Below are 57,671 nucleotides of genomic sequence, written 5' to 3' on the forward strand. Positions count from 1 at the left end.
CCTATCCCCTTCAACAAATTCATGCATATATTCCCAGGTTAAAAGATCTTTTGACCGGAAAAGATAGTCAGCCCTTAACGGTTTACCTCCTGGTCCGGAGTAGCTCCTTCCATTTGAAAGAGAATAATAAACACTATCTTTTTCCCAGATAAATGCGTCATGTACATTGTATGGAAGAGGAAAACCGGTAGTACTTTCAATTGGAATAAGTGCCTTGCCATTTGCCAACTTCTCCCAGTTCAATAATAAAGGATCACTAGAGCTAGCAACCATATTTCCATACTTTTTCCCATGATACATAGCAATTACCCGATTATCCTCAACAAGTGCTGAACCAGAAAAACAGGCCCACTCAGGTCCCGGATATATCGCATAGGGCAAATCTTTCCAGTGTATTAGGTCATTACTCACTGCATGCCCCCAATGTTGACGGGGATCTTCAGGCGGGTAACCCTGATAAAATAAATGCCACTGACCCCGCCAATAACATAACCCATTCGGGTCGTTCAGTTTACTCTCAGGACTGGTAAAGTGGTAAACAGGACGAAACTTATCGCTTTCAAAATCCTTCCTTGATTTTTTAAATCGACGCACTAAAATATTTGTGTCCAGTTCCTGATATTGTTTTTGTAAATCGTTCGAAAATATACATTTTGGAACAATAGACTTTTCATAAGTGGCTTGAGCTCCAACAGGCTTTATGTTAAAGCCTATTGAACACAATAATAGAGTAATTATTATTGAATAGTTTAGCTTCATAGTAATGTTATATTGTTGATGAGATTTCATATTAGCTGTTTTATTAAATGCATAAATCAGCTAATATGAAATAAACAGATCTATTTTCTACCAACCATTATTTTGCTGATAGAGTCCCTCTGTTAAAACAATTTGATTATTAGGTATTGGTAAGTATTCATCTCTTCCTTTTGTGAAAAATGCTTCATCTAAATATATCCAGCGAGTTTTCTCGATTTGGAAGTAATTGTTCAGCGTTTCAGCTGCAATTCCCCACCTAACCAGATCGAAGAATCGAGGACTTTCAGTAGCAAACTCTAACCTTCTCTCAAATCTTAGAGCTTTCCTAGCATAGTCCTGGGTCCAGTTGCAATTAACACCATCCTCATAGAGTTCAATCTTATAATTTGAAGCTGGTGACCCATCACTATAAACTAATCGATTTGTACTATTTTGAGCCCTATTCCTAATTTGATTTATTATAGGCATGGCTTGTTTGTGTTGTCCTAGTTCGATTAATGCTTCTGCTTTCCAAAGTAAAACATCCGAGTATTTTATGATGTCAATATTTCTTGCACTACCAAAAAATGCTCCTACTTTTTTAAGCCCAGGACTATCAGCAGGCTCAATTTCTTTCATTATTGAAAAATAACCATAAACTAAAGGTGCCCTATTCCAGCTTTTTTCATGAATCATCTCTGGTTGATACTTGAACGGGTGACCAGGAATGCCAACAGTATGATCCAAACGAGGATCGACAGTATTTTCCCAGAAATCTACAGAATCTTTAAGCTCAACTTCATTAAAGGAATCCAGCAATGGCAATCCATTAGCATCCGTTCTAAATGCATTTACTAAATTTTGACTAGGCTTGTGAAAATCACAACACCCATACGCTGATGACATGTTGTAATTTAAACTATGGCCAAAATCAAGTCTGCCATTTGTAGTTCCATCATCAACTGAATATTGAATAGCAAACACAGATTCAGGTCCATTCTCATATTCAAACAAGAAATTCTCAGCAAAATCATCAGCAAGTCGATGCTGACCGGAACTAATAACTAAATCACATAGTCTGACAACTTCCTGCAATTTTTCGTTATTAATATTAGTTACCTCATTCTGCCTATTCTGTTCATAAGCTTGATAGAGTCTTACTTTAGCAAGATACGCCCATGCTGCAGTCTTATTGGCTCTTCCGACCTCAGGCTGATCAACAGGAAGGTTCTCCACAGCAAATTCAAAATCATTAGCGATATTTCCCCACAACTCATCATTAGAATAATCAATATTGGAAATATCTTTTATCTCATCTTCAGGAGTATTTTCATCATACCAGACAATATTTTTAAACAACTTTTTAAGTTGAAAATAAAAATGTGCTCTTAAGAATTTGCATTCTGCCTCTCTCTCTAACTTTTCAGGATAATCTGATGGAGATAAATCTTTCATTCTTCTCAAGGCTTCATTTGCCCGACTTACCCCATTATAGCAATCAATCCAAGCATAATTAATATAACTTTGCTCAGTAGTAACCAGGTTAAACTGTTCCAATTGATTATACTGACTTTGGTCGGTAACCCTTCCGCCACCTTTATAACCATCATCCGAACGTACACTTCCCCATACCCATTCACTCGTAAATGTATGTTGCCAAAAGTCATTTCCTAATGAAGCATATGTAGCAGTTACCAAATTATCTACATACTCAGGATCAACCAACTGATCTCCATTCAACTTACCCTTCGGAGTATAATCCAAGAAACTTGAATTACAAGCAACGAGGAATGTTGAAATCAAAACATATATATATATCTTTTTCATGATAAATTCTTTTATAATTTACAGTGTTAATTTGAAACCAAGAGTCACTCCTAAAGGTTTTGGATATAAATACCCTGGAGTTTCAGGATCTGGACCTGAATATGATTCATTACCTTTAGGCCTAATTAGGATCACATTATCACCCATCAAATAAAGGTTTAAGTCTTTTATTCCGATTCTGCTAATGATTTTTTTAGGTATCGTATATGCAATTTTGATGTTGGATACCTTAAAGTACGATGCACTAACTAAAAAGTAGTTTGAACTAACTAATTCATTATTTTTATTAACTAATGAGAGCATTGGAATATCCGATTCCGTATTTTGAGGAGTCCAAGCACTCAAAGTACGTGTTCCAAAGTTCATCCCCTGATCATAAGTAAAATCTAAAAAGCTTCTATTTCCATCCCTTATTGTTTTTCCTGACACGCCTTGCATAAAAATCGATAATGAAAATCCTTTATAGTAAAACTCAGAATTTATTCCATAAGTAAAATCTGGCAGAGTTGTTCCGAGCCAATCCTGATCCAATGGATCGATCTTACCATCATCATTCAGATCTACATATCTTAATCGACCAATCCCCTTTCCTGTTTGGTCAACATGGTTATCGACTTCCTGTTGATTCTGGAAAATACCGTCTGTTACATAGCCGAAAACAGATGATGTAGAATGCCCAATAATTGTCTTTTCTACATTACCCGGATATGAGTTAACAACTGATTCTGGCAGATATGTAATCTTATCTTTAAATGAAGTTATCGATCCAGTGATATTATATGTAAAATCTCTAATTTGATTTCTATGGCCTAGTACAAATTCAAAACCTTTGTTTTCCATAGTTGCCCCATTTACATATTGATCACCACCTTCCCCAATAACCCCTGGATATGGGGGATGTGTCAGGATGTCTTTAGTCTCTCTAGTAAAATAATCAACCGTTCCGTAGACCTTTTCCTTTAGAAATCCGAAATCAAGCCCAATATTAATTTCATCGGTTGTTTCCCATTTTAAGCTGGGATTCTCCAGTTGAGTCCTTACATAACCCGATGGTAAAATACCTGTATTATTGCCATTGAGGTCATAGGCAGTTCCCACATTTTGTCTACTACTGATAGTTCCATAGTTGGGAGCATATAGGCCAAACCGTGCTTCATCACCTATTTCCTGATTACCTACCCTTCCTGCCCCCGCACGTAATTTCAAGTTTGAGACAGCTTCTATTCCTGACATAAATGACTCATTACTAATCCTCCATCCAAGGGTAAAAGCGGGAAAAAGTCCAAACTGATTTTCCTTTCCAAATCGCGATGAACCATCATATCTTAAAGTTGCCGTTGCCAAATATTTATCCGACATCTGGTAGTTCACTTTTCCAAAGTATGACAATAATTGATGCCCCCGTGTATTACCACTTACAGTAGCAACACCAGTTCCTGCATTAAACTGAAAAAAATCCAATGTCTGATCTGCAAAGTCTTCAATACTTGCCCTCATATTCTCGTAACTAGCCTTAATAGCTTCGGAACCACCTATAAGCTCAAAGGAATGCTCTTTATATTTCAATTTGTAATTGATTGTGTTTGTCCATATCCAATTAAAATCATAAATCTGATCCTTTCTAAGAGAATTTGTTGTATTCTTCAAAAATCCAGATTCATATTTCTTTGTTATTGTTCTATTGAAAGAACTTGTGTAATCAATTCCAAATGAAGATTGAAAAGTAAGATTCTTTGTCAATTCCAATTTTGCATTTATATCACCCAAAAAAGATAAATTATTGATCCTATTATCTTTTTGGAGATATAATAGTTGAAGAGGATTATTTCGATCAGAAAAGCCAGATCCTACTGGCCCGGAAAATTCTCCATCCGTTGTATATACTGGTAAGATGGGCTGTAAGAATAATGAATTACGAATAAATCCATCTCCACCATAGGGAGTCTCAGATGTTCTTGCTATTTGAAGATTTTCCCCGATCACTAATCGATCCTTAAACATTGAGATCGAGCTATTTATTCTACCCATATATTTTTTGTAATCGTTATACTCCAAAACCGCATTGTTATGCAGATATCCCATACTAACCAGTAAAGAATTATGTTCTGAAGCACTTGATAACGTAAGATTATTCGAGGTTACTATACCCGTACGATATACCTCATCCTGCCAATCAGTATTCGCCGATCTTAATCCATAACTTTCGTCCCCTCCAATCCATTCAATCGGTATAACTTCATCAAGGAAAGCAACACCATCATCATCAGTATGCCAATTATAGCTGTAATTAGGAATATTATCAGGAGAAGTTCCGTCATTAATAGATGCTTGCCATAGTGCTCTTCCAAACTCTTCAGTAGAACAAACATCATATTTCCTAATATTATGATTTGTGGTAATTGACGACTGAAAATCTACCCTGAATTTTTCTTTACCATGCTTAGTAGTAATTATTATTACCCCATTTGAAGCTCTTGACCCATAAATTGAAGCGGCAGATGCATCTTTCAAAACCTGAAATGATTCAATGGTATTTGGATCAATATTATTCATGGCATCAGACCGTGTAGTTGGCACTCCATCGATGATATACAATGGTGAATTATTCCCTAAGGTATTTACTCCACGGATCAATACCTTTTGATTGTCACCCGAGGGATCTCCAGTTGTTTCAATATACAGCCCAGGAACACGCCCCTGCAAAGTCTGCAGGAAATTACTTTGCGGAACATCTTTTAATTTTTCTACTTCAACAGAAGAAACAGCTCCTGTCAAATCACGTTTTTTCATAGTACCATATCCTACAGCAACAACCTCTTCTAACCCAATTGCATCCTCTAGCATCGTAATATCAATAGATGTTTTCCCCATTACAGAAATTTCCTGAGTTGCCATCCCAACAAAGGAGAATACCAATATTGCGTTTGAAGGCGTCTCTGACATAGAATAATTCCCGTCCATATCAGTAATGGTTCCCTCGGTAGAGCCTTTTAGAACTATTGTTACACCGGGCAGTGGTAAGCCAGAAGAATCGGTTACTTTCCCCGTAACCTCCATCTTCTGTCCTATTAGAATATTTTTAGCCTTTAGATCTTGTGAAATTATGATCTGACGATCGATGATTTTATACTTCAGGTTACTTCCTTCAAGCAGATAATTTAATGCTTCATCAATATTTGTGTTTGAAAGTTTCACATCAACTTTCTTAACTGAACTTATCTGTTCATAGTTGAATAAAAAATTAAAATCAGTCTGATTCTCAATTTCCTCAAGAACTTCGATAATACTAACGTTCACCATATCAAGGTTGAACAACGATTTTTGAGAATAAGACTTTGATGCAAATCCCTGCATCACCAAAATAAGTAGTAATCCAAGAGTGATTCTCATAACTCTGCATGTTTTAAATAGGGTATGGTAATACCAAACCTCATTTTTTCGATTTTTTTTCATAAATTTGAAATGTTTGAGGGTTAATTATAAAATGTTAACTCTTTAGTAATCAGGAGAGCGCTGCAATCGCTTTCCTGATTTTGTTTTTATTTACATCATAACTTTTAAAATTTTGTAATTACTATTTTTGTTTCTCCACCATAATCTTGTTCGAACCTATATTTGAATGTCGCTGTGGATTTTAATAACCTCAGTGCCAAATCAATACTTTCTTTTGTAAATGTTGCTTTAAAGTGAAGACTCTCCAACTCCTGGTCTTGCAACTCTATATTTACTCCATATCGATGTTCAAGGCGCTCTACAACCTCTTTAAATGGGGCATTTTCGAATACTAACTTACCATTTATCCAATCGGCATAATTATTAGCATTAATTTTCTTTAAAGTATATGATTTCCCTTCCTGATAGTGAAGATGAAAACCAGATTCCATTTTTTTGATCTCATTTCTTTTTGAATTTAAAATAGACACTTTTCCTTCTTTAAGAATAACATCAAGACCAGCCTTATCATCATAAGCATTAACGTTAAATTCAGTACCTGTTGCTTTAACAAACATGTTCTTTGCTGAAACTAAAAATGGATTCCCTCTGCCACTTTTGACCTTAAAAAAAGCTTCACCCGTAACTTCCACAATCCTATTCCCTTTAAATACTGCTGGATATTTTATGGATGAATTTCCATTTAGCCAAACCAATGAACCATCTGGCAAATTCAACTGGGTTTGGGCACCACTGGGTGAACTAAGCTCAACAACAGTATCCATTTGACCTGAAAACTCATTAAATTGAAAATATAAAACTCCCAAAGCTATAACTATGGGGACTAAAAGTATTGCAGCAATTCGAGAATAACCGACATAAATTTTTCTTGACAAAGTTCCTTTATTTTCTCTATCGATATGCGCATTAACAAATGACTTGACTTTTGAAAGTTCTTTTGTTTCAAGTAAACTTGTATTGATGTAATTTCTCCAATGGTTGCCCAAATTTTCCTCCAAGTCAATAGGTTTATTTAAAACAGTATCCTTGAAATTTAAATAGTCATTTCTAGAGTATTTATTACTAAAGTATCGCCTAATAAATGAGTTATTATTCCTTTTCATTTTGTACTGCATTTATAAGTAATATCTAATTGATAGAAATTACCCTTAGCTATGCTGTACTTTTTTTCTAAAAGTCAAAATAAATAATAGTAAATCGTCAAACTGTTCAGATTGTAGCTTATTCTTAAGATACTTAAGACCAGCAGTTAAATGTGCCTCAACCGTTTTTAAGGAAAGTGATAATTTTTCTGCAATTTCTTTACTGGTAAAACCATCAAGTTTTCGCAGCTCTATGACCTGTCGTTGGCGTGGTGGAAGTTCTTCTATTAAGTTGTTTATGTGTTGAAGTAAGAAATTGTAATTAATCAGGTTAGCGGTATGATCATCAAAATCGACTAATTCTCCAGCAAAATTGTGTATCAATTCTTCATCTTTAACAATTTTGATTAATTTTTTTTGAATGAAATTAAAGGCGATTTTAAATAGGTAAGCATGCAAAGAAAGCTCAGGATTAATACTTGATCGTCGTTCCCAAATTTTTAAAAAAGTGTCTTGAACTACTTCTTCAGAATCTTTTCCCGATTTCAAATAGCCAAGTGAAAAAAAATACAGCTTCTGATTATATTTATCAAAAATCTGGTTAAACGCCTTTTTGTCCCCATTAATTAATCGGATAATAACCTGTTTCTCTATCTTTTCTTTACCATTCAATTTGTCCAGGATTTAGAATACAACAAATATAGTAGAAATTCATTTTAAGGAATTATACTTCTTTACTCTAGTAAAAAAAACCCACAACACACATTAAAACACTATACTATAGCCCATTATAAAAACCTAAGTCATTTGGATCTGATTTGCTTGATTCCAAAATCCAACTATAAACAATGTTATTTTGAATAATTTACTATTAACCTAGACCCAAATCAACCAATAAAATTCTAGCGTTAATTTAGACTTCATATCTTCCTGGAAAAATGCATTTCATAGCGTATGATATTTTTTATACTTAAAGTATTCCAGAATCTCATCACGCTTCCTTTTCATTTCCCTTAACATGTTATAAAAAACCAAATTCTTCTCTTCATAATTAAAGTTGATCTCATTATTCATTTCAACTTTATTGAATCTTGACTTCTTACCAAAATAGGTAAAGTGCAAAATCCGTTGAAAGTGGTCACCCGATACCGGAATAAAGAGTGCAGTACCACCAGCTAAAAGTGGACAAACTGTCCAGGCAAACCGGGTCAACGTAGTCAGATAAAAACATAGAACTTTTTCATGCTGCTGAAGCCCTTCTTTTTAAAGTTGGGATAAGAAATCTAATTTTTGGGTGATAGCTCATTTTGATGTTTCTATGCAAGTTCTACTACTGTAATTTCCGGCGGCATTCCAATTCTGCCCGGAAATCCACTCTTCCAAAATCGCTTTTCATGTACCATATAAAACATGTGAATCCGGATTAATACATCTAAATTATCTACATGGTTGAAATTAAAAAAGCTGCATTGCAGCATACCTATCCTGAGCGAAAATAGCATAGTTTAAATACGTTTGAGACAGTTAATATTAAAAGCAATTTTAGAATTTTCATTGTTAACTTACCTTTTAAATGATTTAAGAATAAAACTCCTGATTCGAAAAATGCTACAAATGATTCAATGCTCCATCTAATTTGTAAGTTCCTCCCCTTTCTGTTTCAAATTCAATAACCTTCCCATTATAAGCAACCTTGCAGGGATTCCCGACTTTCGAAAGAATTTCGATTTTTTGAAGTTTTCCTTCTTGCCAACTAAAAGAAAGTTCGAAACCGCCTCTGGCACAAATCCCGTTTATATTACCTTTAGGCAGGGCACTAGGCAAGGCTGGTAAAATATCAATTTGTCCCATGTGCGATTGCAACAACATTTCCAGGATACCAGCCGGTGCGCCAAAGTTACCATCGATTTGAAATGGAGGATGTGCATCAAATAGGTTCGAATATGAACCTCCTCCAGTACTAGACGTTTGGTCAGTTACTACCGGGCGAAAGATCATCTTAATCATATTGTAAGCATGATCGCCATCCAGGAAACGTGCCCAAAAGTTAATTTTCCAGGCTAAACTCCAACCGGTTCCATCATCTCCACGGTACTTCAATGACTGGATAGCAGCCATCATCAACTCCGGATTATCCCTCCAGTTAATTTCTTTACCAGGATAGACACCCCACAAATGAGACACATGTCTGTGTTTACTGTTTATATCATCTTTATCCTCTACCCACTCCTGCAATTGTTTGTACTTTCCTATTTGATCTGGAGCAATATGTGGTAACTTTTTAGTCAAAACAGATGTGAAGTCATCATCAAAACTTAAAATTTTAGAAGCTTCAATACAAGCTTTAAACAGCGACCTTATAATCTGATGATCCATTGCTGGCCCGTACACTAAACCTCCCGTTTCGGGGGAATTAGACGGACTACTAACCAGCCAGCCTGTTTTGGGATCTTTAATCAACATATCATTATAAAACAGAGCTGATTGTTTCATTAAAGGATATGCTTTATGTTTTAAGAACTCTTTATCCTGAGTAAACAGATAATGCTCCCAAAAATGATGAGCCAACCATCCACCTCCACCAAGAAAGATACCATGTGTAGAACTAAAGATAGGAGCAGTTCCACGCCAAATGTCTGTATTATGATGAACAATCCAACCATTGGCATTGTAATGTTCTTTCGCTGTAATCTTTCCGGATTCAGCAACATCCTCAATCAACTTAAACAACGGCTCATGGCATTCGGGCAAATTGGTAACCTCCGGCAACCAATAATTCATTTCGCAATTAATATTTGTAGTATACTTACTATCCCATGGAGGTATAAGCTGGTCATTCCAAATTCCTTGCAAATTAGCAGGACGAGTCCCCTCCCTGCTAGATGCCAACATTAAATATCGTCCGTATTGAACATACAATGCTATTAATCCTGGATCGCCGGCGGAGTCATTAAACAATTCCAACCTTTTATTTGTCGGAAGTTCTTTTTTGTTGTTTTGTCCAAGATTTATCTCAAACCGATTAAACAACTTTTGATAATCAGCAATATGTGCCTCTTTAAGCTCTTCAAAAGTTTTATTTTCGCAGTTATGGAAGATATCATCTACAATTGCATGTGGATTATTGGAAATGTCTTTATAATTTTTATAATTGGTTGCAGCACTAAGGTAAAGAGTTGCTTCACTTGCACCCTCTACCTTTAGTTTTCCATTTTCTTTAATAAGATTTCCATCTGTTTTAATGCTTACTTTTGCATTTCCAAACAATACACTTTTATAAGGGTGATTAAACCAATTACTTAAACCATCCGCAACAGCTACATCAAGCGAAATAGCAGAATTGCCAACACTTACTGATTTTTCCTTATGCTCAGCATCTATCCAAAAAGAAAATGCAAGAGCTTTGCTTTTATCACAACTCAACTTAATAGCCATTAAATCATCAAGCTTACTTATCAGCATTTCTCTTTCGTAATTTGTATCTCCAACTTTGTAAGTAGTTTTTTGCACTGCTTGATTCAGGCTTAATACCCTTTTATAGTTGTTAAAATTTTCATGTCCCTCAAAATCAATAAACAGATCACCAAAAGGCTGGTAGCTCCTTTGTTGTGGTGGCATACTCATAAAATGTTCCTGAGCCAGTTGTTGAGCTTCATCCTGTTTCCCTTCAAATAATAATTGTTGTATTTGTTCAAGATATTTTGAAGCTCCTTCATTGGCATAACTTTGTGGTTCACCAGTCCAAAGTGTTTCCTCATTAAATTGAATATGCTCATGCGATACTCCTCCAAAAACCATAGCACCCAAGCGGCCATTTCCTAATGGCAGAGCATCAGTCCAAAGTTCTGCTGGCTGTTCGTACCATAATTTTAAAAGTGACACATTATCTTTTTGGGGTACCGAACACGCCCCCAGAGATATTATCATAAATAACAGATAAACATTTTTCATTATAACCTTATTTTATACTTTCTACTATTTCTTCGTTTATACTAGTGTTCCTTAAATTCAAGCAACATCCACTTATCCTTCAAAATTTCCTCCATCACATTCTGGATACTAAGTGATTATACATCTACATAATTAGTTACGGACGTTATTAAACAGCGTCATTGATTATTTCAATATTATTTTTCTTCTTCATCAAAAACAACTGCTACTTTTCCGCACTTGCCCTGATCCATTAAAGTATATGCATCGGAAACTTGATCCAATGTAAATCGGTTGCTTACAAGGTCTTCGGGGTGAATCCCCCAGCGAACAATACGTTCCACCAATTCTTCCATTCTCCAGATATTGGTAACCCAGGATCCGTGTATGGAAATTTGATCGTGGATAATATCTGGGCTGGGGTTAAACTCTACTGTTCCACCTTCACCTATCATCACCATTTTTCCCCATTGACGAGTAGCTCTGATACAAAGCTGACGACCTAAAGTATGACCTGAACAATCAACGGTTCGTTCAAAACCTTTCCCGGCATATGATACTGCTTTAACTTTCTCAAGACTGTCTGAACCAGAAACAAAGACTTCATCTGCAAGACCTAGTTCTCTGGCAAGATCACAGCGTTCTTTCACGGTATCTATTCCAACAAGTTTAGTGGCACCCATTGCTTTTGCAAGCATTAAGGCGGCAAGTCCAACCGGACCTAATCCTACAACTAAAACCTGGTCGTTTCCGCAGATTCCTATTTTTTCCAATCCTTCGTACACGGTTCCAAATCCACAGGCAACCTGGGCTCCGTCAGTATAACTAAGTTCATCGGGTAGCAAAACACAATCTTTTTCGTCGGCAAGTATGTATTCTGCCATACCGCCATCGCGTTGCCAACCATATGCAGCACGTGTAGGGCTCGAACAGGAGATCATATATCCCCGGCGGCAGTCATTGCAGACCCCGCAACCGGAAATATGATACAGTATCACACGATCACCGGTTTTAAATCGTTTCATATTGTCGCCACATTCTACTATCTGGCCACAAGGTTCATGACCTGCTATTTTATTCTGATAGGCTTCAGGGCCTTTCCCCAGGTGTTCTCTGTAGATTGCTCGAATATCGCTTCCGCAAATTGTGGATGATTTTGTTCTTACCAGTACCTGACCCGGGCCAGGTTTTGGAATTTCAACCTCTTTTAGTACTACGGTGCTGTTACCTGGTAGGTAGGCTGCTTTCATTGTTGCCATATGATTTTTATGCTTTAGTTTTAACTATGCCTTTCTGATAGCAAGGCAACTCCTTTAATTTTAATTGTATTGAAAATTATAGTTTAATTACTGAGTAATTGTTCCATCAATATCCCAAAGATCTTCCCAGCCTTTTGCTCCTTCCCAGAGGAACACCTGTCCTTTAATTAGGCGGCAATTTTTATCTATTCCCTCAATTGCCAGCATTTCTTCTTTAGTTAAGGGTTTTGAAATGACAGCTTGCAGATTGGACAAAATGTTTTTAGGGTTTGAAGAAAATGGAATAGGTATCTGACCTCTTTGAACTGCCCATTTTATGCAAACAACTGCTGGATGCACATTTAACCTTTGGGCAATTTTAACGATTACCGGATCTTCAATATCCACTGTGTCGTCACAGGTTTTGTCTCTTTCCGGACGCGCAGGCGATCCTACCGGACTATAACCAATAGGTTGAATATTATTCTTTTTACAATAATTGAATAGCTCTGGTTGTTGAAAATGAGGATGAATTTCCATCTCATTTATAGTTGGCTTTATCTTGGCATCTCTTAAAATTAGTTCAAGTTTTGGTATGGTTACGTTTGAAGTCCCGATGTTCTTTACAAGTCCCATCTCAACCAACTTTTCCATCTGGCGCCAGGCAATCATAAATTCTTCGTGGATATAGGGTCTTGAATCAGGGTTTCGTGAGTTAACATCGCAACCGGGTGCATGATAATTCGGAAAGGGCCAATGAACAAGATATAAATCAAGGTAATCTAATTGTAGATCCTTGAGAGATTGTTTGCATGATTCTATTACCTCTCCTTCTCCGTGTTTGTCATTCCAGACTTTTGAGGTTATCCATAATTCTTCTCGAGTAATCACTTTATCAGTTATTAACTCTTTTAGAATAGGTCCAATACGATCTTCGTTGCAATAAACCGCAGCGCAATCGATGTGTCTGAAACCAACATGAACAGCATATTTTACTGCTTCCGAAACCTGTTCAGGACTTATATGATCTGAACCAAAAGTACCTAAACCGATAACGGGAATCTCTGATCCGTTTGCTAATTTCTTTTTGGGTATTAAATTAGCGTCAATTGCATTTTCTACTTCCATAATTATATGAATATGTTTTAAGATTAATTTTACGCAGGACTCATGTCTTTTAGAGATCTATAGCCATAGATCCCTATTACAACAAAGCAAATTAGAGGCAGAATAAAAGAAGCATTTACTCCCGGGAGACCGGCAACCTTTTCCATATCAATTAAAATTGCCTGTAGAGGAGGCATTACAGCACCCCCAACAATGGCGAGTATTAATCCAGCTGATGCCAGGGTTGCATCTTCACCTAATCCATTAAGAGCAATGCCGTAAATAGTGGGAAACATTAGGGACATAAATGCCGAAGTAGCTACTAAACAGTACATTCCAGCCATGCCTTGGATGAATATTACTCCACTGAGCGAAATAATTCCACCGATCGCAAAAATTGTTAGCAGCTTTCTTGAATTAATAAATTTCATTAAAAAAGTACTAAGAAATCGGCTGGCTATAAATATTGCCATGGCTACAATGTTGTAATTTTGTGCTGTGGCTTTGGATAATCCAAGGTTTTCGCCATAATGAATGATAAATGTCCAACACATTATTTGAGCGCCAACATAAAATGCTTGTGCAAAAACTCCTTCAACATAACGCTTGTTTTTTAGCAAGCGCTTATAGGTTGTCATTGCTGATGATTCATAGACCCTTTTATTTCCATTGGGCATTTTTGCTATTGCAATAATCAAAAGCATGATTAGCACAACAAATCCGATGGTGATATAGGGCATTTTAATAATTCCTAAATCGTGGGTGCGGTATGTCGCTTTTGTCGCAAGGTCTAAGGTTTCAAAATTTTTTACTTTTTCCGAATCAAGAGCAGAGAGGATTACATTGGTTGCGACAAACATACCGGTAATAGACCCCAGAGGATTAAACGCCTGAGCCAGATTTAGTCTTCTGGTTGCTGTTTCGGAGCTTCCCATCGATAAAATATAGGGATTTGCAGTAGTTTCCAAAAAAGCCAGACCAAATGTAAGAATGTACAGTGATAGCAGAAAGAAGATATAAATTTCGAACTGGGCTGCCGGATAGAATAATAAGGCTCCCACAGCATACAAAGCAAGTCCGAGCAAAATGCCTTTTTTATATCCAAATTTTCTGATAAATAGGGCAGCAGGGATGGCCATTGTTGCATATCCACCATAAAATGCAAATTGGATTAACGAGGCTCTTTTGGCAGATATTTCCATAACTGTCTGAAAGGCTGCTACCATTGGATTTGTCAGATCGTTGGCAAAACCCCATAGGGCAAAAAGGCTGGTTACCAGTATAAATGGCAGTACATATTTTTTTTCGACAATAGTTTTATTCTGATTCATAATTACATATCTAGCAAGGTGTTACACCTTTTTTCAACGCAATATTTCCATATTTAGCTGTTTCTCCTGTCATTACAACGGCAAAGGCTTTTTTTGTTCTGTCGTAAAAATCAAAGCGATTGATACGCTGAATAGGAGCAACTTCCGGATTTGTTTTTTTGATAGCTTTCATATAAGCTTCTTCAACTGCAGGATCTAACTTGTCTCCTTCAACAGCAGCCATCATAATCAAAGGCGCTGAAACATAGGAATCCATCTCAAATAGGGGGAGTATGGCTTCCAGTAAATCAGGAATTCTTAGACCATCGGCTCTTATCACTCGTTGGTTGAATGATTCTCCCGGAAAATGAGCATCAGCTAGTACTATTTCATCACCATGTCCCATTCTGGCTAGTACATTTAATAGTTCCGGACTAATTAATGGTGAAATTATTTTCAACATAACAATATTGATTTTACATGCACACGTGTGCATATGTTTTTAAAAAATATATTATAAATTCTTTCTTTCAATTTTTGCAGACAGAACAATTGTCTCTGCTGTGTTGCTATCGCTATTCTCAATCTTTTCAACGAGTAATTCGTAAACCTTTTGGGCAATTTCAACTTCAGGTTGAACAATACACGCCACCAGTGGGTCCACAACTTCAAGCAGATGACTACCTCCAAAAGTTATGATGGCTAAGTTGTTTCGCTTATTTTTTCGTAGTTCTCTTAACAAGCCAAGCCCTATATCTGATGAATCGCTAATAATGGCGTCAAAGTCTTCGCTCGAATTAATGATTTCCTCTGCTATTGTTTTTCCGTCATTAATCGTAAATGCATGATTTACAATCAATATCTTCTCGAAGTCAAGATCAAACTTTTTAATAGCCATTTTGTACCCGCGCTGTCTTTCCCTAAATACATTTAGCTCTGGCAAGCCACTAATGTGTGCTATTCGTCGGTACCCTCTGTCAACCAATAACTCTACAGCTTCATGCATTATACCTAAATTGTTTACAATAACCTTTGGAACATTTACTTGTTCGAAAACGCGGTCAAACATAACAAGAGGAACTTTGTGAAGTAAGAGTTTCTCAAAATGTTCAGATGTTTTACTGCTCATCGATACGGATGCAATAACACCAGCAAAATTATGCTGTATTATGGTGTCTACGATATTTTTTTCCAGTTCGTAATTTTCATTTGTTTGAAAGACAGAAACCACATAGTCGTGTTGTGTAGCAATATCCGTGAAATAGCTAATTACATTGGAAAATAATCGATGGTTTATATTGGGAACAATAATGGCAATCGTATTTCTTCTTTCGCCCCTTAACTCAAGCGCTGTAATATTTATTTGATAACCATGCACACGGGCATATTCTTTTACTCGATCCTGAGTATCCTTGTTTACACGTTTATCGCCTCGCAATGCCCTGGAAACGGTTGAGTGATGGATGTTCAACTCCTTTGCAATATCTTTTATCGTAATTTTCTTTGCCATTTGCCAAAATACACACGTGTGCAAAGATAGGCGGACTTTACTAAAAAAGAAAGAATTTTTCCCATTTTTTTGATCTCGTGCGAAACGATTAAAAAATGAGAACGAATTTTACTTTTGTAACTCTTTTGGCAATTATGCCAGTTCTACTACCGTAATTTCCGGAGGCATTCCAATTCTTCCCGGGAATCCATGATAGCCAAACCCCCGGTTTACATACAAATATTGATTGTGCTCATTATACAGTCCCCCCCAGCGTGGATACTTGTATTGTATAGGACTCCACTTGATGCCCGCCCTCTCTATTCCGAATTGCATTCCATGCGTATGTCCTGAAAAGGTAATGTCGATATCGGAATTGGTTAGCACCTCTTCATCCCAATGAGATGGGTCGTGACTCAATAGTATTTTAAACAGTTTTGAATCAAGATTTTCACTCGCTTTCTTTAAATCACCATACTGGGGAAAAGGAGGATTGCCCCAATTTTCGACTCCGATCAAGGCAATTTCTTCGTTATTGATGGTGAGGGTTTCTGATTCGTTAAGCAGTAGCCGAAAACCAATCTTTTTGTGAAAATTTTTAATGTCCAACAGGTTTTTATCTTTTTCTTCGGCTGAATTCCATTCAGAATAATCGCCATAATCATGATTGCCCAAAACAGAATATTTGCCGTATTTAGCTTTCATTTTGGCTAATACAGGCACCCAACCATCGGTTTCTTTCGCAAAGTTGTTGACCAAATCACCGGTAAAAAAGATCAAATCTGGTTTCTGCTCATTAATCATATCTACTGCTTTGGCAATTTGCTCGTGTTTTCTACTGAAACTGCCCAGGTGCATATCCGATATCTGAACCATCTTCAATCCTTTAAACGATTGTGGAAGATTTGCAAAATGAATCCTTTCGTGTATAATTCGGTAATTAAATTTTCCTTTTGTCACGCCATAAAGAACGGACGCAACAGGAACAACAGCTACAAAAAAACTCATTTGATAAAAAACCGAACTCAGCATTCTCCTCTTCTCATTTAATTATTTGGCGATATGCGCTTCCATGCTCTCCCACCATTCGAACTGCTTATACTGAATTCTAAACCGGGAAAAAACGAACAACACAAAACATGCCATTAAAACGCCTGCGAAAATAGCTGATTCAGTTGAGTTAAAATGTTAATTACCATTAAAATATCAAAAACTTAATATTCAAATTTGACTATTGCTTTATACAGCCAGTCAGCGACTGAATTAGGATACCATTTACAAAAAGGCAGATTTTAAAAATACAGAAATTGGGTCGAGCCTGTTAACCTTAATGGACCAGAATTCAAAACGTTCTGGTTAAGTACGAAAAGCTTGAAGTGGAGTTTAGAATCAGATAAGCAACAAATTTAGCTTGAGTGTCATTTCTCTTATAATGAATAAGTGACTCAACATGAAGCCCTAATAATCCATGACTACTTCCTTTTTCAGTTTTCACACCACCCACGTTATTAATTGATGAATAAAAATAGTATTCCCCGTTTCCAACAAGTGCCAGAACAGGGAATACTATTTTTATTCAATCATTCTCTCTAATTAACCTCTAATTCTTCCCAGCCAGGTAATTTGGGAAACTTGGCATGAGGCTCGGCCTGATACCAGTATGCAACTGAAATAATATCTGATTTTTGAGGTAAATACCGGTGTCCATGACGCCAACCTAAATCCTGTATCGTAACTTTCAGTTCCTTTTTAAACCGGATAGGATCAAGAATATGCCAACGGTACATTCCAAAACGCTGTTGTGATTTATAAGCTCCGTCAGGACGGATAACCTGATGAAACCCTGCATACGGCGTACAAAATACGTTATATTGTCCTTCCCGATCGAAATTGTATGAACCACAGAAATAATCTTCAGCGCCTGTACCACAGATCGTCGGAAATTCTTTATCTCCGTCCATGAAGAATTTAATTTCGCCTTCGCCCCACCAACGATTGTTACGAACACCCCAACCGATATACGTTCCAACATAATGTCCCTCTCCTTTGATACCATCAATAATGGTATGGATTGAAGACATGTTTGGATTTGAACGCCGATACTGAGCATGAAAATAAGCCGCATCATCCGGTACCACCGTCAAGGTATAATCAATTTGATAGTACAACCTCATCGGATCCTGATCATTGATGTTCTCCATTGTGATTTTACATTTTTTGCGAAAAGGCATTTGCCAGTAACAGTTAAAAGCACTGCCGGGATTTACACAAATAGCCTGAGAGCTAAGCGGAGCATAGACATTCCATCCCATCGCAAAAAAATCGCCGACCGGACATTCTACTGAAGGTTCTTTCTCATCATCCCAGTAAATACGGATGATCGAAAATTTCCAGTTCCCTGTCGGGGTCATCCACATATGTTGAATCGCTCCTGAGCCGTCAATCTCAGCCAAAGTAAACGTTTCACCCGGTTTGATAATGATAAAGGGATTGACTTTCCACCCTTGCCCAAGGTCACGGGCAACATGAGCAGCATTAGCCTTATTAGGTATATCCTTGTCTTCCAGCCTCGCCATTCCTCCTTTTCCCTTCTCCCCGGTAAAATTTTCAGGACTGATGGATCGAGTTTCCGCATTGGATAAACGATACAGATTACCCATATTCACATCCAAGCCATTAAAACCAGACTGGGAATACACAGAACTTGCAATAAATAAGGATACTAAACAAATAATAATTCTATTCATAATTCTAATTTTCATTTTAAACATAATATATCGAAATCATTTTGTTGATTAAGTCCGAAATTATTCGATCAGAGTAAACTGTACCGGCCTACTTGCTTTGGAATCGCCACCAACGTACACTGTAAATTCACCGGGTTCGGCAATATTCTAGCGCCTACTTTTTTCAGAATTTAAGATTTCCTGTAATAACGATTGTAATTCCTTCACCACTTTCGGGTGTTCGTTGTAAACATTGTATTTTTCGTATGGATCTGTTTCCAGGTCGTACAGTTGTGCAGGCGGAGCATCGGATTTAATTCTTCCATTTTCTATGTCGCTGTTAACTTCTCCTGTAAACGGGAAAGCTCCCGGTCCGCCAAATGCATGTGCACCAACTTCTCTGGCTGTAAATCCGCCACCTCCCTGGGCTGAGATAAACATCCATTTCCCTTTTCTAACAGCAATATTCCTTTTATTTGATGGGGATATAACCATACAATCCCTTATTGGCTTTTGGGGATTCCCTACCAACGCAGGAAGCATATTATAACTATCGATTGCCTCATTGTCTTTTAGCTTATAATCAACAAGTGCCGCCATGGTTGCAAGTAAATCGGAATTGCACAATAAATCATCCGATTTGCTCCCAGGAGCAATGTTACCTGGCCAGCGTGCAATAAAAGGAATCCGATGACCGCCTTCCCACGCATCAAATTTAAACCCAAGCAAATCACCGTTCAACTTGTGCCCGTGAGACCATGCATTCTGGCCTCCCTGATTTAGCATCCCGCCATTGTCGCTGGTTAGGATCAAAAGAGTATTGTCTGCCAATCCTTCTTCATCAAGTGTTTTGACTACCTCTGAAACAATCCAGTCCAGTTCATGAATAAAATCACCATAGCGCCCAGCCTTACTTGTACCAATAAATCTTGGCGCGGGAGTAAACGGATGGTGGATATTAGTGGTTGCCAGGTATAGAAAGAACGGATCATCTTTATGCCCTTTAATCCAATCAACTGCTTTTTCTTTTAAGGTCGTTCCGACTGCCCTGTCATCATAAAGAGCATGTGCTGCCCTTCCTCCACCAATAGCATCCAGGTCGAACTTTTCGGGGAACCAACGTGTCTCAGCATGTTTCCCGTAAACCAATGGATCGTCTGGTGTTAACCCTACAACATGATGGTTTTCAACATAAACAAACGGGGGATGGCTGTTTAAAATCGGAACTCCAAAGTAATAATCGAAACCAAGTTCAAGTGGCCCTGGCTTGAGCTCTTTGTTCCAATCCATAACCGAATCGTTTGTAAAACCAAGGTGCCATTTCCCTATTGCAGCAGTTGAATAACCGGCAGACTTCATAACCTTGGCAATGGTTACTTCTGCGGTGTCGATAACTAATGTTGATCGTAAGAATATTGGGTTATATAGATTGATTCGAGTTGGGTACTCTCCGGTAATTAATGCATACCGGGAAGGAGAACATACGGCCGAGGCAGAATGCGCATCGGTAAACATTCGCCCCTCTGTTGCAAGCTTATCAATTGCAGGTGTTTTAACATGAGTAGCACCGTAAACGCCGGTATCACCATACCCTAAGTCATCTACATTGATGATAATTACATTAGGCTTTTCGTCTTTTGAAGAAACCGCGTCATCTGCCTGTACATTAACCGCTGAAAACAATAGAGTCAAGTAAGTAATTCCTAGAATGGTTTTCAAATGATTCATAGTTATAATAATTATTTATTCCCAGATTGTATTAGTTCGAATTTGAGAAACCAATAATGGTTCTATTCCCTAGATATTATTAGAATCTACTTTTCAGAATTTGAACAAAACCTGGAGCCTTACCCTTAAAAGCTATCTTGTTATTTGATAAAAAGATACAGGTACTTATCCCGTATATAGGACAAGTACCTGTTATAGTCTGATTTAATTATATTCGGGATTTTGTTTTAGATTGGGATTTTCAGTCACATGATTGAGTTGTAACGGAAGATAATAATGTTTTTCTTCAAATGATCTGGCCACATTTCCCTGGCAATTTTGTATCAGATAACCAAAAGTATTACGTTCTTTAATGTAATAACTTGTCAATTTATGAAAGACACCCGTTAGCTCAGTATGTGCTGTTCTCCACCTGCGTAAATCCCAAAAACGAATACCTTCAAATGCTAACTCAATTTTTCGTTCATGACGAATTTTATCCATGTCAATTAATTCATATTCAGGCATACCCGCTCTGTTCCTAATTTCGTTGACAGCATCTTTGGCTTCGTTTGGTTTACCTAACTCAAATGCAGCTTCTGCCAGGTTCAAATATATTTCTCCTAAACGAAAAATGATAAAGTCTGTATCTGAGAGCCCCCATCGTATTTCACGTTCTTCTTTAAGGTACTTTTTGATACAGAACCCTGTTTGAGTGGCGCCAGCTGCTACATTGTTTACATCTTTTCCTCTACCAGATAAATTTCTAACTCGATTATCCGTAGCGATATCACTTTCTATTGTGAAGTAATGAGTTTCTACTGGTGTATCAATCCAAAAGGCTTGATTATACAGAATTGTAGCATGAAAGCGGGGATCTTTATTCTTATACAATTCTTTTGTATCAATTTCTTGATCATAATTGATTGAACTCCCCGGGCTGCCATCATTAAATTCATAGCTATCTACCATCTCAAGTGTGGGATTTGTAACACTTGCGATGAATGGCTTGTATGAAATGGGCTGATTGTTATAATCATAGCCATGACCCAGGTCCTTTTGTGTGTATTTTTCAGCCCATATAACTTCTACATTATCTTTTTCCAGAAACAAGTACTGATAATTCTTGCTTTTATCGCCATACTTTCTAAAAAGACTGAAGTTACTTTCAGTAAGTATTCTATTGGATGCATTATAAGATTCTTCAAAATAGAAATTAGCATCAGAGGTTGGCACCCCTAATATTCCATCCAAATCAACACTGCTGTATTTTGCAATACTTCCGGCATATAACATCGCTCGGCTTTTTAAGGCTAATGCAGCAAAACGATTGACTCTTCCTTTATTTGCAGTATTATATGATGGAGGCAATATTTCAATAATTTCATCAAGCTCGGTGCGAACAAATTCATACACCTCTTTTTCTGTGTTTCTGGAAGGATATAAATCTTCGTCTCCAAATTGTTGAGGGGTAGTAATGATTGGCACTCCACCTAGTCTCATGGCAAGATTGAAATAGTGTAATGCACGCAAAAAACGACATTCAGCCATTCTTCGCTGCTTGTAACCTTCATCGAAATCACTGGTTTCCATATTTAACAGGAATTCATTGTATTGCCGAATTATATGATAATCCCAGAAACCAATATAAGCATCGTTTGAGACATTATTAGGATTGATAACTCCCAAGGTAAATACATTTAAAAGAGCACTCCATCCAAAACATGTGCGCGCTTCATCTGTGATTACATTCAAGGAAGACTGATCATTAAACACAGTGTTCTTATTTGTTAGTCTATATAAATTTGTCAAGTTTGCATCAGCCAGATCTTCATCGGTCCATACTGCTGCATCAGAAATAATATCTATCGGCTCTTTGTCTAATACGTCACAAGCATTAAACACCAAAATAAAAATGAAATATTTCAAATATTTTAGTTTCATAATCTTTCCTTTTAAAAATTTAAATTAATTCCAGCTGTAAATGTCTTTACTTGTGGATAATAAAAGCCACTTGAGCTGTCGGACTCCGGATCTTTATGTTCTACATTTGTAATTGTTAAAACATTGTTTCCGGTCACGAAAAGTTTCAAATTATCAATTCCAACTTTTTTAGTCCAACTATTATGAAAGCTATAACTTAACTGGATATTTTTTAAACGCATATAATAAGCATTTTTCAGCACCCAAAAACTCGAAGTATAGCCATTAGGATGTCCTGTAGCATACCTTACGCGTGGCAATTTCGCATCTGGATTCTCATCGGTCCATCTGTCTTCCCAGAAAGCGTAAGGGACCAGGTTTATTCCGAAAGGATAGACAAATTGATCACTATTAAATTCTGAATAGTTGGTTGCTCCTTGAAAGAGCACATTTAAAGACCAACTTTTATAATTGAAGTCCCCGCTCAAACCGAAAAATATTTCAGGATCGGTATCTTTACCTATCTGTACCTCATCTTCCCAATTTATTATTCCATCATCATTCTGATCCACATAGCGTACATCACCTGGTCTGATAACATTGTTATTGGCGCCATTTGTGATGTCCGCCCAACCATCAATTTCTTCTTGTGAAGAGAATAATCCATCAGCTTCATACCCCCAGGCAATATTGGTCCACTTTCCGGTAAGGTCATATCTATATTGTTGCTGTGGATCTGTACGTTCATTTTCTTCGAAATGTATCCATTTACTGCGCGCCCATGATACATTTGCCTTTATGTCATAAATAAAATCTCCAATCTTATTAGCGTGCCCTAACATTAACTCAAATCCACGAGTATCTTGTTTATTTATGTTCTCTTGAGGCAATGCTGCGCCAAACGTACTCGGCAAACTATGAATCCGTGTCGCAAGCATTTTCGACTTTAAGCGATAAAAAACATCAACTTCCGTATAAAATTTACGGTTATAAATTGAGTAGTCAGTACCAATGTTATAGGTAGTTGTCTCTGCCCAACGCGCATCTCTATTGGCTAGCCCCTTCGTCTTCAATCCTTTAAGAACAGTTTCGGAAGTATCAAAAATATAGTTGTTCCCAAAAACATAGCCTGTTAGATAATTAAAATTAACGTTCGCTTCGTCACCAGCTTGACCTACAGAAACACGTAACTTTAAGTTATCCACGTTTTTGAATCTATTTTTAAAGAAAGTTTCTTCGCTGATACGCCATGCTGCGGAGACACCGGGAAAGAATCCCCATCTGTTACTCTTGTTAAATTTGGCAGAACCGTCAACACGACTAACAAAATCAATCAAGTACCTACTACCGTAATTATATCCTAATTTAAAAACATATGACATACGACCACCTTCGGACGCACCACCTCCATTGTTCTTATTCTCATCGGCACCTGCAAACATCTCATCAATTCTTGTTGATATAAAACCCTCTCTGTATGCAAAAAAGTCATCATGCCTATTTGATTGAGCTTCGACCAAGGCCAACCCGGTAACATGGTGCTTTCCTGCAAAAATACGGTCATAGTTCAATTTAAATAATGAATACCAGAGCCAGTCTTTTGCATATGATTCCCGCAATGAATTATGTCCTCCATTAAATCTACCGGTAACCACATATTCTTCAGTATCATAATTATAATCGTAATAATTAAAGGTTGTTTTAAATTCTTTTGTAAGATTATTATTTAATCGATAATCAAACTTTCCGTCAGCAGACAAACCTTTAATCCATTTATCAAAATTCAGATTGGCTGAGAATGTTCCCCTCACAGAACTAAAATCATGATCTTCATAACCAGAATAATCTCGTTCAGATATCGGTAATGGGTTTGCGTCATTTTCATTATATCCAGGATAAGTCGGTTTAGAATAATCAGGATAGTGAGCTGGAACCGTTGGTTTTGCAGCTTGAATAGCTGTCATTATAACAGGCATACCTCTACCTGGGTTCTCCCGATATTCCAATCTACCGCTAAAGTCAGCAGAAAGACTAAGCACCGAATTTATTTGTGCGTCAACATTGGAGCGGAAACTTACCCTGTCAAAATTTATATCATCTGACCGTAATAAACTTTTCTGGTTTAAATAACCAAGTGATAAGAAGTATGAGACCCTTTCTCCTCCACCTCTCAGATTCATATTTATATCATACTTTGGAGAGAAACTTTTTAAGGTTTCCTTACGCCAGTCAGTATTTGGATAAAGAGGATCTGTTCCATCATAATATTTTGCTATTTCTTCATCTGTAAAAGTCGGTTGATTACCATCAACAAGATTAGCTTCATTGGTCAGTTCCGCATATAATCCAGAATTTGCCATTTCAATCGTACGTGTAGGTGCCGAAAAACCGGTATTGAAATGCATATTGAACTTGGGGGCACCTTTTTTACCTCTTTTTGTTGTAACCAATATAACTCCATTAGCAGCCCGTGCACCGTATACTGCTGCAGAAGCATCTTTCAAAATCGATATATTTTCAATCTCCGCAGGATCCATGTAAGCAAAAGATTGTTCAATGCCATCAACCAGTATTAATGGAGCTCCAAACCCCCTTATACTTAAAGCAGCACCATCATTACCGGGTTTACCTCCTCGATTCATCACTTTTAATCCAGGAACCAGACCTGCCAAAGCTGACGTAACATTTCCTACAGCTTTGTTTGCTAAATTCTCGCCATCAACGGAGCCTACCGCTCCTGTTAAATTAACTCTCTTCTGTGTACCATAACCAATAGCCACCACTTCATCTATTCCAATAGTATTCTCCACCATTGTGACGTTAATTATAGATTTCCCAGATACTGCAACCTCCTGCATTTTCATACCAACAAAAGAAAACAGCAAAATAGCATCTTCCGAAACATCTGGCAGTGTGAAACTTCCATCACCATCGGTAATTGCTCCCTTTTTTGTTCCTTTAACCACAACGGTAACCCCCGGCATTGGCGCACCTGAAGAATCCGTTACTTTACCCTCAATATTTATCTGTTGATTTAATATTGACTTGTTAGAATTATTAACTCCAATTAATATACTTCGGTCATCAATGGTATAGGAGATGTTCTTCCCATAAAAAAGCTTATCAAGGATCTCATCAATATTTTTGTTTTCCACATCAACGGTCACAATTTGCTGGTCATCCAGAAGATCACGATTGTAGAAAAAATAAAAATTGGTCTGTTCTTCAATAGAGTTAAAAACATCAACCAACCTGGAATTATGCATATTTAGGGTAAGCTTTGTGTTTTGTGAATAAACACTTGCAGATACCGACCCCAACGCGATAAAAAATATCAAAACACATAACCTTGTCATAAGCCATAATTTTCTTAGCCAGGAGCTATAAAACTCCTTAAGTTTTAAGCATTTTTTCATAAATTTGAATGTTTGAATTTAAAAAATTGATTAAGCAAATTTTTGCAATTGATTTTTGAGAGGGGGAATGGGTCGAAGCATTCCCTCTTTTTTAAACCAAAAGCTTTATATAGGTTTTCATCTATTCATAATACTTGTGTTTAGTTATTTTTTGTCAACCATACTTCATTATTTCTAATGTAATAATCAATCTGGGCAGTCACCTTGAATTTCTCCAACACTTTAATTAAGTTATTATCATAACTGAAAGTACCCCTAAAACGATAGTTCCCCAGCTCCGGATCATTGAGCTTAAATTCAACTTCATAAATTCTTTCCAATTCCTTAATTAAGTCATTAAGTGTTGCGTCTTTAAAAATTAATTGACCATTTCGCCATGCCGAGTAAATTCGAGCGTCGACATTTTGGATGAGAAGCTTTTTCTGATCAGCCTCAAAAATCGCCCTCTCACCTGGTTTAATTTTTATCTTTTGATTCTCGTCCCTACCTCCAAGTTCCAACTCAATACTTCCCTCTTTTAAAACGGTTTCAAATAACTTGGAATCGGAATATGCTTTTACATTGAACGAAGTTCCTGTAACTCTTACATCGGCAAGGTTCGTTCTCACATAAAATGGCTTACCTTCATTTTTAGTGACGTCAAAATAGGCTTCACCTTCCAACTTTACTTCTCTTGTTCCTTCAGCAAAGCCTTCAGCATTATAGGTGATTGTAGATTCCGAATTAATCCAAACCACTGTTCCATCAGGAAGTATACATTTAGAAATATGTCCATTTGGCGAAGAAACCTGTGATACTGCCAAATGAACATCCAGCGATGGCCCTGAAATAAAGAAGTTACTTAAAGCTATTGCTATCGGAAAAGCCAAAATTGCAGCAACCAGATATACAATAGAACGCTTCCTATTTCTTACTGACTCATGTAATAACCGCCTATTGATTTCGGAAACAATCTTTAACTTGTCCTGTTGAATGTTGCCAGGAGCTATCCAAGTTTCAGAATTCTTCCAGGCATTCTTACTATCCCTATAAATCTTCCTATTTTCTTCCGACTCAGACAACCAACGATTTAATCGTAACACCTCATCTTCAGTCGCGTTTCCAGAAATTACTTTGGAGATTAATTCATTTTCTTTTTCAATATTCGTCATCTCAACAATGGTTAATCATTGAATAGACGGAAATTTGAAAAATTACCCTGTAAGGATTTTCATTTTTTTTTCAAAAAAATGGCCACCAACAACTTAAAGTATTGAATATCTGATATTTTTGATCTGATTTTTTTTAGAGCAATTCCCATTTGCATTTCAACAGTCTTAATTGATATATTCAATTTCTCAGCAATTTGAGAATATTTTAAACCATCAAAACGGCATAAAATAAATATCTCACGACACTTTTCAGGCAACTCGCTTATTACTTGATTAATTCGATCATTCAACTCAGCTTCTTCGATTTTATCTACAAAAGGAGAATGTAGTTTACTTTCCGAGATATCAGATATACTGACACTTCTATTTAGCTCCCGTAAATAATCGATGGATCTATTTTTGACTGATTTATACAAGTAAAACTTTATGGATTCGCGTACCTTAATCTTCTCCCTTTTCAACCAAAGATCAACAAAAAGTTCCTGAACCAGCGAACGAGAGAGATCGATATCATTAAGAAATTTATTTGCAAAAAGGCAAAGAGGAGAATAATATTCATCAAACATTTCACTGAATGTTTTTTCATTTAAAACTAGCTCCTCTTTATTCATCTCTTAATTTATTCGAGTGTATAATAACAATCGGGTAAAAATATTGAAATTATTAAGGAACTGAAAGAAGAAGTACCAACAATACTAATCTAATGCTAATTTACCAGCCTTTATTATTTCATACTTTCTAACTGTCCACTACTGTATTAAACCAATTATCCGTGTATTTAAATGATTCGCTAGTAGTTATTAAATTACCTTTTTAGAATTTCTTCGTCGAACACACCAAACTCACGTTTATTTGAATTACTGATATTTAAACTAATCATCGACTACATTTTTTTCATTTTACACAACTAAATTTTTACAATTTTAAATTCGTAGACTTTCAGATTAGTAGTCATTTTTAGAATATAAATTCCTTCTGGCAAGTGAGATAAATTGAAATATCGACGGTCTGTTGTTTGATGCACGGAATACCCTTTGCCGTCAATATCAAATAACTGAATATCAGTAATGACTTCATTTTCATTCAAGTTTAGATAAATGCCTTCAGAAAAAGGATTGGGGTAAACAATCAAGTCGCACGAATTATCGACATCAATATAATCAGAAATATCAACCGTTAATATCATTGAATCTATTGAAGAACAATTATTCTCACTCATTGCACATACCCAGATATCATGAGTGCCTATCCCTATTTCCTGAGCTTCTATTGAAAGCTCATTTTCAGTGGATTCATCAAACCAAACAAATGAGCAACCATCACCTGACACTGTTAGCAAAATATTATCATCAACATCAACAACCTGGTCAGGTCCCAGATCAACCAGCGGATTTTCGTGTACTTCAAAAGAACCAAATGCTGTTCCGATACAACTACCCGTATTGATATATTCATATACTATTTCATGATTGCCAGGGCCTGCCATATCCGGATAAAAATATGAACCTTGAATTCCTGCTCCTGTCAGTGTTCCTCCGGTTGGGGAAACCTCAATTTTGATCGGATCTTCCCCCTCGCAAATTTCAAATTCGCTATTAATGATAGATACGATTGGTATAGAATTAACAATTACCTCTCTTGAAACCATCAATTCATTATCATTTTTGTCAACCACGCTGTACGAAATAATGTGAGTGCCAACACCCGCGAGCGATGGATTAAAATATTCTCCAGTGATTCCGGTCCCTGTCAGAATACCTCCAACAGGAGAAACTTCAATCAAAACCTCTTGGTCATCTTCACAAAATGTTAGATCCTCATTCAAAATTTCTGGTTCAGAAAAAGCATAAACACCAAAATCTTTTGAAACTTCCCCCTGACAACCGTCAATATCTGTTACCGAATAAGTAATTGTATGAATACCAATACCTGCGACAGATGGATCAAAGTAGTCTCCCGAAATACCGGTTCCTGATAGAACTCCACCAGAGGGACTAACTTCCACCAAAACTGGTTGGTCACTCTCATAAAATATCAAATCTTCATTCAAAATTGATGGTTCCGGTCTTGCATTGACAATAAAATCCTTGAGTACCTCACCCTGACAACCGTTCTCATCTACTACCAAATAAGAAAGTGTGTGAATACCAATACCGGCAACGGATGGATCAAAATAGTCTCCCGAGATTCCAGTTCCGTTTAATATCCCACCAGATGGTGAAACCTCAACTAAAACCTCCTGCTCATCCTCACAAAACATTAAATCTTCGTTTAAGATTGTAGGCTCCAATGCCTCCGTGACAACAAAATCTATAGAAACCTCTCCATCACATCCCTCTCCTTCTGTTATTGAATAGGAGATTGTATGTGCTCCAACACCGGCTAAAGCCGGATCAAAATAGTCATCCGAGATTCCAGCTCCACTCAAGATACCGCCTATCGGGGAAACTTCTACTAATATCTTTTCGTCGTTAACACAAAATGTAACATCCTCATTTAAAATTGATGGTTCTGGAGTAGCAACAACAACAAAATTTCTGGATGTCTCGCCGTGACATCCATTCTCATCTGTCATTGAATAAGTAATAGTATGTGTTCCAAAACCAGCAACATCAGGATCAAAGTACATTCCTGAAATCCCTGTACCTGACAATGTTCCACCGAGAGGAGAAACCTCAACTAAAATCTGCTGATCGTTCTTGCAAAAAACGGTGTCTGTATTTAGAATAGCCAGCTGTGGCAGCCCATAAACATCCACCGTTTTCACTAATGTATTATTAGACTCATTCCCATCAAGAATGCACGAAATTTCTATTTCAAAAACGTAACTTCCAGCTTCCGAGAGGTCAACATTTTGATTCATCTGGTATGTTACAATACCATTGGGAAATAGATTATCTTCGAGAATAAAAGACTCCGTAAAATCTGCTCCATCTGACAGGGTTACATGAATATTAATAGTGGTTTCCGGAGGTGCTGCCAAGGCTCCTACATTCTCAATTTCCAGTATAACGTTTTCATTTGATGTAAGAACGCAAGATGAAACAGGAGCTTCCAAAGAATGTATATTCAAATCCACAGATTCGTCCAATTCCCCGACAACCTCAATATTATCAAGCCCTGCTCCCATTCCCCATTGATAAAAATCGTCGTAGTAAAACCCGATTTGTATACCATCTATACATATTTCAGAAGGGAACTCAATTCTTTCATGCACCCAATTAAAGGACGAGGACAAATTCTCAAGCTCATTCCATCCATTCTCATATTGTAGTTTATAAACTACATGCAACTCATCAATTGCATCATAGATTCCGGTTTTTAGTAAATAGTCAAAAGACAGAACAACATTGTTGTAATTTCCCAGACGTAGTGGTGGTGTTATTGCGATGTCTGATACGTGCACTGCGTCCCCAGCAGAATATGAATCGATGCCAATGAAATTTGTACCATTTTCTGAAAAATTAAGGTAGTAACTATTTAATGACTCGCTGTCTCCCCAGCGCCAGCCCATTTCATTATCTTTCATTTGTACTTCAGCAGGTTCACTCTCAAAATCCACAGTAAATGGAAGAGTACGCAATGTCTGAGGATATACCGTTACCTGATTTGTTTCGAGACTCTCAACTTCTTCGTCATTAATGACATATATGGCAGTTATATAGTAATTATAAACATTGTCTAAAATGATAGATTCATCATTATAGTAAAGATTGCTGGTTTCTGCTAAAACAGTTCCGTTTCGGTATATTCTGTAAAAGGCGGGAGTTCCCGCCTCAGGAGACCCCCAACTCAGATTAATGCCGGATTCACTTATTGTATAGGTTAAATTCTGAGGCGGAAAAATATTAGGCGTTGTTTCGATGCCAGAAATTATCAGACTGAATGCCTGATTACCATCATCCAGGGAGCCTGAATGTGATATTTTAATATTAAAATTATTATCGCCCGGATTGGCAATATAAACCTGTTCAACATTATCAATATGATTGACACCATGAGTCGCAGATTGAGCAGGATTTACCACATTAAGAACCCATGGAAGAAAGGTTTGAAGACTATTGTTATTTTGAACTGAAACATCTAAATCATTCACCAATTTGGTATCTCTGGAATTTAATGATGGAAGAGACGGCTGCCCCGGAGGATCGGTCCAGGAAAGAGTGACCTTAAGAAATGGGTAAGAACTTGATGTAGATACGGGAATTATGATTTCTTCCCCCTGTGACAAAACCGTCTCAATAATATTTTTCCCCTGATTATTTGAATTCGCATACATCAGATCAGCAGCTTTCTTCACATTTAAAACTCCCCAGCCAAATCTATAATCAGGCCCGGAGTTTCCCAGATCTGATGCAGTATGAATTAATAATCCTTTCAATGTGGATGAACGTAATTTTATCCCCGGCTGCAACACATTTTGCAGCTGATTGAGAAGTGAAATTGCGCCTGTGGCTGATGCTGTTGACATTGATGTCCCACTATAGGTGTCATAGCTGTTATCAGTTGAAGATGTGGAAGAATACACGTTGTATCCATTTGCCACGACATCAGGCTTTATTCTTCCGTCATCGGTTGGGCCAAATGCGCTAAAAGGAGTCATTGATCGACCATCGTCAACCGCTCCAACCGTAAGTATATTTTTTGCAACAGACATGGAGGTCAGGCAATCATACCCGTCATCTCCTCCATCAGGCTCCCGCTCTTGATCCACAAGTATCCAGCTATCATCCCAAACATAATGCTCAAAAGAGGAGGTTGGCCCGTCATCTCGATCATTTCCTGCAGATTTTACAATCAAATAGTTTGGTGCCAGTTCAGCGATTCGATCCAACCCAGCACTTACATTATTATAAAACCCAAATTCATAATCTTCATTTTCGGAAATTTCAGGATCGCCATACCAATACCAGCTTTCGGTATTTGAATTATAATACCATCCACAAAAGGGACCATATGAGTGGTTTGATAGTACAATCCCGTCAGCTGCAGCTCCAGCCATTTCAGCAAGATCATCGTTCAGATCCCATGCCTTAATCAACGCTTTTGATGCCATACCTCTCGCCTCTTCTTTTACTCCTGTTGCGATCATAGTTCCGGCAATATGCGTTGAATGATCCGATACTGGCAATTCCAGATCACGCATTACAACTCTTGCTCCGTCCTCACCTTGAAGCTCCTTATGCGTGGTCCGAATAGAACCACCATCCCAAATATTAATATTTACCCCTTCTCCATTAAGTGCCGGAAATTCATTATCATTCTCCCATAATTCATCTACAGAAATAGTTGCAGCAGCACTAATATTATCTGTTGCATAATATACAGGTCGGTTTTTCGCTCCCAATCGTTGCAGGATAACTACTTTGCTATTGTTATTTTCAAAATAAAATATCGGAAAATCAAGCACTGCTGCCAATGAATCAGCTTTCTTCTTCTCAATCTTCCATTCGGCACTTTTTTGCTTTGCGAATTGAATTAATTTCTCCTGATTCTGATTTTTCTCCGCGGTGTTTTGCTGGGGATAGGCAAATCCACAAAGACCCACTAAGAAAATTATTAAGTAAATTTCCTTCCTAAGGACCTTCATTTTTTTAAAAAATATCATAGTGTAAATCATTTAAGTCCAACTGCAAATAGCTCGCAATTGGACTTCACCATTGAAAATAACGTCAATACAAATCCTAAAAAATTTATATCCGAATCGGCCTTAAATAACTATTAATCCGGGCTTTCCGGTAAGAATTCAATATTAGAGTCTCCATGTACAAATTCGAGTACCTGGACAGCATCGTCAATCGCAGCTGAAAAACCATCAACGTATGTCAGTGGTGTTCCGTTCCAACGATACATAAAAAGGCCACGATCTTCCATTGCCTGTAAAACTGAAACGGTCTCATAATGATAGGTGTCAACTCCATCAAAGACAAGTATTTTAAGCATTCGATCGATATACGTGGTTTCCCTGTTATAGGTAAATGGATTGTTTCCCCCGGAAAGATTCCCAAAGTTAAAATACTGCTTTATTGCTCCATCAAAGTCATATTCATATTCATTCTCAATATAACAACATCCAATGCAGTCCATAAAGCCGTTAATATAAACCACTTCATCAATATTTACTGTTCCTGTTTTGTCAGACCCCGCAGCAAAGCAACATGCTGCAAGCATAAACGGATCGACATCTGAGTCTCCCAGTATCGTTAATTTATTGCTGAATGCATGATTCATTATTTCCTGGTAGATAGCCATGTTTTCTCTTGGCGAGTCGATCGTCTTAGTTATTGTTAAAACCCCATCAACCGTATTCCAGATCATAAGCCTTCCGCAAAAATCAAGTGAAAATGCCTCACCTGCATTAATAACTTTCAGAGCTTCACCTAAAGCCTGGTTTAGCACAGATTGCGGAGAACGAACAATGTTTAGTCGTCCAAAGTCTACGGGAATTGCTTTTGTTTCATCAACCAACTCCCCTTCAGAATTTAACTCTAGTGCAGCTCCATCTGCCCCAACAGGTTGTACATAATATTCCAAGCCAATTTGGATCATTTTGGGAACGCCGTTTCTATCCCTCAATAGCTGGTACAAATCGCCATAATCACCTCCGCGTGTTGTTCCTGATTCATCATTCCCTTTAATATGGGTATTTGAGTCCGTTTCCCCGCCAGCCCAAACCGGGCGATCAGAATCTTCATCTACATCATATATAAAATGATCTTTCCCGCGGTAACACTGCGTAATAAGAGCAACTAAGAATATTGTGCTCAGCATAAGAAAAAAAGATTTCCATTTCATAGTTTTTGTTTTTAAGATTGTTTTCTGCGCAATTTGAATTTCATCATTTAACAATTGAATGATTTCGATAAGAGATATTTGTAAAAGGATAAAAAAGTTACTCAAACTGCTTAAATACCACAATCGGCTAAATCGCCATTTTATCTGGCTAAATGACCAAGAAGAATAATCAAACTGATGAATAATATCTATTAGAAATAAAATAATTTGTAACTTGTACTACTAATGTAATCTGCATGTTAACTAACAAAACCATCAAAATTCTAATAGCCTTTGACGAAAAGCTGGTCGCGGAAGGATTGAAAGCAATTTTGACGAATCAAAATAACCTTGATGTAATAGCTCTGCTAAAAAATGATGAAAGAATATTCAACATAATTCCTCAATTAAATCCGGATATAATTATTTTTGAATTCGCTTTTTGGATGGCCAAATACGCAGAATTGATGGCTAAAGTTCATTCATCATTTCCAGAATTAAAAATCCTAATTGTTTCTGAATTAGTTTCTCCTGAAATAATAAAGGACATTATGCCTTCCATAAATGGTTATGTCATTCGAACCTGCTCTTCAGAAAAAGTCATATTATCGATTAACGAGATTTTTGAATCTGGGAAATATCTTTGTCCAAAGGCGCTGGATGAATTATTTAATTGTACCAGAAGGGTGAAAGAAGACTCCCTGCTTACTATTCGCGAAAGAGAAGTTTTATGTTCCTGGATTGAATCAAATGGCAATGATGAAATTGCTAATACGCTAAACATTAGTATATCTACAGTTCGCACTCATATGAACAACATACGTCAAAAGCTGGGAAATTTAAATCACCTTCAATTGATGATTTATGCTTGCAGACAAAATATCCTGAATCAAAACTTTAGGCCAATATGCCCTAATTGCAGGTCATTTTGCAATTAACAATCCGTCAAATCGATAGGTATCTATTTATAGAATTATAAGATAATAGCAAGTATCCGGATTTTGAGCCTCTTTTACTCCCCTTGCTTCCAATGAAAAATAGTATAGCCTCTATCAACATCCATAACGGTGAAAAATCCCAGGGCACCATTACTGATATTCCCTTTTATATTAGCTGCCGGTCCACTGAACAAAGGCACTTTAGGTGAAGCTTCCCTGGAAACACCATCGATAAAATAAAAATACTCTTCTGTGATTCCTGCAAGCTCCAAAGTGATGGTGTCACCTTCTTCAACGATTTCTCCCTTTTCTTCATCAAAATACTGCACCATGGGGCCATTGATGTAACTCCCATTAAAGAATTTATCGTCTGTGGTCCAATAATCTGCTATAGAATCTGTATATAATATTCCATTTTTATAGACTTTGAAAAGATAAAAGTCTTCAGTTTCTCCAGGATCCTGGCTAAAAACTGCCACTTCCCAACCTTTCCATTTCGCATCATATTGTACCCCGACAGACATGATGGCAGCTGAGCCTTTCATAACTGTTTCTGCCGTATAAGTTTCACGTACTCCATCATCATTAACATCGACATCTGAAATCTCTAAAGAATAGGTTCTCCCAATCACACCAAAATAATCTTTTGGCGTCAGATAGAAACCGGGACGCTCTCGATCTTCCATTAAACTAACGACCTTTGTTCCATCGCTTATTTTAACGGTAGCATTTGAAACTGCAGGCAATTCCATATTTGAAAAGTAAGGTGCCGACTTTGTCAAATGCACTTCGTGTTGTCTTACATCATTTGTAATTTCAGCAAATACCACCAACCGTGCATCTCCAGCCTCATCCAATTCAATTTCGACTTGCTCAACACAAGCTGAAAAAATCAAAATTGACAAAATGAAAATATAGAGTAATCGCATCATTCCTAAAATTTAAAATTGTAACTAACCGATGGAATAACAGGAAACAAATATGTTTTTTCCGCATAGGTGACTGCAGGATTTTCATCATCCTGAATAAAGTTAAGCACCCAGGTATTTTTATGATTGTACGCATTGTAAACCGAGAACACCCATTCTCCTTTCCACTTTCTATGCTTATTCTTTCTTGATTGTAAGGTTAATGATAAATCCAGCCGATGATAATTTCCATAACGCGTTCCATTTCTTTGAGAATAATATGGGATAATGGTACCATTCAGTTCATACCGCTGAACTGGCATTGTTACCGGCTGACCAGTTGTATAGATCCAGTTCCCGGACAACGAAACCCGCTCACTTATTTCATAATTTAAAACGATACTTATATCGTGTGTTTTATCATAGGGAGCAAGATATGTTTTTCCATCATTGATTTCAGGAATCTTTCTTTCCGCTCTTGATAACGTATAACTTGCCCATCCTGTCAATAATCCCTCCGTCTTTTTTAACATCGTCTCCAAACCATAAGCTTTGCTATCACCAATGCGAAGCTCTCCTTCTATGTATTTATTTAGAAGTAAATCTGCATGATCAGCAAAGTCAATAGTATTTTGCATGTTTTTGTAGTACGCCTCCATGGATAACTGATAAACTCCACCTTTCAGATTTCGAAAAGCACCTAATGCCAATTGATCCGCTACCTGAGGTTTTACATTTGGACTTGCCGGAAACCAAACATCCAACGGACTACCGGCCATCGAATTAGAGGCCTGCTGTATATTTTGTCGGGTTCGAATGTAATTAAACTTCAACGACAAATCTTTAGCGACAATATAATTGATTCCAAACCGAGGTTCTAATCCCCAATAGCTTTGATAGATGTCACCTGCTTCATAAAAAGTTGAATCAGTTACCTGATGGACAGCATTATAATCATATACAACTCCTTCTCCAATATTTTGAAATAGTGATGCCCGAAGCCCATATTTAAGTACCAACTTGCTCCCCAAATTATGCTCGTGAGAAATATAGATAGCATGCTCCAATGCATTGTTATTATCGATTTCAAATTCTCCAAACACTGTTTCGCTACCCACTCCCCTGGCATATCCAGGATCAAATGCATGATGAAACGATTGCACACCAAATTTTACCGAATGTTTTGGAGAAATATAGTAGCCAAAATCCAATTTCAAACCTGCATCTCTCAGTTGAGATTCCCACCGCCAGGATTCAGGTTCGCCCTCAATAGTTCCTAATGAATAATCATATCTACTCCATACAGTTGTCAGGTTCATGAACAGCTTCCTGTTAAAAATATGATTCCACCGGGCAGTAAAAGTTTGATTTCCAAAGCCCATCGAAAAATCAGGACTTTTCATGACATCTCTTCCAAAATAACAACTCAAAAACAAGCGGTTATTTTCATTGAATCGATGCGTGACTTTCATGTTTGCATCGTAAAAATACAGGCGACTGCCTTTGACATCCTCATCATTTGCCAAAGGCAAAAACAAATCCATATACGTGCGTCTTCCCGAAAAAATAAAAGTGGTATTATCTTTCTCAATTGGCCCTTCCAGCGTCAAACGACTGGATATTAATCCAATCCCTCCCGAGCCCGAAAATTTCTTGGAATTGCCATCTTTCATTCGCACATCCAACAAAGACGACAACCTTCCACCAAACTGCGCAGGAACATCGCCTTTATACAATTTCAGATCATTAATAGCATCATTATTAAAAACCGAGAAGAAGCCCATCAGGTGAGAAGCATTATAAACTGATGCTTCATCCAGCAAAATCAGGTTTTGATCGGGACTTCCTCCACGCACACTAAATCCGGAACCACCTTCACTGGTTGATTGAACCCCTGGTAAAAGCTGAATCGCCTTAATCAAGTCAACCTCCCCCATCAGCGCAGGGATAGACTTTATAGTTTTGGTTTGAAGATTTTCAACCCCCATTTCAACCTGGGTGATATTTTTGTCTTTTCGCTCAGCCGAAACGCTAATTTCATCAATCAACTCTGTTTCCGGAACCAATTCAATTTCCAGAATCTGATTTTCATCCAGCGATACTGTTCTTTGCAAATTTTCGAATCCAATGTATGAGAACTCCAACGTATATTCTCCGGGAACAAGTGAAATTGAGTAAAATCCATAATTATTACTGATTGTTCCTACTCCTAATTCTTTCACATAAAGGGCTGCCCCAATTAAACTTTCCCCATTTGAAGCATCACAAATATGACCACTAATAATTTTTCGCTTTGCTTTGCTATCCTCCGAATAAGGATGAGCTGTAGAATAAATTGTCGAAGTAAAAACAGTTATAAAGATCAGTAAATTCCTGAGCATTCTCTAATTGTTTGATTTTGTTTGGTGTTTTCTGCCTTCCTTCCCAATTGACAATCCTTCCAGTTTTTGAATGCATTTTCTTTTCAACAAAAAAGAATTTTACAAACAAACTAACAAAAAGAGAATCAACAAACTAAAATGTGGTTAAATTTCTTTAAAATTCGATCTCCATGATTTACCTGCCAAATCGATAGCAAAGAGTGATTGTGAGCACATTGTTGTATTGATCATCCCACCAATACCAAAAGATATCTCCTTCCAACTCTCGAACTGGTAAAACTGAGTAGGCAAATCGAAGATCCAGAGTAATTTTTCGACTCAATTCAAAGCGGGTGCCAATTAGTCCCTGCACATCAATATCATTAAATGGTCGTTCATCAGCGGAAGGAAACTTCCCATAATTATCGTATTCATTACTATGCACTAAATATCCTGCTGAAAGACCTGCTATAAAAGATACAACTTCGCTGGTGCGTACTCCGATATACACAGGCACATCCATATAACCCAACCTCATGATATACTTGCTTTGGTCGCCAGTGTCAGCATCTGGATTTCTACGACTCCCTTTTTGAGCATATTTTATTTCCATACCTGCATAGAAAGACCTTGATAAATCCGTTTTCACAAACGCCCCCGCGGTAAAACCTGGTTTATGATATCCTCTCGTAAAATCACCATCAACCTGCGACGCACTTAAACCTCCGAGTATTCCTCCTTCAAAGCGCTGTGCTTTTACAGAAAAAGAAACCAGAAGGAAGAATAATATAATTGAGTAATTTTTCATCTGTTTAAAATTCATGTTCGTTTCATAAAAATGAATTTAGCTTTTCCCTTAAAACAGCTACTCCAGCTTCAGCTTTTTCTTCTATAAAAGAAACATCTCTCAGATAAACCGGCGGACGTTCCGGATCAATCACAAAAATGGGAACATCATCCTTTGTATAATGGACCAGGCCCGCAGCCGGATATACATTCAGCGAGGTGCCAACCACCACAAATATATCAGCAGATTCAACAATGGGGATGGCATCTATCATCGCTGGAACCTCTTCTCCAAACCACACAATATGCGGACGAAGCTGGTGTCCTTTTTCACATAAATCTCCAAACTTTAATTCCCATCCATCCAGTTCATAAACCAATTCAGGATAACGCACACTTCTAACTTTCTTCAATTCTCCATGCAAATGAAGCACCTTGGTGCTGCCAGCTCGTTCATGCAAATCATCAACATTTTGCGTGATAATTTGAACATCATAATTGTTCTCCAATTCGGCCAAACCAATATGCCCTGCATTTGGCTTACAATTTAACAACTGTTTTCGCCTGTCGTTATAAAATTTCATGACCAGTTCAGGGTTATTTTCCCATGCCTGCGGACTGGCAACTTCCATTACATCGTATTCTTCCCAAAGTCCACCCATGTCCCGAAAAGTCCGAATACCACTTTCCTGGCTCATACCTGCACCTGTTAATACGACGATCTTCTTCTTCATAATTTTTGATTTGGGATTAAAGATAAGTTGAAATCGGGGGTTTTGCAATTAACAAAATATGCATTCTCAACTAATTATTATTGATTCATTTCTAAGAAAAATATGAGTGATAAGTTGATTGTAAATGTATGAGAGAGTGACAAGAAATTTTGCGCGAACACGATTTATTTGCTGAAAACTGGGGCAAGAATCCATTAAACTAATTATCATGATTACCCAAATAAGTAAAAGAATACTTTTCAATTTACTGTTGTTGATGCTATTACAAATGTCGGTCTTTGCTCAGGACTGGCAACTTAAGCAGGCTCCATTGATGACCTCCTTTTCCGAAGATGTTGATCCAAATAATGTACTTCCTGAATACCCAAGGCCTCAATTGGTTCGCGAAGAGTGGATGAATCTTAATGGGCTTTGGCAATTTCAACCAGGATTAGGATTGTTGGAACCTGTTCCACAGGGAGATCTTGCAAGATCCATTCTTGTTCCTTTTGCAGTGGAATCTGCTATTTCAGGAGTTATGGAGCACCACTCACGTTTATGGTACAAACGAACGTTTACTATTCCTGAAAACTGGAATGGAAAAAATATCATCATACACTTTGGGGCAGTAGACTATGAATCTGAAGTTTATATTAATGGCACAAGTTTAGGTATTCATTACGGAGGTTATGATCCGTTCAGCTATGATATTACTGATTACCTGAATGCTTATGGCGAACAAGATATCATTGTTCGGGTATATGATCCAACAGATGCAGGTGGCTTTCCACGTGGCAAACAAACGCTCTACCCGGGAGGAATCATGTACACTTCGGTAACAGGAATCTGGCAGTCAGTATGGCTGGAACCCGTTTCTGAAACACACATTGAAAACATTAAAATGATCCCTGACATTGACGAATCAAGCTTAACATTAACGGTAAATGCTCCCGGAGGAGATAATTCAGTTTCATATACAGCAAAAGTTAAAGATGGTGAGAGCATTGTACAAACCATCACCGGAAATATAAATGAAGAAACTACGATCCCGATTTCCAATCAAAAATTGTGGTCTCCGGATTCTCCTTTCCTATACAATTTAGAAATCACGCTCAACCAAAATGAAGAACAACTTGATTCCATTGGCAGCTACTTTGGAATGAGAAAAATTGATGTGCAAGTAGAAGATGGCATTAAAAAACTCTTTCTGAATAATGAATTTCTATTTCAAATGGGACCGCTGGATCAAGGATATTGGCCAGATGGGTTGTATACTGCTCCGACTGACGAAGCCCTCCGATACGATATTGACATGATGAAAAATTTTGGCTACAACATGGTGCGGAAACACATTAAAGTGGAACCCTACCGTTGGTACTATTGGGCAGACAAACTGGGTTTAATGGTCTGGCAGGATATGCCTTCTGCAAATTCGTATACCAACAATCCTCAACCGCTTGACCAGGTTGCTTATGAACGGGAAATGACCAAGATGATTGAGCAACATTGGAATAGTCCCAGTATTGTAATGTGGGTTGTATTTAATGAAGCCCAGGGACAACATCGCACTCCTGAGTTAGTTACAAAAGTGAAAACTTTGGATCCAAACCGCCCCGTCAACCAGGCAAGTGGCTGGGAACATTTTGGAGTCGGCGACATTTTAGATATTCACAGTTATCCGGCACCAGCCTGTCCAAAAAGTACTTACCAGGTCTTAGCGTGTGGTGAATTTGGCGGTGTGGGATACAAAATTCCTGGTCATTTATGGAATGATGGATTTGGCTACGTAATGGCAAATAATGAAGAAGAGTACCTGAATTATTACGAAGACTTCATGGATCAGCTGACGATTTACAAATCCAATAAGGGAATGAGTGCAGCCGTATACACAGAAATTACTGATGTTGAAGTTGAAGTGAACGGATTGATGACTTATGATCGGATCGTAAAAGCAGACATTGATCGAATTAGAGAGGCCAACCAAAAAGTAATCAAGAAAGATATTTTTGTGACCGAGCTGGTACCTTCCTCTGAAAATCAGGAACATATTTGGAAGTACACGACCAACACCCCTTCAACAGACTGGTACCAAAGTAACTTTGATGATTCAAACTGGAATGCCGGAAATGCTGGGTTTGGAACAGTCGGCACCCCCGGGGGAATCATCCGAACTATCTGGAACACTTCAGACATCTGGCTTCGTCGGGAATTTGAGCTTGGAGATTTATCATCAACAAATAAAGATAACCTGGTATTAAGTATCCATCATGATGAAGATTGTGAAGTTTATTTCAATGGTGTACTTGCAGCAACAGCAACAGGTTGGACAACCGGCTACACGACCATGTCAATTACCACTGCTGCTAAAAATGCTTTAAAATCGAACGATACAAATGTAATTTCCATCCACTGTAAACAAACAGATGGAGGCCAGTATATCGATGCCGGAATTTCATATCTAAGTGGCGATGGAATCCCAACTGATATATCACAGTTCAATAAAAAATCAAAGACTGAAAACTATTTATACCCATTACCCGCAAACGATCAAATTCAATTTGCAATGCCTTTTGAAAACAATGTCAAAGCTTCTATTATTGACTCAAACGGGAACAATGTAAAACAACTCAAAGGAAGATTAAATAGTATCGATATTTCTGAATTACTTCCCGGAATGTATGTACTTAGAGTAATTAGTGGAACTGAAATTCAAAACTTTCGATTCATAAAAATAAAAAGCTAGTCTTGTCCATGAATTTTTAATAAAGCTCGTCACGGTTTTTTCCTACTTTTGTGGAATGATCGATCAAGCTACGATAGACCGAATTTTGGAAGCTGCTGAAATCACTGACGTGGTTTCTGAGTTTGTTACACTGAAAAAGCGTGGTGTCAATCAGCTTGGTAATTGCCCATTTCACAATGAAAAGACTCCATCATTTACAGTTTCCCCGGCAAAAGGCATTTTCAAATGCTTTGGTTGCGGTAAAGGTGGAAATTCCGTGAACTTCATCATGGAACATGAATCACTCAGCTACCCGGAAGCACTGAAATGGTTGGCAAAAAAATACCACATTGAAGTTTCGGAGGAAGAAGAAACAGAGGAACAAAAACAACTGAAGGACGAACGCGAAAGCATGATGATCGTATCATCTTTTGCACAAAAATATTTCACCAGATACTTGTGGGAAGAAAACGAAGGCCGCACTGTTGGACTTAGTTATTTGAGGGAACGAGGAATACGCGACGAAATAATCAAGAAGTTTGAGCTCGGATTTTGTCCCGATGCAAAAAATGCATTTACGCAGGCTGCCCAAAAGCAAGGATACAAAATTGAATTTCTCGAAAAAACCGGACTCACGATTAAACGTGATGATTGGATTGTTGACCGATTCGCTGCCAGGGTCATGTTTCCGATACACAATATAGCCGGACGGGTGATTGCTTTTGGAGGGCGCACTCTAAAGAATGACAAAAAAATAGCTAAATACTTAAATTCCCCGGAATCTGAGATTTATCACAAAAGTCGGGTTCTGTATGGCATCTATCAGGCAAAAAGAGAAATTACGAGGCAAGACCGTTGTTATTTGGTAGAAGGTTACACCGATGTACTTTCGTTCCACCAAACCGGAATTGAAAATGTAGTTGCATCGTCGGGAACGGCGCTCACAACGGATCAAATCCGGATTATCAAGCGATTTTCCAATAACATCACGATTATTTATGATGGTGACGAAGCAGGGATTAAAGCGTCCCTTCGAGGTATTGACCTGGTTCTTGAGGAAGGTGTCAATGTTAAAGTACTCCTGCTGCCACAAGGTGAAGATCCTGATTCATTTTCACGCTCGATGAGTTCTTCTCAGTTATTGGAATACATTCAGCAAAATGAAACTGACTTCATCCGTTTCAAAACAAAACTATTGCTTGAAAGCACGGAAAATGATCCAGTGAGCAAAGCACGTTTAATAAACGATATTGTACGTTCTATTTCTGTTGTTCCGGATGCGATTACGAGATCTGTATACATCAAAGAATGTAGCAACTTGATGGATGTGCAGGAAGACATTCTCTACACAGAGGTTCGAAAAATCAAACAAAAGGAATCAGAGGAAATCCGAAAAAAAGCTTTTCGGGAGCAAAATAATCCAAGAACCCAATCGCAGGTACCAACTCAAAAAACTCCTGCTATAAACTTGTGTGAGATTGAAGAACGTGAAATTCTTCGCATATTGATTAAATATTTTCACGAAGAGATTTTTGAAACGGAAGATGAAGAAGGAAATGTAGAACCTCTATCTGTTGGAAGTTATGTTTTGGATGAACTGGAAAATGACGGTCTTGTTTCGGACAATCAACTAATTAATGATTTTATTGATTTATTTCGCCAAAACGAAGAAAACCCGAATTTTAAGCCTGCTCCATTTTTCATCAACCACAGTAATATTAAAATCAGCCGATTGGCCAGCGATTTAGTTGCTGAGAAATATACAGAAAGCAAGCGTTGGAAAAAAGGAGGCGCTTTTGTTGAAGCTGAAAATGAAATTCTGGATTTGATTGTACCGAAAATTGTACAAGAATATAAACTTCGTAAAGTGAAAAACATGCTTCGCGAATTAGAAACACAAATTCAGGAAGCTGGCAAGCAAAATAATATGGAATTAGTCATGGACATTCAGAGCCAGCACATCAACTTGAAAAAAGTTGCAAACCATTTGTCCGTTCAGCTTGGTAACCGGACTATTATTTGAAATGAATTATTTATGAGAACACTTTTTATTGAGGATCGGGAAGAAATAAATAAAGTCATTAGGGCTTGCAAAACTTGTTATGTTGCGATGTCGGTGGATAACCAACCCTACGTGTTACCCATGAACTTTGCACTGGAGGGCGATACGGTAATTTTGCATTCTGCACAAAGTGGACGCATGTGGGAAAGTCTGCAAAAAAATCCAAATGTTTGCATAAACTGGACATTGGGTGAAGAATTAGCATGGCAAGATGTTCGCGTGGGTTGCAGTTACCGGGTAAAATCACAATCCGTAAATGTGGAAGGCCCTGTAGAGATTGTAGAAGATTATGATGAAAAATACAGACTTTTAGGAATGATCATGGGACAATACAGCAATCGCGAATTTAAATTTAACAAGCCTGCTGTGGCTAATGTTGGTATTATGAAAGTCCATATTAAAAATATTACCGGAAAAGTATTTGGCGCCAAAGCAATCGTTCCGGGTAGATCGTAATTATTTGACCTCCAATTTGGAGTGACGAAAAACAACGCATATGATTTTTGTTACAGGCAGCACTGGTTTAGTTGGGTCACACTTGCTTTTCGATTTAGTAAGTAAAGGTGAAAATGTCCGTGCCCTTAAAAGGTCATCCAGCAATTTAAATTGGCTAAAGAAAATTTTCAGCTACTATTCTGATCAACACGAAAAACTGTTTGGTCAAATTGAATGGGTTGAAGGTGATATTTTAGATTATCACAGCATGGAAGATCTTTTGTCCGGAGTAACAGAAATCTATCATTGTGCTGCGATGGTCTCCTTTCACTCCAATGATCACGACAGCATGCTCAACAATAATGTGAAAGGAACTGCCAACCTCATTAATGCGGCCATTCATAATAATGTGAAAAAGTTTTGCCACATAAGCTCGATTGCCGCACTTGGAAAAACCCAGGATGGAAGTGAAATCAATGAAGAAACTTACTGGATACCTTCCAAACAAAAATCATCTTACAGCCTTAGCAAGTTCTTCTCCGAAATGGAAGTATGGCGTGGTATTGAGGAAGGTTTAGAAGCGGTAATTGTAAATCCATCAATCATACTTGGTCCTGGTAATTGGGACATTGGCAGCCCAAAGCTCTTTCAGGCAATAGGAAAAGGCTTGAAATATTACACAAAAGGAGAAACTGGCTTTGTTGATGTTCGTGATGTGAGTCAGGCAATGATTCAGTTAATGGATGAAAAGAACTTCAGCATAACCCGCAACCAACGTTTTATATTGAATGCTGGAAATTTAAGCTACCAGGAATTCTTTAATAAAATTGCGGATGCCCTGCAAAAACCTCGCCCCCGAACTTTTGCATCCGATCTAATTTTGCAAGCTGCATGGAGAGCTGCCCGCCTGGCAAGCTTCTTTTCCCGCAAACGTCCAACCATCACTCGCGATACAGTATCAGGCTCCAACTCGATTTCTCATTATAATGGAAGGAAAATAACTAATGCAATTGACTTCCAATACAAAGATCTTGACGAAACGATCAACGATATTGCAAAGTTGTTTCAGAAAGATATTAGCTGATTATTCCCTAAAAAGACAGCATTTTTCCGTAAATTGGATTTCACAATTTGAATCTCAGATAAAATTAAAATTCTGAAATATGAATTCAGGCTTAAAAGCAATAATCACAGGTTCAACCGGAATGGTGGGAGAAGGTGTACTGCACGTTTGTCTAAAAAATCCCGCAATCGAAAAAGTATTAGTCATTAATAGGAAATCAATTGAAAAAAGCCATCCAAAACTGCAAGAAATCATTCATTCAAATTTTTTCGATTTATCTTCAATCGAAGATTCGCTTAAAGGATATGACAGCTGTTTTTTCTGTTTAGGGGTTTCCTCTGTTGGAATGAAAGAAGAGGATTACAACCGACTTACCTACTCATTGACAATGCATGTCGCCGAAACCTTGAGTAAATTGAATACCAATATGATTTTTGGTTATATATCCGGGGCAGGCACTGACAGCACCGAAAAAGGGAGAACCATGTGGGCCAGAGTAAAAGGTAAAACAGAGAATGACCTTCAGAAACTGCCGTTTAAAAAATCATATGGAATACGGCCTGGTTTCATAAAACCAATACCCGGATTAAACAATACTCATTCCTTTTACAAGTATATTAGCTGGCTATTCCCATTGGGCCGCTTACTTTTCCCAAAGGGATTTTGCACACTAACCGAACTTTCAAATTGCATGATTTATTTGGCATTAAACTGTCCGGATAAAGATATAATCGATGGTAAAGACATTATTCAATTTGCAAAACTTCAATTATAAGGTAAATTCAAACCTAGTTATAGTAATAGTTCATTTTAACAAATACATCCTTAAATTTGTTATTTGAAAAGCGCCATGAAAAAATTAGTAACCATATTACTGTTCGTACTGAGTCTCGGAATTTGCAAGGCACAGCAACCCGACAGTTTAAAAATTGAATCGGTTACCCCCGGTAAAATCGCTAACATTATTGACATCCAGGACTTAGCAGCCGAAGGTTATAATTACTGGGAACAGAAATTTAAAGGACATTGGTCTGGTATTCATTTTGGACTGAATGGTCTGGCAAATACTGATTACAATATGTATACTGAGGACCAAGAAGGTTTTCTGGACATTAATCTGCAACGATCGACATTACTGGATATTAACCTGATACAAATCTCGCAGGGCGTTCAACGAAACAGAAATACAATAGGATTAATTACAGGTGTCGGGCTCCAGGTACAAACGTTTCATTTAGACCAAAACACCAGCATCGAAGAAGGCCAAAACAGAATTGAACCTGTTCAGTTGATTTTTGACGCGAACCAAAAATCGAAGCTTTCATCAACCTATCTAACGATTCCTTTATTGGTTGAATTTCAAATACCCATAAAAACCTATACCAACCGACTATATTTAGCAACCGGAATAGTCGGTCAAAAAAGGCTGACCACGCATACCAAAATTAAATACAGAAAAAATAACCAAAAAGAAAAACTGAAAATTCCTGACGATTTTCACATGCACAATATTCGATACTCAGCCATGTTTAGAGTTGGTTACCGATGGATAAATCTTTTTGCAAGCTACGACTTCAGGCCGCTGTTCATCGAAGACAAAGGCCCTGAAATGTATCCTTTCTCTTTTGGAGTTACTTTGATCTCGCTATAACAAAAAGGAAACCTGACAAATTACCTGTCACGTTTTATCCTGATTTTTTATTTTAGCCCAATTAATCTGAAAATACAGAACAATGAAACTTCTTCTGATCAGCAATTCAACCATGCAAGGTGAAGCTTACCTGGATTATCCAAAACTTCATATTCGTGATTTCCTTGGTAGTAAACCAGTGAAGGCTTTATTCATCCCATTTGCCGCGGTTACTTTCCCTTTTGACGAATATGAGCAAAAAGTGAATGAACGTTTTCTTGAAATTGGTCACGAAGTGGTCGGAATCCATCATTTTGAAGATCCAATAAAAGCAGTTCAGGAGGCAGAAGCAATTGTTGTTGGTGGAGGAAACACCTGGCAATTAGTGAGAATGATGTATGATCAGGGACTTATGAAAGCGATTCGGGATAAAGTACTCAGTGGAACACCATACATTGGTTGGAGTGCAGGATCAAATGTAGCCTGCCCCACTTTACGAACGACCAATGATATGCCCATTATTGATCCGACCAGTTTCAACACGCTGAACTTGGTTCCTTTCCAAATCAATCCGCACTACTTGGATGCAAACCCGGATGGTCATGCGGGGGAAACGCGCGAGCAACGAATTCAGGAATTTATGGAAATCAATCCGGATACTTTTGTTGTAGGCTTAAGAGAAGGAACAATGCTCAAAATTGAATATTCAAAACTCGAATTAATCGGGGATCTGAGTGCTCGAATCTTAAAAAAGGACAGAGAACCAAAAGAGGTAAACACTAGTGACGACTTAAATTTCCTTATGCAATAGATGGTATTAATCCAATCTTAAATAGAATCCTGCCGTAGCAGGATTTTTTTTATTGTAGGGACAAGGGAGAAATTCTTTCCTAACTTTGCCAACTGAATGGAGGAGAAAATATGAGTTTGCTTTCAAATAGTTATTTCGCGTTGTTCCTAATCATTGCTATTGGGTTTCTAATTGGCAGAATTAAAATCAAAGGCATCTCTTTAGATGTGTCTGCTGTCATTTTTGTTGCCTTGGTGTTTGGCCATTTTGGAGTCATCATTCCAAAGGACTTCCAATATCTTGGCTTAGTGCTCTTTATATTTACTATTGGAATCCAGGCTGGTCCCGGATTCTTTGAATCCTTCAAAAAAAACGGCCGCCAACTTGCCATACTGGCTAGTCTAATTATATTGAGTGCCGCGGGCATTACTTTTCTATTCTTTCATTTTTTTGATATCGATAAAAGTTTAAGCATTGGCTTGCTTACCGGTGCTCTTACCAGTACTCCTGGTTTAGCTGCTGCTATTGATTCAACGAACTCCCCATTGGCTTCAATCGGTTATGGTATCGGATATCCTTTTGGAGTAATTGGCGTGATTCTATTTGCTAGTTTACTCCCAAAAATCTTCAGAATTAAAATTAAGGATGCTGAAGATCAGTATAAAAAAGATGTAAATGCCGGTTTCCCTGAAATCCTTAAGAAGAACTTTTTAGTTGAAAATGAAAATGTTGTTGGCAAAACAATCGGTGAATTACGCATCCGATATATGACCAAGGCTGTAGTTTCGAGAGTTATGCACGATGGAGCAGCCATAACACCTTCCCCTGAGACTGTTCTTCTAAAAGGGGATATTATTAAAGCTGTTGGTACGGAAGAAGCCTTAAGCAGGGTTAAATTGCTGATTGGTCAGGAAACTGATGCAGAGATTCCACTTAGCCAAAACTATGATGTGCGATCGGTACTGGTGACAAACAAGGAAATCGTCAATAAAACATTGGGACAATTAAATATACTGAATACATATAACGCAACCATTACAAGGATCAGACGTTCGGGAATTAATATTTCACCTTCACCCGCATCAAAACTTCAGTTTGGTGATAAACTAATAGTTGCCTGCCATAAAGAAAACATGGAACAGGTAAGCAGAATCTTTGGCGACGATGACAAGCGTTTATCTGATACTGATTTTATGCCAATTGCAATTGGTGTGATTCTAGGAATTCTAGTTGGAAAGATCAGTTTGAATTTTGGAAGTTTCACTTTCAGCCTCGGATTAACCGGAGGTATCCTTTTTACAGCACTCATTTTGGGGCGTACCGGAAAAACAGGTCCAATTTTATGGACCATGACAGGTGCCGCCAATCAGTTACTTCGCCAGCTTGGCTTGCTGTTTTTCCTTGCAGCTGTGGGTAGTAGCGCCGGATCAAGTTTGGTAGAAACATTTAATCAATACGGCTTCGAATTGTTTGGAATTGGATTGGCTATCACGCTTGTGCCAATGATCATTGCCGCAATAATAGGACATTACTTCTTAAAAATGAACATCCTTGTTTTATTAGGTACACTTACCGGAGGAATGACCAGTACACCTGGCTTAGCGGCTGTTGATAGCATGACTGATACTGATGCTCCATCGGTTGCTTATGCAACCGTTTATCCAATTGCGATGGTATTATTGATTGTCGTGGTACAATTGCTGGCTCTAATCTAGTTATTTTCCTGAGACAAACTTCGAACGGGATACCAGGCAGCGAAGAAACCAATTGCCAACACGATAAGAAAAGTTGCTAAAACATCCAGTGATTTAAGTTCTACCGGATAGGCAGAAAGTGCAAATGCACCATCACCGGGAAGCTTCACCAGCTCAAAACGGATTTGTGCCCAAACAAGAAAGATTCCCAATAACAATCCGCTAAGTACACCAGAAAGTGAAATCAACCATCCCTCCAATAAAAAGATGCGCCGAATCAATTTACGGTCAGCTCCCATACTTTCCAGAATCTTTATATCATCTTTCTTATCGATGATTATCATCGTAAGGGAACCCAGTAAATTAAAAGATGCAATAACCAGGATAAAGCTCAGGATTAAAAAGCTTGACCACTTCTCAGAACGCATTACACGATATAATAATTCATGCTGTTCAAATCGATCTTTAATGATAAACTTAGCGCCTAAAATTTGTTTTACCTGTTGCTTAATTTCATCAATATCCAGAGACTGATCCAACTTCAATTCTACCGAAGTAACACGCCCATCCAGCTCAAACAACTCACGTGCAAAACTAATTGGAACTATTGCATACTTGGTATCAATTTCTTGCTGAACGGAAAAAACTCCTGATGGAAACAGGTAAGCATGATTGTAGGCATTATCCAGGTTGATACGTGTTTTCTGCTCTTTTTTGGGAACAAAGAAATGGACAGGATCAACAAAACTTAAACCGACAGACATATCGTATGCAACTCCCTGCCCCAACACGGTAAACTGATGAGCTTCATTTTGCAACATGAATTCGCCATCTATGATCGTTGAATCCATCCCTGAGGTTGAGACATAGGTTTCATCAACACCCTTTACCGTAGCATAGCGCTGGCGATCATCATATCGAAGTAAGGCATTTTCCTCAACAACTTCCACAAATCCAATCACTCCGTCCAGCTTTTTTACAGACTCAAAATCTGCATCCGTCAGTTGAAAACTTTTACCTTCAGCAACTTCAATTTTCAAGTCAGGATCAAAATTGGATAACATGAATTGAATGAAACTGTCAATGCCGTTAAACGCTGATAAAACAACAATCAATGCCATCGATCCAATTACAACACCTGCAACTGAAATCATGGAAATGATATTAATAATATTGGCTGATTTTTTAGAAACCAGATAACGTTTCGCTATGTAGAACGCCAGTTTCAATTATTTGTATGCTTTTACAATTAAGCCAGTCCCTGTTGTATGCTTCCCCTTTACATCTGCAAAATTGAGAATTGCAGCGATTGGGAAAAAGAGTATATAGTAGAATGGAAGCAACACAAAAAACAGTTTACTCACCCCTAATAGCTGAATAGGGTATTTCATTGATAACCGCCAGGAAATTTTTCCCGGGGTACCGTAAGAATATCTGGCTTCAACTTTTGAGAAACCGGCAGATTTTAATTTTTCTTCGATCTCTTCAATATTGTACCCATCACGAACATGCTCATCAATGAAACCGTGAACACCATCTTGTTCATCATGATCATGTGCATCAGATCCACCTTGATCTGACGGAGTGGAAATTAATAAAACGCCTTCCTCTCCTAATGATTGATGAAAGTTTTTAAATACCTGCACATCTTCCTCAATATGCTCCATCACATCAATAGAAATAATCAAGTTGAATTTTGAAGGCTGTGTATATTTTGTGAGATCAGCAATTTCAAACTGAACCCTCTCTGACAAATCAATTTGTTTAAAAAAACGATTGCAATCTTCAATCTGTTCCTGCTTTACATCAACGGCTAATATTTCAGATTTCGGAAACAAACGACTCATTCGATAGGTATACTGCCCAAAACCAGAACCAGCATCAAGAATATCGATATTACCGGATGAAAATTTCAAACTACGCAGTTCTTTTCTGACATGCCATGCTCGCAATAGCAGCAAATCAAGAAGTCGGTAAAAAAGCTTTCTCAGTATTGGGGTTTGATTAAACACTTTTCCCAGTGAACGCTTGATCGGATCGTATTGCATGCTTATGAATTCAGGAGGTTGTCAATATTATCGATGTAATCCAGGCTATCATCAATATAAAACTCTAGTTCAGGAACAACCCGAAGTTGTTTTCCAACCCGTCGCCCCAGTAAACCTCTTATTTTTGGATTTGAAATACGAATATGTTTTAATACTTCTCTAGAATTATCTGACGGAAAAATACTGATGTATGCCTTTGCAAGCCCCAAGTCAGGTGATACCCGAACGACGGTAACACTGATCATTTTTCCCATAAACAGAGTTCTGCTTTCTTTTTGAAATATATCGGCTAATTCGCGCTGAATAAGACGACTTATTTTATTTTGACGTGTTGATTCCATTTTCTCTTGAATTTCAGGCAAAGTTACAGAAAATACCCAAACCTTTATCATGCATTTTAACTTCAGCGAACAAACGATTGAGCAGGTTTATAATTGCATAACATATTTTTATTCGTCCTAAATTAGCGATATCGAACTTCCAAAATCTGGAAAAATCATTTTAATTTCTAAATTTGTTCAGCCTGAATTTTTAAACTTTAATTCATCTACATAAACCAAAGTGATTTATATGGAACAAAGGAATAACAATCTCGTAGCAAGCAAATCAGTTTTAGGTACTATCTTCCCCATTTTTGACTACGTTACGGTATCCATTAAAACAATCATTTTATCATTTATAACAACCGCATATTTACCTGAAAATAATCACAATAAATAAATAATTATAAACTAAACTATTCTTAATAAACATTATTATGCAAGAGAATAAGAAGAATTATGTAGTGCCAATTTTCATGATGATTTTACTTTTCGGTATGATCTCATTTGTAACTAACCTGGCAGCTCCGATGGGAGTCGTAGTAAAATCTCAATTTCAGGCCTCAAACTTTTTAGGCATGTTAGGAAACTTTGCCAACTTTTTAGCTTATGCTTTCATGGGTATTCCCGGAGGAAAATTACTTGAAAAAATAGGTTATAAGAAAACCGCAATTATTGCAATTGTTGTTGGTTTTGTTGGTGTAGGAGTTATGTACTTATCAGGAATTGCTGAGAGCTTTTTCGTATACCTGTTAGGTGCCTTCATCGCTGGTTTCTCTATGTGTTTGTTGAACATGGTTGTTAACCCTATGTTGAACACACTTGGAGGTGGCGGAAACAAAGGAAACCAGTTAATCCAAGTTGGAGCAACATTTAACTCATTAATGGCAACAACAGTTCCAATGTTGGTGGGTGTGCTAGTTGGAGAAGTAACAAAAAATACTGCTATTAAAGACATCAATCCTGTAATGTTTATTGCAATGGGAATCTTTGCAGTTGCTGGTATTGCATTGTCTTTTGTTACAATCCCAGAACCACACATTAAAACTGCTGATGAAAAAGCTGCTGAAAAATCTGCTTACAGTGCATGGTCTTTCCGTCATTTCATTTTAGGCGCAGTTGGTATTTTTGTATATGTTGGTGTTGAAGTTGGTGTTCCTGGAACAATGATGTTATTTCTTGCCGATGCTAACGCAGGTGGTTTGGACGCTTCAACCGCAGGATTTGTTGCTGGTACTTATTGGTTCCTAATGTTGATTGGACGTTTTGTTGGCGCTTCAATTGGAGCAAAAGTTTCAAGCCGTAGTATGTTAATCGTTGCATCTGGTGTCGGTATGTTGTTAGTATTGATGGCAATCATTTCATCAGTTGGAACAACAGTTTCTATTCCAGTACTTCAAACTACTGCTACTGGAGGTCTTGCTTTTGGTGCAGCAAATGTCCCAATTAATGCCATGTATCTTGTTTTAGTTGGACTTTGTACTTCAGTAATGTGGGGTGGTATCTTTAACCTTGCTGTTGAAGGTTTGGGTAAATTTACAGCTTCAGCTTCTGGTATCTTCATGACCATGGTTGTTGGTGGTGGTATTTTACCATTAATCCAAAATGGTGTTGCTGATAACATGGGCTACATTGCTTCTTACTGGGTTCCATTCATAGGATTAGCTTATTTATTCTACTATTCACTTATTGGAAGTAAAAATGTGAATAAAGATATTCCTGTAGACTAATCAGGATTGAATTAACAAATTAAGAACAAATCAAATATTAAGATGAAAAAAGTAGCTATAGGCGTTGATATAGGTGGAACAAACACTGCCATTGGTGTTGTTGACAACGAAGGAAACGTAATGGTAAAAGATAATATATCAACACCTTCACACGGAGATATTAAAAAATATGTTGCTGATCTAAGTGCAGCTATCAAAGAACTCATTAAATCAGTAAAACTGTTAAATGAAGATTTGGAAATCCTCGGTATTGGTATCGGCGCTCCAAATGGTAACTATTATAATGGAACAATTGAATACGCTCCAAACTTGTCTTTCAAAGGAGTTATTCATTTAGTTGATCTACTAAAAGGTAGTTTCCCTGATATGCAGGCATTGGCTTTAACTAATGACGCAAATGCAGCAGCTATTGGTGAAATGATCTATGGTGGCGCAAAGGGAATGAAAAACTTTGTCATGTACACTCTAGGAACTGGTGTTGGTAGCGGTGTTGTTGTTGATGGTAACATGGTTTATGGACATGACGGTTTTGCCGGAGAGTGCGGACACACGACCCTGATTCCTGGCGGACGCCTTTGTGGATGTGGCGCAAAAGGACACCTGGAAGCATATTGTTCTGCACCAGGAATGAAACGTACAGCTTTTGAGATTATGGCCAGAGACAATGCAGGTGATAGCCTGTTAGCTGATAAATCATTCCAGGAGTTAGATTCAAAAATGATTTTCGATGCTGCCGAAAAAGGCGATAAAGTTGCATTGGAAGTTTTTGAGCAAACAGGTAAATGGCTTGGACAAGGTTTAGCTGATACAGTGCATCACTTAAGCCCTGAAGCTATTTTCTTGTTCGGTGGACCTACTGCTGCAGGTGACTACATCTTCAAACCAACTAAAGAAAGTTTGGAAAGTCATTTGTTGCCTATCTTTACAGATAAAATCAAAATTCTTCCATCTCAATTAAAGCCTGGTGATGCCGCTATTGTTGGTGCCAGTGCCTTGGTTTGGAAAGAAATTGAATAACAATCAGTCAATTCAATTATACAAAACGGGAATCTTCAAAGGTTCCCGTTTTTTTTATTCAAATTACACCATAAAAAAGCTTGCTGTAGTAGCAAGCCCTCATTCAATATTCTTTGATTCTATATGTTCACAAGGCTAATACCGATTGAAAATGGGACTAACTTCGGTCCTTTGTCTGTATCAAACAATGGAGAAAGATTATAGGTTGCATAAAGGCTTATATCTTTCAATCCTATCCTTGCAGTTGCCGCGTATTTAAATAGATTGACATTAAAACTACCGCGGTCTTTAGATTTGGAATGATCCATTTTTACTTTCGTATGTGAACCAATATTTATACCACCGATGATCCCTCCGGAAATATGTATCTTATTAGAGAAATCATTGACTGGGATTTGGAATTCAAGAAGAAGTGGAACGGTAATATACGAAACCATCAGTTTCGACTTTTTAATATTATCCCCATCCAGTGAAACCGGAACAAGCATACCATCTTCTTTATCAACTGTTATTGGATTATCAAATCGAAAATTATTCATTGAATAACCAACACCTGTCACAATTCCGATGTTTCCTCTCTCTTTTTGCAAGGCAATATTGTACTCCAAGAAGTTCACGTTTACTTCCATGGATTTTGGCTGATTAAGATCCATAAAGCCTTCATCAAAAGGATACATGGAGTAATCAGTTTCATCGAATCCATTAAAACCTAATTCAAAACCGGCCCAATGACCATTAAACCGTTTCTTCTTTTGCCAACCATTTTCACCGTCCCAATCATGATCTTTATGCACATCAATATGAGTTTTGTTTCCTTCTTCCACAATCTCAATATTGTGCCTGCCAACACGTACAAAAGTAGTGTCGCCATTATAATCATCCTTAACATGGATTTTGTCGTTGAAAAGGCTAACTTCTGTTTTCTCTGCATCTTCAGTTACTTCTGCAATTTTTGATTGAGCTTGAGCTGAGAATATGAATGCAAGTAGAATGGCTGATAATAATAATTGTTTCATCGTTTTCATGACTTTTTCAATTTGTTTTCAGCCCTATGACGAACAAGTATTTTGAAATGTTACAGGCCTACCGATTTTTTTTAATCGGAATGGAAAAAGCAAGCAATCCGGTTTTTAAATTAATCTCTGAAATCTTCCCATTGCTATTCTTTTGATAGCTGATTTTGTCATTGCTGTAATTCGACATTTTCTCCAAACCGACAGATGCAATTCTATTCAAATCAGAGGTTTTTTCCTCCGTTGTAAGATCCTTTAATTTTTGGGAAAGATACTCATCTAAGCGCATGTAGTTCTCCGGTGTTTTGCTTGCCGTGTTAACCTGATGCAATGAGACAACTGTAGCGTTTGAGTGAGTTACAAAATCAGGATAAATAGCTTGCAAACTATGAGGTGCAGGTTCTCTTACTATTCCAGTTAAATCTTCAATTTCTTTTAGTCGACCTTTCGCTTTTTCGCGAATGCTTTTTTCTTTAGTCGGAATTGAATCGGTTACTGCCTTCTTAATCTTATCAATTGATTTTTGTTTTTTTACTGGCTCATCTTTCTGAGGATCAGCTTCCTTATCTGCATGGATTATTGGAGGAAGTGCCTCCGTAAAAACAGACTCAGTTTCTGAATCGATTTTCCAGTTCTTCTGGAATATTGAACCAATTGCCAATAATAGGATTAAAACCGCAGCAATTCTTCCAAATATATAAAGTGCCCGTTTTTTGTCCTTTCGGTATAATGACTTCTTATCAGGGTAATTTATTTCTTCCTTTATCAATTTGGTACTCAATAAAAGATCGAACTCACGTTCTTTCTCAGCATCGCTTTCCATTTCCTCAAGAAACAGTTTTTGGTCTTCTTCTGAGAGATCATTTTCAATAAAAGCAATTGCCCGATAATCAAATGTATTTTCCTGAGCTTCGTTATTTCTTAAAAGTTCTTCTTTACCACTAAATTGATATTCTTCAGGTGCAAGTTTCAAATCCTCAACAGCTTTCAACTCCTCCTTTAATTGAGGGTTCTTTTTCAAAAAATCCAGAAACTCATCTACCTGATTGTCTGGTAATTTCCCATCCAGATAATCTAAAAAAAAGATCTCATAATTTGATTGGTTAATTTTCATAGTCATACCAGTACATCAATTTTTCCAATATAATTCTTCATAAACACCCGGGCTCTATAAATATAAACCTTAACCTGAGCTTCACTTAATTCCGTTATCTCAGCTATTTCTTTATATGAATAGCCTTCATAGTCTCTTAGCATTAACGCAGACCGCTGATCATTTGGCAGCAATTCTACCGCCTGATTCAGTATTTCCCCCAAATCGCTATATTGATTCCCATCGGTGAGTTCTCCTTCATAATTTTCACTCAGCGGATTTTGTCTTTTATCCTTTCGAACAACATCAATCATACGATGATAAGCAGTGGTATACAAATACGATTTTGCCTTCGCCGGACTAACTTCATCGGCATGCAACCAAAGCTTTTCAAAGCTATCCTGAACAATGTCCCTGGCTTGTTCTTCGCTCTTCATATTCTTAACGATGAAACGAAAAACACCATCAGCGAACTGAT

At 37.6% G+C, this 57,671-nt stretch carries 42 protein-coding genes (1 of these 42 running past the window's edge); 11 read left to right on the top strand and 31 right to left on the bottom strand.

The genetic code is table 11. The features are described from left to right. The 21 genes from ACUNWD_RS03340 to ACUNWD_RS03440 form a co-directional block, all read right to left on the bottom strand. A partial coding sequence (locus ACUNWD_RS03340; RefSeq protein WP_445586351.1) for a glycoside hydrolase family 32 protein occupies positions 1-789 on the bottom strand: 789 nt, incomplete at its 3' end. A 57-nt stretch (positions 790-846) separates the two neighbouring features. Further along, on the bottom strand, positions 847-2,565 hold the full coding sequence (locus ACUNWD_RS03345) for a RagB/SusD family nutrient uptake outer membrane protein (protein WP_445586352.1): 1,719 nt from the start codon (positions 2,563-2,565) through the stop codon (positions 847-849). A gap of 18 nt (positions 2,566-2,583) precedes the next feature. Continuing rightward, positions 2,584-6,018 carry a TonB-dependent receptor gene (locus ACUNWD_RS03350; RefSeq protein ID WP_445586353.1) on the bottom strand — a complete coding sequence of 1,145 codons (3,435 nt, stop codon included), beginning with the start codon at positions 6,016-6,018 and terminating at the stop codon, positions 2,584-2,586. Between the two features lie 104 nt (positions 6,019-6,122). Continuing rightward, positions 6,123-7,121, bottom strand: coding sequence for a FecR family protein (locus ACUNWD_RS03355; protein ID WP_445586354.1), 999 nt, complete (start codon positions 7,119-7,121; stop codon positions 6,123-6,125). A 45-nt stretch (positions 7,122-7,166) separates the two neighbouring features. Next, complete coding sequence (locus ACUNWD_RS03360) at positions 7,167-7,772, bottom strand: RNA polymerase sigma factor (protein ID WP_445586355.1); 606 nt, start codon at positions 7,770-7,772, stop codon at positions 7,167-7,169. Between the two features lie 273 nt (positions 7,773-8,045). Further along, positions 8,046-8,312, bottom strand: coding sequence for a hypothetical protein (locus tag ACUNWD_RS03365; protein WP_445586356.1), 267 nt, complete (start codon positions 8,310-8,312; stop codon positions 8,046-8,048). 396 nt (positions 8,313-8,708) lie between these two features. After that, entirely contained in the window at positions 8,709-11,051 is a 2,343-nt protein-coding gene (locus tag ACUNWD_RS03370) for a glycoside hydrolase family 95 protein (RefSeq protein ID WP_445586357.1), read from the bottom strand. A 176-nt stretch (positions 11,052-11,227) separates the two neighbouring features. Next, positions 11,228-12,289, bottom strand: a complete 1,062-nt coding sequence (locus ACUNWD_RS03375; RefSeq protein WP_445586358.1) for a zinc-dependent alcohol dehydrogenase family protein — start codon at positions 12,287-12,289, stop codon at positions 11,228-11,230. Between the two features lie 87 nt (positions 12,290-12,376). Further along, positions 12,377-13,396, bottom strand: coding sequence for an aldo/keto reductase (locus ACUNWD_RS03380; protein WP_445586359.1), 1,020 nt, complete (start codon positions 13,394-13,396; stop codon positions 12,377-12,379). 29 nt (positions 13,397-13,425) lie between these two features. After that, positions 13,426-14,706 (bottom strand): L-fucose:H+ symporter permease, encoded by a 1,281-nt coding sequence (gene fucP / locus ACUNWD_RS03385; protein ID WP_445586360.1) that lies wholly within the window; start codon positions 14,704-14,706, stop codon positions 13,426-13,428. Positions 14,707-14,716: 10 nt separating this feature from the next. Continuing rightward, positions 14,717-15,148, bottom strand: a complete 432-nt coding sequence (gene fucU, locus ACUNWD_RS03390; RefSeq protein WP_445586361.1) for an L-fucose mutarotase — start codon at positions 15,146-15,148, stop codon at positions 14,717-14,719. A gap of 51 nt (positions 15,149-15,199) precedes the next feature. Then, positions 15,200-16,195, bottom strand: coding sequence for a LacI family DNA-binding transcriptional regulator (locus ACUNWD_RS03395; RefSeq protein ID WP_445586362.1), 996 nt, complete (start codon positions 16,193-16,195; stop codon positions 15,200-15,202). A gap of 132 nt (positions 16,196-16,327) precedes the next feature. Next, entirely contained in the window at positions 16,328-17,182 is an 855-nt protein-coding gene (locus ACUNWD_RS03400) for a metallophosphoesterase (RefSeq protein ID WP_445586363.1), read from the bottom strand. A 581-nt stretch (positions 17,183-17,763) separates the two neighbouring features. Next, positions 17,764-18,921, bottom strand: coding sequence for a glycoside hydrolase family 172 protein (locus ACUNWD_RS03405; RefSeq protein WP_445586364.1), 1,158 nt, complete (start codon positions 18,919-18,921; stop codon positions 17,764-17,766). A gap of 147 nt (positions 18,922-19,068) precedes the next feature. Continuing rightward, entirely contained in the window at positions 19,069-20,628 is a 1,560-nt protein-coding gene (locus ACUNWD_RS03410; RefSeq protein WP_445586365.1) for a sulfatase-like hydrolase/transferase, read from the bottom strand. 204 nt (positions 20,629-20,832) lie between these two features. Next, complete coding sequence (locus ACUNWD_RS03415; RefSeq protein ID WP_445586366.1) at positions 20,833-22,551, bottom strand: RagB/SusD family nutrient uptake outer membrane protein; 1,719 nt, start codon at positions 22,549-22,551, stop codon at positions 20,833-20,835. An 11-nt stretch (positions 22,552-22,562) separates the two neighbouring features. Then, positions 22,563-25,886, bottom strand: coding sequence for a TonB-dependent receptor (locus ACUNWD_RS03420; protein ID WP_445586367.1), 3,324 nt, complete (start codon positions 25,884-25,886; stop codon positions 22,563-22,565). Positions 25,887-26,086: 200 nt separating this feature from the next. Beyond that, positions 26,087-27,097: a FecR family protein gene (locus ACUNWD_RS03425; protein WP_445586368.1), complete on the bottom strand. Its 1,011-nt coding sequence runs from the start codon at positions 27,095-27,097 to the stop codon at positions 26,087-26,089. A 59-nt stretch (positions 27,098-27,156) separates the two neighbouring features. After that, complete coding sequence (locus ACUNWD_RS03430; protein ID WP_445586369.1) at positions 27,157-27,708, bottom strand: RNA polymerase sigma-70 factor; 552 nt, start codon at positions 27,706-27,708, stop codon at positions 27,157-27,159. 296 nt (positions 27,709-28,004) lie between these two features. After that, complete coding sequence (locus ACUNWD_RS03435) at positions 28,005-32,687, bottom strand: S8 family serine peptidase (protein WP_445586370.1); 4,683 nt, start codon at positions 32,685-32,687, stop codon at positions 28,005-28,007. Between the two features lie 131 nt (positions 32,688-32,818). After that, the gene (locus tag ACUNWD_RS03440; RefSeq protein ID WP_445586371.1) at positions 32,819-33,892 is read right to left on the bottom strand and encodes a hypothetical protein; all 1,074 of its coding nucleotides are present in this window, start codon (positions 33,890-33,892) and stop codon (positions 32,819-32,821) included. 236 nt (positions 33,893-34,128) lie between these two features. Between ACUNWD_RS03440 and ACUNWD_RS03445 the strand changes: the two genes are divergently transcribed. Beyond that, positions 34,129-34,809, top strand: coding sequence for a LuxR C-terminal-related transcriptional regulator (locus ACUNWD_RS03445; RefSeq protein ID WP_445586372.1), 681 nt, complete (start codon positions 34,129-34,131; stop codon positions 34,807-34,809). 74 nt (positions 34,810-34,883) lie between these two features. Here ACUNWD_RS03445 and ACUNWD_RS03450 read toward each other — a convergent pair whose 3' ends face one another. The 4 genes from ACUNWD_RS03450 to ACUNWD_RS03465 all read right to left on the bottom strand — a co-directional run bounded on the left by ACUNWD_RS03450 (position 34,884) and on the right by ACUNWD_RS03465 (position 39,597). Continuing rightward, the gene (locus ACUNWD_RS03450) at positions 34,884-35,741 is read right to left on the bottom strand and encodes a DUF4249 domain-containing protein (RefSeq protein ID WP_445586373.1); all 858 of its coding nucleotides are present in this window, start codon (positions 35,739-35,741) and stop codon (positions 34,884-34,886) included. Between the two features lie 2 nt (positions 35,742-35,743). Next, a complete protein-coding gene (locus ACUNWD_RS03455) occupies positions 35,744-38,098 on the bottom strand; it encodes a TonB-dependent receptor (RefSeq protein ID WP_445586374.1) in 2,355 nt (784 codons plus the stop codon). 175 nt (positions 38,099-38,273) lie between these two features. After that, on the bottom strand, positions 38,274-38,885 hold the full coding sequence (locus ACUNWD_RS03460; protein ID WP_445586375.1) for a porin family protein: 612 nt from the start codon (positions 38,883-38,885) through the stop codon (positions 38,274-38,276). Between the two features lie 22 nt (positions 38,886-38,907). Continuing rightward, positions 38,908-39,597: an SIR2 family NAD-dependent protein deacylase gene (locus ACUNWD_RS03465; RefSeq protein WP_445586376.1), complete on the bottom strand. Its 690-nt coding sequence runs from the start codon at positions 39,595-39,597 to the stop codon at positions 38,908-38,910. Between the two features lie 208 nt (positions 39,598-39,805). On the opposite strand from ACUNWD_RS03465, the gene ACUNWD_RS03470 reads away from it, so the two are divergent. The 8 genes from ACUNWD_RS03470 to ACUNWD_RS03505 all read left to right on the top strand — a co-directional run bounded on the left by ACUNWD_RS03470 (position 39,806) and on the right by ACUNWD_RS03505 (position 49,993). Further along, positions 39,806-42,319 (top strand): sugar-binding domain-containing protein, encoded by a 2,514-nt coding sequence (locus ACUNWD_RS03470; protein WP_445586377.1) that lies wholly within the window; start codon positions 39,806-39,808, stop codon positions 42,317-42,319. A 55-nt stretch (positions 42,320-42,374) separates the two neighbouring features. Further along, entirely contained in the window at positions 42,375-44,321 is a 1,947-nt protein-coding gene (gene dnaG / locus ACUNWD_RS03475) for a DNA primase (protein ID WP_445586378.1), read from the top strand. 12 nt (positions 44,322-44,333) lie between these two features. After that, positions 44,334-44,816 (top strand): pyridoxamine 5'-phosphate oxidase family protein, encoded by a 483-nt coding sequence (locus tag ACUNWD_RS03480; RefSeq protein ID WP_445586379.1) that lies wholly within the window; start codon positions 44,334-44,336, stop codon positions 44,814-44,816. Between the two features lie 40 nt (positions 44,817-44,856). Continuing rightward, complete coding sequence (locus ACUNWD_RS03485; protein ID WP_445586380.1) at positions 44,857-45,879, top strand: NAD-dependent epimerase/dehydratase family protein; 1,023 nt, start codon at positions 44,857-44,859, stop codon at positions 45,877-45,879. A 79-nt stretch (positions 45,880-45,958) separates the two neighbouring features. Next, positions 45,959-46,633 carry an NAD-dependent epimerase/dehydratase family protein gene (locus ACUNWD_RS03490; protein WP_445586381.1) on the top strand — a complete coding sequence of 225 codons (675 nt, stop codon included), beginning with the start codon at positions 45,959-45,961 and terminating at the stop codon, positions 46,631-46,633. Between the two features lie 75 nt (positions 46,634-46,708). Continuing rightward, complete coding sequence (locus ACUNWD_RS03495; RefSeq protein ID WP_445586382.1) at positions 46,709-47,509, top strand: hypothetical protein; 801 nt, start codon at positions 46,709-46,711, stop codon at positions 47,507-47,509. Between the two features lie 82 nt (positions 47,510-47,591). Beyond that, on the top strand, positions 47,592-48,299 hold the full coding sequence (gene pepE / locus ACUNWD_RS03500) for a dipeptidase PepE (protein WP_445586383.1): 708 nt from the start codon (positions 47,592-47,594) through the stop codon (positions 48,297-48,299). A 110-nt stretch (positions 48,300-48,409) separates the two neighbouring features. Then, positions 48,410-49,993: an aspartate:alanine exchanger family transporter gene (locus ACUNWD_RS03505; protein WP_445586384.1), complete on the top strand. Its 1,584-nt coding sequence runs from the start codon at positions 48,410-48,412 to the stop codon at positions 49,991-49,993. Here ACUNWD_RS03505 and ACUNWD_RS03510 read toward each other — a convergent pair. From ACUNWD_RS03510 to rbfA, 3 genes are all read right to left on the bottom strand, one after another. Further along, positions 49,990-51,126 carry an ABC transporter permease gene (locus ACUNWD_RS03510; RefSeq protein WP_445586385.1) on the bottom strand — a complete coding sequence of 379 codons (1,137 nt, stop codon included), beginning with the start codon at positions 51,124-51,126 and terminating at the stop codon, positions 49,990-49,992. The two genes, ACUNWD_RS03505 and ACUNWD_RS03510, sit on opposite strands and share 4 nt — an antisense overlap. A gap of 75 nt (positions 51,127-51,201) precedes the next feature. Further along, positions 51,202-52,020 carry a class I SAM-dependent methyltransferase gene (locus ACUNWD_RS03515; protein ID WP_445586386.1) on the bottom strand — a complete coding sequence of 273 codons (819 nt, stop codon included), beginning with the start codon at positions 52,018-52,020 and terminating at the stop codon, positions 51,202-51,204. Positions 52,021-52,022: 2 nt separating this feature from the next. Continuing rightward, complete coding sequence (gene rbfA, locus ACUNWD_RS03520; RefSeq protein WP_445586387.1) at positions 52,023-52,412, bottom strand: 30S ribosome-binding factor RbfA; 390 nt, start codon at positions 52,410-52,412, stop codon at positions 52,023-52,025. 365 nt (positions 52,413-52,777) lie between these two features. Between rbfA and ACUNWD_RS03525 the strand changes: the two genes are divergently transcribed. Both ACUNWD_RS03525 and ACUNWD_RS03530 read left to right on the top strand, forming a co-directional pair. After that, on the top strand, positions 52,778-54,070 hold the full coding sequence (locus tag ACUNWD_RS03525) for an MFS transporter (RefSeq protein ID WP_445586388.1): 1,293 nt from the start codon (positions 52,778-52,780) through the stop codon (positions 54,068-54,070). A 42-nt stretch (positions 54,071-54,112) separates the two neighbouring features. Next, positions 54,113-55,087, top strand: coding sequence for an ROK family protein (locus ACUNWD_RS03530; protein ID WP_445586389.1), 975 nt, complete (start codon positions 54,113-54,115; stop codon positions 55,085-55,087). Between the two features lie 119 nt (positions 55,088-55,206). Here the strand turns inward: ACUNWD_RS03530 and ACUNWD_RS03535 are convergent, their stop codons facing one another. The 3 genes in view from ACUNWD_RS03535 to ACUNWD_RS03545 are tightly spaced (at most 58 nt apart) and all read right to left on the bottom strand, a layout consistent with a single transcriptional unit that may run on beyond the window. Then, entirely contained in the window at positions 55,207-56,112 is a 906-nt protein-coding gene (locus ACUNWD_RS03535) for an outer membrane beta-barrel protein (RefSeq protein ID WP_445586390.1), read from the bottom strand. Between the two features lie 58 nt (positions 56,113-56,170). Beyond that, a complete protein-coding gene (locus tag ACUNWD_RS03540; protein WP_445586391.1) occupies positions 56,171-57,214 on the bottom strand; it encodes a hypothetical protein in 1,044 nt (347 codons plus the stop codon). 2 nt (positions 57,215-57,216) lie between these two features. Continuing rightward, a protein-coding gene (locus ACUNWD_RS03545) for an RNA polymerase sigma factor (protein WP_445586392.1) crosses the window boundary here: on the bottom strand, positions 57,217-57,671 show its 3' portion. The gene runs 31 nt beyond the window's last position; the window shows 455 of its 486 coding nt (coding positions 32-486); its start codon lies beyond the right edge, outside the window; it ends in the stop codon at positions 57,217-57,219.

Source organism: Sunxiuqinia sp. A32 (assembly GCF_052690465.1).

What these genes read in the sequence shown, in the direction of transcription:
- ACUNWD_RS03505 (WP_445586384.1), top strand. Translation starts at nt 48,410, where the DNA reads ATGAGTTTGCTTTCAAATAGTTATTTCGCGTTGTTCCTAATCATTGCT.
- pepE (WP_445586383.1), top strand. Translation starts at nt 47,592, where the DNA reads ATGAAACTTCTTCTGATCAGCAATTCAACCATGCAAGGTGAAGCTTAC.
- fucP (WP_445586360.1), bottom strand. Translation starts at nt 14,706, where the DNA reads ATGAATCAGAATAAAACTATTGTCGAAAAAAAATATGTACTGCCATTT.
- ACUNWD_RS03460 (WP_445586375.1), bottom strand. Translation starts at nt 38,885, where the DNA reads ATGAAAAATTACTCAATTATATTATTCTTCCTTCTGGTTTCTTTTTCT.
- ACUNWD_RS03395 (WP_445586362.1), bottom strand. Translation starts at nt 16,195, where the DNA reads ATGGCAAAGAAAATTACGATAAAAGATATTGCAAAGGAGTTGAACATC.
- ACUNWD_RS03490 (WP_445586381.1), top strand. Translation starts at nt 45,959, where the DNA reads ATGAATTCAGGCTTAAAAGCAATAATCACAGGTTCAACCGGAATGGTG.
- ACUNWD_RS03455 (WP_445586374.1), bottom strand. Translation starts at nt 38,098, where the DNA reads ATGCTCAGGAATTTACTGATCTTTATAACTGTTTTTACTTCGACAATT.
- ACUNWD_RS03375 (WP_445586358.1), bottom strand. Translation starts at nt 12,289, where the DNA reads ATGGCAACAATGAAAGCAGCCTACCTACCAGGTAACAGCACCGTAGTA.
- rbfA (WP_445586387.1), bottom strand. Translation starts at nt 52,412, where the DNA reads ATGATAAAGGTTTGGGTATTTTCTGTAACTTTGCCTGAAATTCAAGAG.
- ACUNWD_RS03445 (WP_445586372.1), top strand. Translation starts at nt 34,129, where the DNA reads ATGTTAACTAACAAAACCATCAAAATTCTAATAGCCTTTGACGAAAAG.
- ACUNWD_RS03425 (WP_445586368.1), bottom strand. Translation starts at nt 27,097, where the DNA reads ATGACGAATATTGAAAAAGAAAATGAATTAATCTCCAAAGTAATTTCT.
- ACUNWD_RS03480 (WP_445586379.1), top strand. Translation starts at nt 44,334, where the DNA reads ATGAGAACACTTTTTATTGAGGATCGGGAAGAAATAAATAAAGTCATT.
- ACUNWD_RS03380 (WP_445586359.1), bottom strand. Translation starts at nt 13,396, where the DNA reads ATGGAAGTAGAAAATGCAATTGACGCTAATTTAATACCCAAAAAGAAA.
- ACUNWD_RS03370 (WP_445586357.1), bottom strand. Translation starts at nt 11,051, where the DNA reads ATGAAAAATGTTTATCTGTTATTTATGATAATATCTCTGGGGGCGTGT.
- ACUNWD_RS03495 (WP_445586382.1), top strand. Translation starts at nt 46,709, where the DNA reads ATGAAAAAATTAGTAACCATATTACTGTTCGTACTGAGTCTCGGAATT.
- ACUNWD_RS03400 (WP_445586363.1), bottom strand. Translation starts at nt 17,182, where the DNA reads ATGAGTTTTTTTGTAGCTGTTGTTCCTGTTGCGTCCGTTCTTTATGGC.
- ACUNWD_RS03435 (WP_445586370.1), bottom strand. Translation starts at nt 32,687, where the DNA reads ATGAAGGTCCTTAGGAAGGAAATTTACTTAATAATTTTCTTAGTGGGT.
- ACUNWD_RS03440 (WP_445586371.1), bottom strand. Translation starts at nt 33,892, where the DNA reads ATGAAATGGAAATCTTTTTTTCTTATGCTGAGCACAATATTCTTAGTT.
- ACUNWD_RS03430 (WP_445586369.1), bottom strand. Translation starts at nt 27,708, where the DNA reads ATGAATAAAGAGGAGCTAGTTTTAAATGAAAAAACATTCAGTGAAATG.
- ACUNWD_RS03515 (WP_445586386.1), bottom strand. Translation starts at nt 52,020, where the DNA reads ATGCAATACGATCCGATCAAGCGTTCACTGGGAAAAGTGTTTAATCAA.
- ACUNWD_RS03465 (WP_445586376.1), bottom strand. Translation starts at nt 39,597, where the DNA reads ATGAAGAAGAAGATCGTCGTATTAACAGGTGCAGGTATGAGCCAGGAA.
- ACUNWD_RS03525 (WP_445586388.1), top strand. Translation starts at nt 52,778, where the DNA reads ATGCAAGAGAATAAGAAGAATTATGTAGTGCCAATTTTCATGATGATT.
- ACUNWD_RS03530 (WP_445586389.1), top strand. Translation starts at nt 54,113, where the DNA reads ATGAAAAAAGTAGCTATAGGCGTTGATATAGGTGGAACAAACACTGCC.
- ACUNWD_RS03345 (WP_445586352.1), bottom strand. Translation starts at nt 2,565, where the DNA reads ATGAAAAAGATATATATATATGTTTTGATTTCAACATTCCTCGTTGCT.
- dnaG (WP_445586378.1), top strand. Translation starts at nt 42,375, where the DNA reads ATGATCGATCAAGCTACGATAGACCGAATTTTGGAAGCTGCTGAAATC.
- ACUNWD_RS03485 (WP_445586380.1), top strand. Translation starts at nt 44,857, where the DNA reads ATGATTTTTGTTACAGGCAGCACTGGTTTAGTTGGGTCACACTTGCTT.
- ACUNWD_RS03405 (WP_445586364.1), bottom strand. Translation starts at nt 18,921, where the DNA reads ATGAATAGAATTATTATTTGTTTAGTATCCTTATTTATTGCAAGTTCT.
- ACUNWD_RS03355 (WP_445586354.1), bottom strand. Translation starts at nt 7,121, where the DNA reads ATGAAAAGGAATAATAACTCATTTATTAGGCGATACTTTAGTAATAAA.
- ACUNWD_RS03450 (WP_445586373.1), bottom strand. Translation starts at nt 35,741, where the DNA reads ATGATGCGATTACTCTATATTTTCATTTTGTCAATTTTGATTTTTTCA.
- ACUNWD_RS03420 (WP_445586367.1), bottom strand. Translation starts at nt 25,886, where the DNA reads ATGACAAGGTTATGTGTTTTGATATTTTTTATCGCGTTGGGGTCGGTA.
- fucU (WP_445586361.1), bottom strand. Translation starts at nt 15,148, where the DNA reads ATGTTGAAAATAATTTCACCATTAATTAGTCCGGAACTATTAAATGTA.
- ACUNWD_RS03540 (WP_445586391.1), bottom strand. Translation starts at nt 57,214, where the DNA reads ATGAAAATTAACCAATCAAATTATGAGATCTTTTTTTTAGATTATCTG.
- ACUNWD_RS03470 (WP_445586377.1), top strand. Translation starts at nt 39,806, where the DNA reads ATGATTACCCAAATAAGTAAAAGAATACTTTTCAATTTACTGTTGTTG.
- ACUNWD_RS03415 (WP_445586366.1), bottom strand. Translation starts at nt 22,551, where the DNA reads ATGAAACTAAAATATTTGAAATATTTCATTTTTATTTTGGTGTTTAAT.
- ACUNWD_RS03350 (WP_445586353.1), bottom strand. Translation starts at nt 6,018, where the DNA reads ATGAAAAAAAATCGAAAAAATGAGGTTTGGTATTACCATACCCTATTT.
- ACUNWD_RS03510 (WP_445586385.1), bottom strand. Translation starts at nt 51,126, where the DNA reads ATGATTTCAGTTGCAGGTGTTGTAATTGGATCGATGGCATTGATTGTT.
- ACUNWD_RS03410 (WP_445586365.1), bottom strand. Translation starts at nt 20,628, where the DNA reads ATGAATCATTTGAAAACCATTCTAGGAATTACTTACTTGACTCTATTG.
- ACUNWD_RS03535 (WP_445586390.1), bottom strand. Translation starts at nt 56,112, where the DNA reads ATGAAAACGATGAAACAATTATTATTATCAGCCATTCTACTTGCATTC.